Origin of the sequence: Dolichospermum planctonicum, from assembly GCF_005402965.1 — a bacterium.
In the GTDB taxonomy this organism is placed as follows: domain Bacteria; phylum Cyanobacteriota; class Cyanobacteriia; order Cyanobacteriales; family Nostocaceae; genus Dolichospermum; species Dolichospermum planctonicum.
Genome location: NZ_BJCF01000009.1, coordinates 57,672 through 101,440 on the forward strand (window position 1 = coordinate 57,672; position 43,769 = coordinate 101,440).

29 protein-coding genes, 1 tRNA gene and 1 pseudogene (1 of these 31 only partly in view) are annotated in these 43,769 nt (G+C 40.3%); 23 read left to right on the plus strand and 8 right to left on the minus strand.

The features are described from left to right. A protein-coding gene (locus FFO06_RS06300; protein ID WP_137907275.1) for a hypothetical protein crosses the window boundary here: on the minus strand, positions 1 to 485 show its beginning. Its footprint begins 1,984 nt before the window's first position; 485 of the gene's 2,469 nt are visible here — the first part of the coding sequence; it begins with the start codon at positions 483 to 485; the stop codon falls past the left edge of the window. A 78-nt stretch (positions 486 to 563) separates the two neighbouring features. Here FFO06_RS06300 and FFO06_RS06305 point away from each other — a divergent pair, with 78 nt between their 5' ends. The 3 genes from FFO06_RS06305 (at position 564) to FFO06_RS06315 (ending at position 3,133) form a co-directional block, all read left to right on the plus strand. Then, complete coding sequence (locus tag FFO06_RS06305) at positions 564 to 1,520, plus strand: glycosyltransferase family 2 protein (RefSeq protein ID WP_137907296.1); 957 nt, start codon at positions 564 to 566, stop codon at positions 1,518 to 1,520. A 129-nt stretch (positions 1,521 to 1,649) separates the two neighbouring features. Continuing rightward, on the plus strand, positions 1,650 to 2,018 hold the full coding sequence (locus FFO06_RS06310) for an EamA family transporter (protein WP_137907276.1): 369 nt from the start codon (positions 1,650 to 1,652) through the stop codon (positions 2,016 to 2,018). A 167-nt stretch (positions 2,019 to 2,185) separates the two neighbouring features. After that, a complete protein-coding gene (locus FFO06_RS06315) occupies positions 2,186 to 3,133 on the plus strand; it encodes a polysaccharide deacetylase family protein (RefSeq protein WP_137907277.1) in 948 nt (315 codons plus the stop codon). Between the two features lie 318 nt (positions 3,134 to 3,451). Here FFO06_RS06315 and FFO06_RS06320 read toward each other — a convergent pair whose 3' ends face one another. Beyond that, on the minus strand, positions 3,452 to 8,119 hold the full coding sequence (locus tag FFO06_RS06320) for a glutamate synthase-related protein (RefSeq protein ID WP_137907278.1): 4,668 nt from the start codon (positions 8,117 to 8,119) through the stop codon (positions 3,452 to 3,454). Between the two features lie 461 nt (positions 8,120 to 8,580). Here FFO06_RS06320 and FFO06_RS06325 point away from each other — a divergent pair, with 461 nt between their 5' ends. The 9 genes from FFO06_RS06325 (at position 8,581) to FFO06_RS06365 (ending at position 17,874) form a co-directional block, all read left to right on the plus strand. Then, positions 8,581 to 10,449 carry a phosphodiester glycosidase family protein gene (locus FFO06_RS06325; RefSeq protein WP_137907279.1) on the plus strand — a complete coding sequence of 623 codons (1,869 nt, stop codon included), beginning with the start codon at positions 8,581 to 8,583 and terminating at the stop codon, positions 10,447 to 10,449. Positions 10,450 to 10,731: 282 nt separating this feature from the next. After that, positions 10,732 to 11,148 carry a cupin domain-containing protein gene (locus tag FFO06_RS06330; RefSeq protein WP_137907280.1) on the plus strand — a complete coding sequence of 139 codons (417 nt, stop codon included), beginning with the start codon at positions 10,732 to 10,734 and terminating at the stop codon, positions 11,146 to 11,148. A 68-nt stretch (positions 11,149 to 11,216) separates the two neighbouring features. After that, the gene (locus tag FFO06_RS06335; protein WP_137907281.1) at positions 11,217 to 11,543 is read left to right on the plus strand and encodes a HesB/IscA family protein; all 327 of its coding nucleotides are present in this window, start codon (positions 11,217 to 11,219) and stop codon (positions 11,541 to 11,543) included. A 159-nt stretch (positions 11,544 to 11,702) separates the two neighbouring features. Continuing rightward, a complete protein-coding gene (rpsL, locus tag FFO06_RS06340) occupies positions 11,703 to 12,086 on the plus strand; it encodes a 30S ribosomal protein S12 (RefSeq protein ID WP_028085100.1) in 384 nt (127 codons plus the stop codon). 322 nt (positions 12,087 to 12,408) lie between these two features. Further along, on the plus strand, positions 12,409 to 12,879 hold the full coding sequence (gene rpsG, locus FFO06_RS06345; RefSeq protein ID WP_137907282.1) for a 30S ribosomal protein S7: 471 nt from the start codon (positions 12,409 to 12,411) through the stop codon (positions 12,877 to 12,879). A gap of 314 nt (positions 12,880 to 13,193) precedes the next feature. Then, on the plus strand, positions 13,194 to 15,272 hold the full coding sequence (gene fusA, locus FFO06_RS06350) for an elongation factor G (protein ID WP_137907297.1): 2,079 nt from the start codon (positions 13,194 to 13,196) through the stop codon (positions 15,270 to 15,272). Positions 15,273 to 15,294: 22 nt separating this feature from the next. After that, positions 15,295 to 16,524 carry an elongation factor Tu gene (tuf, locus tag FFO06_RS06355; protein WP_137907283.1) on the plus strand — a complete coding sequence of 410 codons (1,230 nt, stop codon included), beginning with the start codon at positions 15,295 to 15,297 and terminating at the stop codon, positions 16,522 to 16,524. A 179-nt stretch (positions 16,525 to 16,703) separates the two neighbouring features. Then, entirely contained in the window at positions 16,704 to 17,021 is a 318-nt protein-coding gene (gene rpsJ / locus FFO06_RS06360) for a 30S ribosomal protein S10 (RefSeq protein ID WP_015113498.1), read from the plus strand. Between the two features lie 202 nt (positions 17,022 to 17,223). Next, the gene (locus FFO06_RS06365) at positions 17,224 to 17,874 is read left to right on the plus strand and encodes an LON peptidase substrate-binding domain-containing protein (protein WP_137907284.1); all 651 of its coding nucleotides are present in this window, start codon (positions 17,224 to 17,226) and stop codon (positions 17,872 to 17,874) included. A 237-nt stretch (positions 17,875 to 18,111) separates the two neighbouring features. Here the strand turns inward: FFO06_RS06365 and FFO06_RS06370 are convergent, their stop codons facing one another. From FFO06_RS06370 to alr, 3 genes are all read right to left on the minus strand, one after another. Then, positions 18,112 to 18,726 carry a 2OG-Fe(II) oxygenase gene (locus FFO06_RS06370; protein ID WP_137907285.1) on the minus strand — a complete coding sequence of 205 codons (615 nt, stop codon included), beginning with the start codon at positions 18,724 to 18,726 and terminating at the stop codon, positions 18,112 to 18,114. Between the two features lie 233 nt (positions 18,727 to 18,959). Further along, positions 18,960 to 19,041: transfer RNA gene (locus tag FFO06_RS06375), tRNA-Leu, on the minus strand. A 267-nt stretch (positions 19,042 to 19,308) separates the two neighbouring features. Further along, the gene (gene alr / locus FFO06_RS06380) at positions 19,309 to 20,496 is read right to left on the minus strand and encodes an alanine racemase (RefSeq protein WP_137907286.1); all 1,188 of its coding nucleotides are present in this window, start codon (positions 20,494 to 20,496) and stop codon (positions 19,309 to 19,311) included. Positions 20,497 to 20,900: 404 nt separating this feature from the next. Here alr and FFO06_RS06385 point away from each other — a divergent pair, with 404 nt between their 5' ends. From FFO06_RS06385 to FFO06_RS06435, 11 genes and pseudogenes are all read left to right on the plus strand, one after another. Continuing rightward, positions 20,901 to 21,398 carry an HNH endonuclease gene (locus FFO06_RS06385; RefSeq protein WP_028085093.1) on the plus strand — a complete coding sequence of 166 codons (498 nt, stop codon included), beginning with the start codon at positions 20,901 to 20,903 and terminating at the stop codon, positions 21,396 to 21,398. Positions 21,399 to 22,027: 629 nt separating this feature from the next. Continuing rightward, the gene (locus FFO06_RS06390) at positions 22,028 to 23,305 is read left to right on the plus strand and encodes a DHH family phosphoesterase (protein WP_137907287.1); all 1,278 of its coding nucleotides are present in this window, start codon (positions 22,028 to 22,030) and stop codon (positions 23,303 to 23,305) included. 191 nt (positions 23,306 to 23,496) lie between these two features. Continuing rightward, positions 23,497 to 24,738 (plus strand): hypothetical protein, encoded by a 1,242-nt coding sequence (locus FFO06_RS21115; RefSeq protein ID WP_162501178.1) that lies wholly within the window; start codon positions 23,497 to 23,499, stop codon positions 24,736 to 24,738. Continuing rightward, positions 24,735 to 25,358: pseudogene (locus tag FFO06_RS06400) on the plus strand (Shedu immune nuclease family protein). The gene FFO06_RS21115 and the pseudogene FFO06_RS06400 overlap by 4 nt, the downstream one beginning before the upstream one ends. Before the next feature lie 74 nt (positions 25,359 to 25,432). After that, entirely contained in the window at positions 25,433 to 25,927 is a 495-nt protein-coding gene (gene sixA / locus FFO06_RS06405; protein ID WP_137907288.1) for a phosphohistidine phosphatase SixA, read from the plus strand. A 113-nt stretch (positions 25,928 to 26,040) separates the two neighbouring features. After that, positions 26,041 to 27,177, plus strand: a complete 1,137-nt coding sequence (locus tag FFO06_RS06410) for a citrate synthase (protein WP_137907289.1) — start codon at positions 26,041 to 26,043, stop codon at positions 27,175 to 27,177. Between the two features lie 491 nt (positions 27,178 to 27,668). Then, positions 27,669 to 28,787: an NADH-quinone oxidoreductase subunit NuoH gene (gene nuoH / locus FFO06_RS06415; RefSeq protein WP_137907290.1), complete on the plus strand. Its 1,119-nt coding sequence runs from the start codon at positions 27,669 to 27,671 to the stop codon at positions 28,785 to 28,787. Between the two features lie 72 nt (positions 28,788 to 28,859). After that, complete coding sequence (gene ndhI, locus FFO06_RS06420; protein ID WP_137907291.1) at positions 28,860 to 29,444, plus strand: NAD(P)H-quinone oxidoreductase subunit I; 585 nt, start codon at positions 28,860 to 28,862, stop codon at positions 29,442 to 29,444. A 114-nt stretch (positions 29,445 to 29,558) separates the two neighbouring features. Further along, on the plus strand, positions 29,559 to 30,170 hold the full coding sequence (locus tag FFO06_RS06425; RefSeq protein WP_137907292.1) for an NADH-quinone oxidoreductase subunit J: 612 nt from the start codon (positions 29,559 to 29,561) through the stop codon (positions 30,168 to 30,170). 26 nt (positions 30,171 to 30,196) lie between these two features. Beyond that, positions 30,197 to 30,502, plus strand: a complete 306-nt coding sequence (gene nuoK / locus FFO06_RS06430) for an NADH-quinone oxidoreductase subunit NuoK (protein ID WP_015080280.1) — start codon at positions 30,197 to 30,199, stop codon at positions 30,500 to 30,502. A 6-nt stretch (positions 30,503 to 30,508) separates the two neighbouring features. Then, positions 30,509 to 31,429: an NAD(+) kinase gene (locus FFO06_RS06435; protein ID WP_028085086.1), complete on the plus strand. Its 921-nt coding sequence runs from the start codon at positions 30,509 to 30,511 to the stop codon at positions 31,427 to 31,429. Positions 31,430 to 31,592: 163 nt separating this feature from the next. On the opposite strand, the gene FFO06_RS21470 is transcribed toward FFO06_RS06435, so the two are convergent. From FFO06_RS21470 to FFO06_RS22280, 3 genes are all read right to left on the minus strand, one after another. After that, on the minus strand, positions 31,593 to 39,509 hold the full coding sequence (locus FFO06_RS21470; RefSeq protein WP_201275433.1) for a phytase: 7,917 nt from the start codon (positions 39,507 to 39,509) through the stop codon (positions 31,593 to 31,595). Positions 39,510 to 40,016: 507 nt separating this feature from the next. After that, positions 40,017 to 42,422, minus strand: a complete 2,406-nt coding sequence (locus FFO06_RS06455) for a nucleoside hydrolase (RefSeq protein ID WP_137907293.1) — start codon at positions 42,420 to 42,422, stop codon at positions 40,017 to 40,019. A gap of 157 nt (positions 42,423 to 42,579) precedes the next feature. Continuing rightward, on the minus strand, positions 42,580 to 43,769 hold a 1,190-nt coding region (locus FFO06_RS22280), incomplete at its 5' end, for a calcium-binding protein (protein ID WP_137907294.1).

Here is a 43,769-nt window from a genome sequence, read left to right on the forward strand (position 1 = left end):
GTAGCTATGACAATAGACGTTAAACCATAATCTAATAAATAATCAGTTCGCATAATTCCCATAATGGGAAATAATAAGCAAAATATGCTGGCTGTGATGCCAATTTTTCGGTTTTTAAATAAATAATTCCCTAAGTGATATACTGATAAAATCAGTATAGCTGTATATAATAAATTGACTAAACTAGCTTGATCATAGCCTTTACCAAATAATACCAAAAATGGTACAGTACAAATATACACAAAAGGAGCGCGATAACTGGGGGTTAATTCCCACAGAGATAACCACCAATTACCTGATAAAATATTCAGGTTTTGAAAAATTCGATAATGATGCAATGCTGCGGTTAAATGGGCGCTTTGATCATAGGATGGAATAGATTCATCTAAGAAAAACCATGTTCTATCTATCAGTAATCCTATCAACCAAATTGTTAATAGTATGATATAGTCTTTATTGATTTTCAGATAACGGTAATCATTCATTATGTTTTGATTTTCAGGTAATTAAATTTTCAAGATGAATTTTAAAGATCTTCAAGTTTCTCAAAAAATTTTATCATGATCAACCAACCTATCTACTCCCTAATTATTCCCATTTATAACGAATCAGAAAACATCACAGAGATGTATCGCAGATTACATCATGTCATGGCACAGTTAGACGGTGATGCTGAATTAATTTTAATAGATGATGGTAGCCGCGATCGCTCTTTAAGTATGATGCGCGAATTACATCATAGTGACAACCGAGTCCATTACCTCAGTTTAGCCCGGAATTTTGGGCATCAAATCGCTGTTACCGCAGGTTTGAACTTTGTCCAAGGTAAATGTATCATTGTTATGGATGCCGATCTCCAAGATCCACCAGAATTAATCTTAACCATGATTGACAAATGGCATCAAGGATATCAAGTAGTTTATGCCCAGCGGACATCTCGTCAACAAGAAACCTGGCTAAAACGCTTGACTGCATATCTTTTTTATCGCATTCTTCGACGCTTGGCTAAAGTAGATATTCCCGAAGATACAGGAGACTTTTGTTTAATGGATAGACAGGTCGTAAATATCCTTAATTCTATGCCAGAACGTAATCGCTACATTCGCGGTTTACGTGCTTGGGTAGGTTTTCGACAAACTTCCGTACTTTTTGAACGAGATCCCCGCTTTGCTGGTACAGTAAAATATACATTTGGTAAATCTTGGGCTTTAGCAATTGATGGTATTATCTCCTTTTCCACAGTTCCCTTGAGGCTGGCTACCTATATAGGTATATTATCAGCTTTTATTGCCTTATTTATGATATTATTGGTTTTGTATTGGCGTTTATCTGAACCATTCTCCCCCATAATTGGTTACACATTAATTACAATTTCCATGTTTTTCCTTGGTTCAGTTCAATTAATTTGTATTGGTATTTTAGGCGAATATATTGGCCGGATATACGAAGAAGTAAAAGGTCGTCCTCTTTATACATTAAAGGAAACTGGAGGTTTGAGAGAAAAGAAAATTGAAATATAACACGACTATAGTATCATTTTATTCATTGCTGAACAGGTAGACATTGTTTTTGTATTAGCGTTTCCCATTGGCGTAGTCAAGCCTTATGGATTCGTATTTGTGTTCTATATACCATCTCAGGTAATATCCGTGTCAATCCAAGAATTTAGTTTACTGCTAATTTCAGTTATCATTAGTGTTGTTGGACAGTTTTTTTTGAAGATAGGAGCGACAAAATTAGGTAAAGTTGATGCAGGTAACGCTATTAGTCATATTCTTAGTATTGTGACTACACCAGAACTTTTATTAGGACTAACCTGTTATGGTATTGGTGCTGTCGCTTATATTCTCCTGCTGACGAGAATCAATCTCAGCGTTGCTGCTCCCGCTGTATCAATTGGTTATATATTTTCTGTATTATTAGGTTACTTTGTTTTAAAAGAAACTATTCCTCTCAACCGTGTTTTTGGACTAGGTTTAATTGTCACCGGAGTGATATTAGTAGTCTGGAAAAAATAAACTATGTCCTCACCCACTCTAGCAAATCTCCAAACCTCTCCCCTGTCAAGGAAGAAGTTAGGTTAAGTCAGGCTAGTGAATCTCAGTACATAGAGAAATGTGTTATAACCTACCATCAGAACCATTATCCTGATCATTTATTGCTCACCCCTTGAAGGAGTTATGCTGTGGAAAATAATAAGTCATTTTTTGAGACACGGGGAATATTAATATCAATACTTGGCTTAACTGGTGCTTTAAGCATTGCTTTAATGATCATGTTCAAAAATAGCACCTCTGACGCTCAAAATCGCAGCGTCAGCACCAAGGATAATGATACTGCTGTTCTTATGGTAACTCAAGAGCGGTTAGAGCAGTTGAAAACAGAAATGCTCACCAGTTGGCAACAACAAGCACAAGCAAAAGGTGTTTCTACTGATGTACCGACTAACTTTCAAGGAATTGTCATCAGTGAAGCCAAACTTCCCCCAGAAAAAAAAGTTATCGCCCTAACCTTTGATGATGGTCCTTGGCCTAATAGTACAGCAAAAGTATTAGATATTCTCCAGAAAAATCGCATCAAAAGCACCTTTTTTGTCGTCGGCCAAAATGTTAAGAATTATCCCGACTTGACAAAACGAATAGTTGCAGATGGTCATACTATCGCTAACCATACTTGGCATCACTGGTATCATCACATGAATGCACAGGTAGCCGCTGCGGAAGTTGCAAATACCGGAGACATAATTTATCAAACTACAGGAGTGAAAACTAGTCTATTTCGTCCACCTGGTGGCAACATGACCAATGGGGTGGTAGCTTATGCTAAAAGTAATAAATATGCTGTTATTATGTGGTCATCTGATTCCAAAGACTATTCACGTCCCGCTGTACCTCGGTTAATAAATAATATCTTTAGAGAAGCTAAACCAGGTGGTATTGTATTAATGCACGATGGAGGCGGAGATCGATCTCACACTGTCAAAGCATTACCAGAAATCATTAGCAAGTTTCGCAAACAGGGTTATGAATTTGTGACTGTCCCCGAACTTTTAGAAATGCAAGATCAGTATCCATCCTTAATTGCCCATAAATCTCAGAAATCTCAGAAACTTGAGAAAGCTAAGAAACCTTAAAGAAATAAAGTCAGAATCAGGATACCCAGGATTAAAGGATGAACAGGATGAATAAGCTGTTGGGCATTTAAATTGTATATTGCTCACAACTAAAACTCTTGTGAAACAGGCATCCTACCTGTTTTAATTATGCAAATTAAATGTCTATCAGCTTATACCAATTCTGGATAAAGATGCACATAATCTTAATTAAATCCTGTACATCCTCAAATCCTGGACATCCTGATTCAGACAAAAAAGGATTAAAGGATAAACAGGATAAAGTATTTAATTAAATCCTGTAAATCCTCAAATCCTGAACATCCTGATTCAGACAAATTACACAGAACTTAATTGTTTTTCTGCCACTTTAGCCTCTGGACTGTCAGCTTCAGATGGTGGTACTAATTGCCAGAATTTGGGTAAATACTCTGGCCAATTAGCGATAATTTCTAAGGCTTTGGGTGAACCAGTTTTATCAGCGTGAGCTTTAATTAAATCATACAACTGTTTTTCACCCGCATCACTGGCAACCCGCTGGACCTTAACAATAGCATGATTTACGAAATCTGGGAAATTACCGACTTCATCCAGGAAATAAGCCAAACCACCAGTCATTCCTGCACCAACATTCCGGCCTGCTTTACCCAAGACGACAATTACACCACCAGTCATGTACTCGCAGCAGTGATCACCAGCACCTTCAATGACGGCTGTACCTTTTGAGTTGCGTACAGCAAACCGTTCTCCAGCCAAACCATTAGCAAATAATCTACCACCAGTAGCACCATAAAGGCAAGTATTACCGACAATGACGTTTTCCGCTGGGTTGTAAGTCGCATTTGCGGGAGGTTTAATGATAATTTCCCCACCATTCATTCCCTTCCCTACATAGTCATTGGCTTCACCTTCTAAGCTCAAAATCACACCATCAAGATTAAACGCGCCGAAACTTTGCCCGACACTGCCTTGAAACTTCAGGTTAATTTGCCCTTTAAAGCCGTTGTCACCATATTTTGAAGCAATCACCCCAGTTAACCGAGTCCCGACGGTTCTATCGGTATTAACAACGGCGTAGGTTTTACTAACTATCCCTTGTTCCTGGATTCCTTGACAAATATCCGCATCAGCTAGTAATTGATCATCTAATACAGGTCCATTACTATGAACTTTTTCATGTACTAACCAATCACGATTAATTTTTGTATCTGGTAGCTTAGTTAAACAATCTAAGTTCACAGCTTGGGTTTTATTGAGTTTTACATCAGAGCGTACTGTTAATAAATCAGCGCGACCAATTACCTCTGATAAAGAACGATATCCCAATTTAGCTAACAGACTCCGCACTTCCTCCGCGACAAAGTAGAAGAAGTTGACAACGTTTTCGGGAACTCCTGTAAACCGCTTCCGCAGTTCCTCTTTCTGAGAAGCGACACCCACAGGACAGTTGTTAGTGTGGCAAATTCGCGCCATAATGCAGCCTTCCGCAATCATAGCTATCGAACCGAAACCAAACTCTTCAGCACCCATTAAAGCCCCAATTAATACATCCCAACCACTTTTTAAACCACCATCCACACGCAAGATAACGCGATCGCGTAACCTGTGTTTCATTAATACCCGATGTACTTCTGTTAAACCCAATTCCCAAGGAGTACCAGCGTGTTTAATAGAAGAAAGGGGTGATGCACCAGTACCGCCATCATGGCCTGAAATTTGGATAATATCAGCATTAGCCTTAGCTACACCCGCAGCAATTGTGCCAATACCGATTTCTGCGACTAATTTTACTGAAACTTGGGCTTTAGGGTTAATTTGGTGCAAATCAAAAATCAACTGTGCTAAGTCTTCAATAGAGTAAATATCATGGTGGGGTGGTGGAGAAATCAAAGTTACACCGGGTTTAGAACGCCGTAACATAGCAATATAGGGACTAACCTTGGGACCTGGTAACTGTCCACCTTCTCCTGGTTTTGCACCTTGAGCGATTTTAATTTCAATTTGTTTAGCTGTGGCTAAATATTGGGGCGTAACGCCAAACCGCCCTGACGCAACTTGTCTAATGGCACTTGCAGCGGTATCACCATTTCTTAACCCATGCAAATGGGGGAAAGTAGGAGATTTACCAGCAGTATCAACATCATTTAAAGCGTTGTAACGAACCGGATCTTCTCCACCTTCACCAGAATTAGATTTACCACCAATGCGATTCATAGCGATCGCTAAAGTTTCATGTGCTTCTCGTGACAAAGCCCCTAAAGACATCCCCCCGGTACAAAAACGCCGCACAATATCATTAACGGACTCTACTTCTGACAAAGAAATTGGTGTCCGTTCACTGTGGAAATCCAATAAATCACGCAGTGCTGTCACAGGTCGGTTTTGCAGATGCTGTTTATACACTTGATAATGGTCATATTGCTTACCATTAACCGCCTTATGTAGAGCCTTAGCCAACTCTGGGTTATTACTGTGATATTCCCCACTAGGACGGTATTGAACAAAACCTAAATTTTCTAACTTATTCGCTGTCAATTCTGGGAAAGCCTTGCGGTGGAAAGATAACACTTCTTGAGCTAATTCACTCACACTTAAACCACCAATACGGGAAGTTGTTCCCCGAAAACCCAAAGCCAACAAATCACCACCAATACCAATCGCTTCAAATATTTGTGCTGCTTGGTAGCTAGAAAGCAGAGAAATCCCCATTTTCGAGAGAATTTTCAACAAACCCGATTCTACAGCTTGGCGATAATTTTCTATAGCTTTTTCCCAGGTCAAAGTAGCAATTTTCCCCCTAGTCATAAACTGCTGGGTCTTAGGATCATCCCACCAAGCACTCACAGTATCCAAAGCCATATAAGGACAAATAGCACCCGCACCATAACCCAATAAACAAGCAAAATGATGGGTACTCCAACACTGGGCGGTATCCACAATTAAGGACGTTTTCATTCGCAACCCAGCGCGAATCAAATAATGGTGAACTGCACCAATAGCTAACAATGGCGGAATATAAGTATATTCCGCAGCAATACCCGTGTCAGTGCGATCGCTTAATATTAATATCTTTGCCCCAGCCCGTACAGATTCCGCCGCTTGTTTTTGTAAAGATTCCACAGCGGACTTCAAACCATCTGGACCTGTAGATATGGGAAATAAAGTCGACAATTCAGCCGTGGCAAATCCTGACAGTTTAATTGCTTCCAATTCTGCTTGAGTGAGTACAGGCGATTCTAATTTGAGCTTACGAGCGTACTCTGGCTTAGGTTCTAATAAATTCCCCCTTTCCCCCAGTTCCACTGTCAAGGACATAACCAGCTTCTCCCGCAAAGGGTCAATAGCTGGATTAGTCACTTGGGCAAAACGTTGTTTAAAATAGTCATACAGTAAATGAGGTTTGTCCGAAAGCACAGCCAATGGAGTATCATCACCCATACAAAAAGTCGCTTCCGCACCAGTGCTGGCCATGGGGTGAATTACCATTTCCACATCTTCTATAGTGTAGCCAAAAGCGATTTGCTGTTGTAATAGGACTTGTGTATCAATTTTCCTGCTAGTCTGCCTATTGCCATTAGTTAAGCTATGATGTCCATTACCATTTGACTCACCCTTAACTAAGCGATTCAATTCTAAGCGATATTTTTGCAACCATTCCCCGTAAGGATACTGTTTTGCAATACGTTGTTTAATCTCCCAATTTTTCAAGATTTCTTGGGTATTTAAATCTACCGCAATCATTTGTCCTGGTCCTAGTCTACCCTTTTCTAGAACATTCTCTTCTGGTAAATCTACAACTCCCGCTTCCGAAGCCACAACGATATAATCATCTTTGGTAATGACATAACGCGCAGGTCGTAAACCATTGCGGTCTAATGTTGCTCCTACCTTCTTCCCATCACTAAATACTAACAGTGCTGGTCCATCCCACGCTTCCTGCAACCCGCTGTAATATTCATAAAAGTCTACAATTTCTGGATATTCCGCTAAAGCAGGTTGATTTTTGTATGCTTCCGGAACCATCATCATCAACCCTTCTAAGGGGCTACGTCCCGAACGTACCAGTAACTCTAATACATTGTCTAAAGTAGCAGAATCACTATTATCAGTATTTACCAGTGGCTTGAGTTCATCAAAACGATCTTCCCAAATTGGATGACTCAGAGTCGCCTCCCGTGCCATCATCCAATTAATATTCCCCAACAGGGTATTAATTTCTCCATTGTGACCTAATAACCGCATGGGTTGAGCTAAAGGCCATTTCGGCATAGTATTGGTACTAAAGCGGCGATGGTATACCGCAAATGATACTTTAAAAGCAGGATGCTTGAGATCTTCATAAAAATCCCCCAATACAGCCGAACGTACCATGCCTTTATAAACAATGGTGCGACTAGAGAAAGAACATACATAGAAATCCTCAGAAATTCTCCTTCCCGCTTGCATAATGCGTTTACTCGCAATATACAGTTCTCTTTCCAATTCATCACCGCTTTTATCAGCGCAAGAAATTATAACCTGTTCTATACGAGGTTGATTTTCTCTAGCTTGTACACCCAACACCTCTGGACGCACCGGAACTACTCGCCAGCCCAGTACAGTCAATTTTTCCTCTGCTGCTATTTGCTCAAATGCGTTCTTAGCAACTTGAGCCGCTTCCGAGTCTTGGGGCAAGAATATCATTCCCACCGCCTTATGACTCACATTAGCAAAATCAATTCCGTGACTGTTATCTTGTGCTAATAATTCCCAAGGAATTGCTGTCAGTATCCCCGCACCGTCACCAGAATCTTGGTCAGCGCTACAACCCCCTCTATGTTCTAAGCAAGTTAAGGCAGTTAAAGCCTTGTTTAAAATTTCATGACTAGCTATATTCTGACGATGGGTAATAAACCCTACTCCACAAGCATCCCTTTCTTCTACTAACCACTTTTGTCCTAAATAAGTATCTTGACAATTGATATCTGACATTGTAGTTTGCTGACCCTGATTTGATTGATGACTCATACTTTATTCCTGAAATATTGAGGTACAGACGTTGTTACTACTGCTATAGGGAAATTTTCTCATTTATTGGCACTCGATAAAAATACATAATTACCAAAATTTAGGGATAACAATTTCAGCCTTAGCTTGACATTTAGCCAAAGCTGTGTTATCAGTGCCTACTCTATTTTTTATTTGTTTATGCACTCTAAAAAAAATTACCCTAATCTAAAATTTTAGAGCTGTGGGAATTTTAGATTTAATCTCCAAGACTATGATCATAGCCTCCAAGCAGTGTGTATTATTTAAAGCAGTTATCGCTAGTATTTTTAGTGTGACAACTGTTTGCTACTCTTGATAAGAGACAAAAACCCAATATACATATTATCATGATTATTTCTAAAAAAGGTAATTATTTTTTTAATTTTCTGATAAATTTTCGTTAGGCTGGTTTTTGCATAATAACTTTATCAAAAAACACAATGATCTGGAAAATACTCAATTCTCTGTCACCACTGCTGTCAGCAGCACTGTGTTTAACTGCTAGTTATGGCGCATTCGCCCAAAATATTCCTAGAATACCAAATTCCGTTCCCACTGCTGTTAGTGCTGGTAATCAAATTACTATAAATGGCCGAACCTTACCAGGAGCATGGTTACAACCAACAGGAATGCAAACTTATATCAGTGATGGCGCAGTTAAGCAATTAATGGGCATAGATTTACTCAGTAGTAACAATCCTGGTAAACAGCCAATACAGTGGTTTTCTAGCTTGACAAATCCCATAATTCTTAATACTAAACTAAGAGGTGGGTATCGCTATTTAGATATAAGTAAATTAGCTAAAACAGCAAAATGGCAAATTAAAGCTAATGGTAACACATTAGTAATTGCCACTCCCCCTTCTCAACTGAGAAATATTCGTCTTGGTAAACAACCAAAAGGGGATCGGATTGTACTAGACTTAGATAACGCAACTTTTTGGCAAATTAGACAAGAGTTACCAGTCAAAAAAGTAGTAGATCCTGATGAAATTATCCCCAAATCTACCACACCGGCCAACCGCCAATGGACTGTCACTTTAGATACTATTGCTGATGCGGCTTTACTCGCAGTTTATAACCCTAAACCTCCTATAGCACAAAGCACAGAATCACCCATTGAAAAAATAGAAATTGTCAATAATCAAACAATTATCAGTTTGAGTATTCCCTTTGGACAGTCTGTACAAATTAGCACCGTCTCCCAGCCAAATCGTCTAGTAATTGATATTCAACCTGATGCAATGGTCGAAAGAAATATTACCTGGGCGCAGGGGTTACAATGGCGACAACGGCTAGTAACTTTAGGAACAGACCGCTTTCCTGTGGTTTGGTTGGATATTAATCCCCAGACTGTGGGTTTAAGCATTAAGCCTATCTTAACTAAAACTAACGTGCAAACATTAACTGGTACTGCCCCTTTAATCCAAACTGCTCAAAATTACTTAGCCGTAGCGGCAATTAATGGTGGTTATTTTAACCGCAATAATAAATTACCATTAGGGGCAATTAGACGAGATAATCAATGGATATCAGGACCAATTCTTAACCGAGGAGCAATAGCTTGGAATAATAACGGACAATTCTATTTTGGTCGCCTCACCCTCACAGAAACCTTAACTAGCAACAATAATCAACGTTTACCTATTATTTTACTCAATACTGGCTATGTTCAAAATGGCATTTCTCGTTACACAACTGCATGGGGAGATACTTATACACCCTTAACTGAGAATGAAAATATAATTGTCGTGGAAAACAATCAAGTAACTAATCAATTACCAGGGTTAAAAACTGGTATAAATGCTATTCCTATTCCCAAAAATGGTTATCTCCTGATTTTCCGTAATGAGACACCACAATTACCCATTGGGACAAAAATTGATCTTACCAACAACACCACCACACCCGAATTTAGTCGTTATCCCTATATTATCGGTGCAGGACCCCTATTATTAGAAAATCGGCAAATAGTCCTCGACGGAGAAGCCGAGAAATTCGGTTCTGCTTTTATGAACAGTCAAGCAGTTCGTAGCAGTATTTGTACCCTTAATACAGGTAACTTAATGATTGCTGCCGTACATAATCGCGCAGGTGGTGGAGGTCCAACCTTAGAAGAACAAGCCAAGTTAATGCAAACAATGGGTTGTATCAACGCTTTAAATCTAGACGGTGGTAGTTCTACCAGTCTTTATTTAGGAGGTCAATTGCTGGATCGTTCTCCCAATACAGCAGCCCGTGTTCATAACGGTATTGGAATTTTCCTAGAATCAAAGTCAGGACTTACACAAAACAGAAAAAAGAAGTAGATGTAAGTATTAGGTTTTAGTTATAGAAACCAGAGACTCGACTTCCGACCTTGATTCATAATATATTGATACCATCAAAGAAGAACTCAGGTATCTTACCCGTATCTTATCCTAATTCGTGTTTTTGATCAAGATTTTATGTAGACAGATGAGTTTGAACATTCTCATTTTACCAGTCAGTGCTGACTTTTGCTATCTTAATCAAAGTGGCTGAATTTAGTCCCTTTGTCATCAACTGTTACAGCTAAAAACGGGTTTATTATGTCTCCAAATGAGGTAATTATGGCTAAATTATCAGAAACAGTCCCCACGAATACTCTTACTTTACAACCAGCAATTAATTCTAGAAGCGTTGTCGCAGGTGAATTACGTCCTTGGGGATCCTTCACAGTCTTGGAAGAGGGTCGCGGATATAAAATTAAGCGCATTGAAGTAAAACCTGGACATCGCCTGAGTTTACAAATGCACCACCACCGTAGTGAACACTGGATAGTTGTTTCAGGTACAGCCAAAGTAGTTTGTGGCGACAAAGAGATATTATTAAGCAATAATCAATCAACTTATGTCCCTCAATGTACAACTCATCGCTTAGAAAATCCCGGCGTGATTCCCTTGATTTTGATTGAAGTCCAAAATGGCGAATATTTAGGAGAAGATGATATTATTCGCTATCAAGATGACTATGCACGTGAAAAATAGGCAATAGTTACAAGGGAATCGACAGGGGGGATTTTTTCTTTCTGACCACTGACCAATAAAAAAATTCCATGATTAATTTAAGTTCAGCAGCCATTAATGAAATTAGGCGCTTAAAATCCAAACAACCATCAACTATTTTATTTCGTTTGCGGGTGAAATCTGGTGGCTGTGGTGATTGGTTTTACGATTTGGGTTTTGATACAACTGTACAAGCCACAGACCAGGTTGTAGAGTTTGATGATATTCGTCTAGTTATAGACCCAGGAAGCCTAAATTACATTAATGGCTTGTCACTAGATTACGCAGAAGATTTGATGGGTGGTGGTTTTCGCTTTGATAACCCCCAAGCAATATCCATCTGTAGTTGTGGCAATTCTTTCTCTGTTAGTCAGTAGTCAGTAGTCAGTTGTCAGTAGTTAGGAATTACCTGGTTTCTGTTCCCTGTTAAGAGTTCCCTGTTCCCTTCCAAAATGATTGACAGAAAATCAGAAAAAATGATATAATCAGGATTTGTTAAAACTTAGATCATAAAGCAGCTTCACGCGCTGTAACTCATGCCAACAATACAGCAGCTAATACGTAGTGAGCGCGAACTAGCGCGTCAGAAAACCAAGTCCCCTGCTCTGAAAGAATGCCCTCAACGTCGAGGCGTTTGCACCAGAGTATACACAACAACACCGAAGAAACCCAACTCAGCACTCCGTAAGGTAGCAAGGGTAAGGCTTACCTCTGGATTTGAAGTGACAGCTTACATCCCAGGTATTGGTCATAACTTACAAGAACACTCTGTAGTTATGATTCGCGGTGGTCGGGTCAAAGACTTGCCCGGAGTTAGATACCATATTATCCGTGGTACATTAGATACAGCCGGAGTTAAAGACAGGAAACAAGGCCGTTCCAAATATGGAACTAAACGCCAGAAAGCAGGGAAAAAATAGGGAAGAGGCGGTTAATCGCGTTAAATACGGTTAATCGTCCTGACCAAAACTCTGTATCTGGGAGAAAAAGCAAGTTGCATGAGCTTCTGAGAATAATCCTGTAAAAGATAACAGCACTTTCATCTAAATTTAAAAGTAGATTAAGTTGTCGTCTTCTGTGTCTGGTGACAGACAATAAAGTGAATTAATTCAGTCTCTTGACAACTGATAGAGCCATAAACAAAAAATCAGGAAAATTAAGCGGCTGATGAAACCGCTTTTAGTCTCCTGTGTTCTGATAACATATAATTTCGTTGCCAAATTCCCTATTCAAGGATGAAGTATGTCTCGTCGTGGTGTTAGTCAAAGGCGGCCAGTGCCGCCTGACTCAGTGTACAATAGTCGCCTGATCAGTATGATGATGCGACGACTAATGCGTCATGGCAAAAAATCAATTGCCGCAAGAATAGTTTATGATGCTTTGAAAACTATTGAAGAACGCACCGGTGGAAGTCCCTTAGAAACTTTTGAGAAAGCAGTGCGTAACGCTACACCATTAGTAGAAGTAAAAGCTCGCCGAGTCGGTGGAGCAACCTACCAAGTACCAATGGAAGTGCGTACAGATAGGGGTACTACCCTAGCATTACGTTGGCTAGTACAGTATTCTCGTCAACGTCCAGGGAGAACTATGGCAGGAAGACTGGCTAATGAGTTAATGGATGCTGCGAATGAAACTGGTAGCGCTATTCGTAAGCGGGAAGAAACGCATCGCATGGCAGAAGCAAACAAAGCATTTGCACACTATCGTTACTAAACTAAGTAGAAAAGCGATATCGTCTTCCCAGCTCGGTAATTCATATACAATGTGAATTAGCTGATAGCGCGGAATGGCAAAACCATAGTCTTTAATTAAACTATTACTTATGCGAAAACCAAGCAATTATAGTGATAGTTTTTTCAGAGCAAAAAAAAGTGATATTGCGTTTGGCTAAAGCGTGAAAGCTTACTGAGGGATAACCGCTCCCATGCTCCCATTGAAGTAAGAAGTAAATGTCTAGCTTCGTCTAGGATTTATATAGCAGCAGTAATATACAAGATATCATAGGGCGACAACAATAGGAGGTAATGGTGGCACGCACAAACCCGCTAGAGAGAGTACGCAATATCGGTATTGCGGCGCATATAGATGCGGGAAAAACAACGACGACAGAGAGAATATTATTTTACTCTGGGATCATTCATAAAATTGGCGAAGTTCACGAAGGAACAGCCGTCACAGACTGGATGGAGCAGGAGCGAGAGCGGGGAATCACCATCACTGCAGCTGCAATTAGTACCAGTTGGAAAGATCATCAAATTAACATTATTGATACTCCAGGTCACGTGGACTTCACAATTGAAGTCGAACGTTCCATGCGAGTATTAGATGGTGTAATTGCTGTGTTTTGTTCCGTAGGTGGTGTACAACCACAGTCAGAAACAGTATGGCGACAAGCAGACCGCTATAAAGTACCTCGCATTGCCTTTATTAACAAGATGGATCGCACGGGTGCGAACTTCTATAGAGTGCATGATCAGATGCGCGATCGCTTGCGGGCCAATGCGATCGCCATTCAACTACCCATCGGTAGTGAAACTGAATTTAAGGGGATTATAGATTTGGTGCGGATGTGTGCATATATGTACACAAATGACCAAGGAACTGATATCCAAGAAACAGAAATTCCCGCCGACTTACAAGAAAAAGCCACAGAGTATCGCAAACAATTGGTAGAAGCAGTAGCAGAAACCGAAGATGCTTTGATGACCAAATATTTTGATGGCGAAGAACTGACAGAAGCAGAAATCCGTACTGCTCTACGTAAAGGGACAATTGCTGGGACAATCGTACCAGTGCTGTGCGGTTCAGCCTTTAAGAATAAAGGTGTGCAGTTGATGTTGGATGCAGTGATAGATTACCTGCCAGCGCCAACAGAAGTACCACCAATTCAAGGCACACTGCTCAACGGTGATCCCGTAGAACGTCATGCTGATGATAACGAACCATTATCAGCTTTGGCATTTAAGATTATGGCTGATCCTTATGGTCGCCTGACCTTCGTTCGTGTTTATTCTGGTGTGTTGAAGAAAGGTAGTTATATTCTCAACGCCAGTAAGAACAAAAAAGAGCGGATTTCTCGATTAGTGCTGATGAAAGCAGATGATCGGCAAGACGTGGATGAACTACGGGCTGGTGATTTAGGTGCTGCACTAGGATTAAAAGATACTTTGACAGGTGATACCCTTTGTGATGAAGGCTCACCAGTAATTCTGGAATCCTTATTTATTCCTGAGCCAGTGATCTCGGTAGCGGTTGAACCCAAAACCAAGAACGACATGGACAAGCTTTCCAAAGCACTACAATCCCTGTCAGAAGAAGATCCCACCTTCCGTGTTCGTGTTGACCCTGAAACTAACCAAACTGTAATTGCGGGAATGGGAGAATTGCACCTAGAAATTCTCGTGGACCGGATGTTACGGGAATTTAAAGTAGAGGCAAACGTTGGTGCGCCCCAAGTGGCTTACCGCGAAACCATCCGCAAATCCGTCGAAAAAGTTGATGGTAAATTCATCCGTCAGAGTGGTGGTAAGGGTCAGTATGGTCACGTGGTGATCAACTTAGAACCAGGCGAACCAGGCACAGGTTTTGTATTTGTCTCTAAAATTGTCGGTGGGATTGTACCCAAAGAGTACATAGGACCTGCTGAACAGGGAATGAAAGAATGTTGTGAATCCGGTATTTTAGCCGGATATCCACTCATTGATGTCAAAGCCACATTAATACATGGTTCTTACCATGACGTAGACTCTTCAGAAATGGCTTTCAAAATTGCCGGTTCTATGGCAATCAAGGAAGCGGCTGCAAAAGCTTCTCCTGTCATCTTAGAGCCGATGATGAAAGTTGAAGTTGAAGTACCTGAAGACTTTATGGGAACTGTCATCGGTGACTTAATCTCCCGCAGAGGACAGATTGAAAGCCAAAGCACTGAAAATGGGGTTGCGAAGGTAGTATCGAAAGTTCCACTAGCAACCATGTTTGGTTACGCTACTGATATCCGGTCAAAAACCCAAGGTCGGGGAATTTTTACGATGGAGTTTAGTCACTACGAGGAAGTACCTCGGAGCGTGGCTGAAACTATCATTGCCAAAAGTAAAGGAAACGCTTAATTAAAAAAGGAAACTAGTATTCATGGCACGCGCAAAGTTTGAAAGAAATAAACCCCACATAAATATCGGTACTGTTGGACACGTTGACCACGGTAAAACTACTTTAACAGCAGCTATTACTATGACATTGGCAGCTATGGGTCAAGCTGTAGCTAAGGGTTATGACCAAATTGATAATGCACCGGAAGAAAAAGCCCGGGGTATTACCATCAATACTGCTCACGTTGAGTATGAAACTGAAAGTCGTCACTATGCTCACGTAGATTGTCCGGGACACGCTGACTATGTGAAAAACATGATCACAGGTGCGGCGCAAATGGATGGAGGTATCTTGGTAGTTGCGGCTACGGATGGTCCTATGCCCCAAACCCGTGAACACATCCTCTTGGCAAAACAAGTCGGTGTTCCCAGTCTCGTAGTCTTCTTGAACAAAGAAGATTTGATGGATGACCCAGAATTGCTGGAATTGGTAGAACTAGAACTACGAGAACTGCTTTCGAGCTACGATTTTCCTGGTGATGATATTCCCATTATCAAAGGATCAGGTCTACAAGCTCTCCAAGCAATGACCGCAAATCCCAAAACTCAACGGGGTGAAAATCCTTGGGTAGACAAAATCTACGAATTAATGGACGCTGTAGATTCTTATATCCCCACCCCAGAGCGGGCTATAGACAAACCATTCTTGATGGCAGTAGAAGACGTATTCTCCATCACAGGTCGTGGTACAGTTGCCACGGGTCGGATTGAACGGGGCGTGGTCAAAGTCGGTGATAACGTAGAGTTGGTAGGTATTAAAGATACTCGCGCTACTACCGTGACTGGGATTGAAATGTTCAAGAAGAGTCTTGAAGAAGGTCAAGCAGGGGATAACGCAGGTGTATTACTGCGCGGTATCCAAAAAGCTGATATTGAACGGGGAATGGTAATCGCTAAACCAAAATCAATTACCCCTCATACTGAATTTGAAGGTGAAGTTTACGTTTTAACAGAAAAAGAAGGTGGACGGAAAACTCCATTTTTCTCTGGCTACCGTCCTCAGTTCTATGTGCGGACAACTGATGTAACTGGTACAATCACAGCGTTTACCGCTGATAATGGTGATGCGGCAGAAATGGTGATGCCCGGAGACCGGATCAAAATGACTGTAACCTTGATTAATGCGATCGCTATTGAACAAGGTATGCGCTTCGCTATTCGTGAAGGTGGCCGGACTATTGGTGCTGGTGTTGTCGCTAAAATCTTGAAATAACACTCACCTTTTTGCTCTCATGACAAAGGAGCGGAGATAAATGATAAAATCTCTGCTCCTTTCTATTCCCAAAAACTATTTTGGATTTTAAATTTTAAATTCGAGATGACATCTAAAAATCTAAAATCTAAAATCTAAAATCTAAAGTCTAAAATTTACCGAACCTGGAAAACTTTGATATGGCCACTCTACAGCAGCAAAAGATTAGAATTCGCTTGAAGGCATTTGACCGTCGTTTATTAGATACATCTTGCGAGAAGATTGTAGACACAGCTAACCGTACCAACGCGACAGCTATAGGACCGATTCCTTTACCAACAAAACGAAAGATCTATTGCGTACTCAGATCACCTCACGTAGATAAAGACTCACGCGAACACTTTGAAACCCGTACCCATAGGCGCATTATTGACATTTATCAGCCTTCTTCTAAAACCATTGATGCGCTGATGAAGCTAGATTTGCCTTCTGGTGTGGATATTGAAGTCAAATTGTAAATTTGTCATTGGCCAATAAGATCCCCGACTTTGATAAAAATTCGGGGATCTGTTTTTGTAAAAAAATTTGTGAAAAAATTTATGTTGTGGGCTTTTTCTTTAGCGATCAAACATAATGATAAAATATAAACCAAGTCGGGAGAAATTAGAAAACAATATAATATTTTAAGAATACAATTAATTTATACTCAACTAACTAACAATGACATCCTCTTCTAAAATTGCAGTTCGTGAACTACCCCTGTTTCCATTACCTGAAGTAGTTCTATTTCCTACCAGACCATTACCCTTGCATATCTTTGAATTTCGCTACCGAATCATGATGAATACGATTTTGGAGAGCGATCGCCGATTTGGGGTATTGATGATTGACCCAGCTAATGGGACAATTGCTAATGTTGGTTGTTGCGCGGAAATTCTTCATTATCAACGGCTACCTCATGACAGAATGAAGCTATTAGCTTTAGGACAGCAAAGGTTTCGTGTTTTAGAGTATGTGCGGGAAAAGCCTTATCGCGTTGGTTTGGTAGAATGGATTGAAGATCAACCACCAGCTAAGGATTTACGTCCTTTAGCATCTGAAGTGGAACAACTTTTGCGGGATGTGGTTCATCTTTCATCCAAATTAACAGAACAAAATATTGAATTACCCAATGATTTACCAGATTTACCCACAGAACTATCTTATTGGATAGGTAGTAATCTGTATGGTGTCGCTCCAGAACAACAAGCATTACTAGAAATACAGGACACAGTGGCTCGTTTAGAACGAGAAGCGGAAATTCTCACTTCTACTCGTAATCATTTAGCAGCACGTTCTGTGCTTAAAGATACATTTAGTAATATGGGATAAACTGTCCAAATTTTACAAATTTTATAAGTTCAGGGTTTGCACATAGCTTCTAGTTTCTATGTTCCAAAATTTGATGGTATTATCCTCACCAAAGATAATCAAGATTTATTGTCGTTATGACAAAGGAACTCTTAACTCTTAACTCTTAACTCTTAACTGGGAAGAGGTTTTGGGCAACTTTACCTTTCGTTACTTATGTCGGTTTTTTTCCGTTCACCTACTTATAAATTCTTGTTTTTACTTCTTTTGTTTTTTGCCATTCCCTTGATTAATCCTCGACTCTAAGGTAAAATGTGGTATTTCTTCAAGTTCATCTTCATTTAAACTATACTGTTCACAAACAAGACTTAAGCGATTTCCCGCAGTTGTAACAGCATTCACAGAATGAGTTAAATCACCCTGAAAATAAATTAAAGCATTGGTTTGGGGTTTAACTTGTCCAACCTGACGTTTTTGAGATTTTAGCACCAATTCTCCTCCCTGCATATCCTCTGGTACACGCACATAAAGAACGCTTACAAATGCTGGTGGTTCAACAGTTTTACAATAGGAACGCAAAGATCGATCAATATGGGGGTCAACACGAGAACCCGCTTTAAGTAGTAAAGGATTGAGATAAAAAGCATTACAAGTAGGTAAAAGTGCTAAATCTAAATAAGGCTTAAAATAGGGAAATTTTTGGATAACTTCCGCTAAACCCTGACGCTGAAACACCACAGAAAAGCCTTTAGTATTCACAAAATCCCGATTAAGGTTATTAATAGCAAAATAGGGACAAGCTTGGATTTCTCCCCACAAGTCCTGGAGATATTGAAGAGGAAAGACGTGAGGATGTTGTTGATAGTATTTCACAGTCAGTTAAACTAATTTACATTGCAGGAGTTTTCATCTATTTATACCACACTCTCAGTTCTGTATTTTTTTCTTCCTACGATACGGGAATATGGCTCATCTCCATGCGTCTATACGGAAATCTGCAAATAACCTCACAACTCAGAATTAGCCATAAGCAACATAACCACAGTCCAGGATAAGCCTAAAAAATCAATACTAGTAAAGGACTGACCACGATAGTGAATCAAAAGTGCGGATAAAAGGACTTGAACCTTCACTCCTTTCGGAACTAGAACCTAAATCTAGCGCGTCTGCCAATTTCGCCATATCCGCATTATCATTTCATGATTATAGCATAACAAATCATTTATGACAATAGGTAAAAAATTTAAATAAAAATTTAAATTTTCAAATAAACAGGACTTGTGAAACTTCCGTAAGTCCTAATAAATTGAGAATTAGGCTATGGGGTATTAAGCTGTACTCCATTTAATTTGTATGATTCTAGCGGGCAAGATGCCCGTACCACAACATCTAGCTAGATTAGGATTATCAAATTTAAATGCGTAACAGCTTAGTAATTTCTCCCCATATTCCCATCTACATAACAGTTACACGAGGTAGACGATGCTTAAAGCCGCACAGAATTTCCCAAGAAATGGTATTTAGGCAATTTGCCCAATTATCAGCCGATATTTGCTCTTTTCCCTGTTCTCCCAACAATGTAACTACTTCCCCCTCTTGTAAATCCGGTATAGAACTTACATCTAACATCATTTGATCCATTGTAATTGCGCCAATTTGCGGCACACGCTGTCCACGGATTAATACTTGCATTTTGTTGGAAAGATTACGGGGTACACCATCAGCATAACCAATACCAACCACCGCCAGCCGCATTTCCTCAGCAGCAATAAAATGATGACCATAACTAACTCCAGTACCAGCAGTTATAGTTTTAACTTGGGTAACTCTAGCTTTAACCTGTAAAACAGGTTTAAGTTTGATTTGATTTTGTAAGTGAATAGCAGGATACAACCCATAAATCGCTAAACCTACGCGCACCATATCATAGTGTAATCCTCTATCTGTAAGAGTAGCCGCTGAGTTAGCTAAATGTAAAATAGGAATTTTGATACCTTTAGCTTTGATGTGTGCTATTACTTTTTCAAATCGTCTATGCTGTTCTGTCATCATCCTAGCATCAGGACTATCTGCTGTTGCCAGATGAGAATAAATACTAGCAATATGCAAATGGGGTAATCTTTGCACCAACTGGACAAATTCTGCTGCTTCTTGCCAATTCGTGCCTAATCTAGACATTCCTGTATCCAATTTAATATGTACAGGTAAGGGTAAATTATAATTAATATTTTCTAATACGTTAGAAAATTCTAAAGCTTGCTTGGGACTATATAGGGTAGGCTGAAGTTGCCAATCAGCGATCGCCTGAATTTGTTCTGGTGTGTTCGTTGCCCCTAAAATTAAAATTGGGGCTTGAATACCATCTTCCCGCAATTGAATACCTTCGGGAACAGTCGCTACACCCAACCAACTAGCACCGGATTCTAAAACAGTTTTAGCAACTGCTACTGCCCCATGTCCATAGGCATCAGCTTTAACTACTGCCATTAATTGAGTACATGGGGATAAAAACTTTACCAACTCCTTGACATTATTAGACAAAGCTCCCAAATCAATTTCTACCCAAGCCCGCTGAGAAAACCAAGCATAAGCATCACGTTCTTGATGATCAGTAAAAATTGGGGTTTGTTTGCGATTTAACATTGGACTTCACTCCTATCACACCACCGAAAAGCTTCTCCCATCCCCTAGAAGCTATATCAATTTAATCAGGAAGTTTAACTTTTATCCGGTAATTTATACAAGATGGTGGCGTGAGTAATATTAGTGTGTCCGCATATTCAACAATTTTTCTTTAACTTAATTATTTTATGATAGTTCTTCCTTATCGTCTCCATCATAACAAATTTAAAATCAAATGTCAACCCCTAAATACTTCTTTATTGCGATTTTTTTGGCAAATTTGGGAAAATAGTAACCACAAGATACCCCACTTCTGGAAGAAGTCGAGAATCTGAGTTGAGAATAAAAGTATAAATTCCTTTCCTATCCCCAAGAAAGTGTATTTGTGTTAATATATGTAAAACTAATACCTTGAGCGCAGATTCATGGGGAAGGTTTTAGTCCTGAACGCCTCTTACGAACCGCTCAACATCACCAGTTGGCGACGGGCCACCGTGTTGTTGATGAAAGGCAAAGCTGAACGCTTAGAATACAATGGTAAATTCCTTTACACTGACTTTCCGCAGCCAACCGTTATCCGATTGCGCCACTATGTCCGTGTTCCGTATATGGAAGTTCCTCTGACCCGTCGGAATATCCTGCATCGTGATGGACACACTTGTCAATACTGTGGTTACACAGGAGATAAGTTGACACTTGATCATGTGATACCGAGATCACGAGGGGGGGGTGACACCTGGGAAAACATTGTTGCTGCTTGTGTATGCTGCAATGTCAAAAAAGGCAGTCGTACACCCCAAGAAGCACGGATGCCTTTGCGTCATTTACCTCGCCAACCTTATAGCAGTCTTTACTTTGAGGTAACAAAACATCTGAAAAGTGGACTGCACCAAGAATGGCAAAAGTACGTAATAGGCCTTTAACATTATACAGAATCAACTACAAAAACTCAGGTCAAATTTCACCTGTGGATAGAACTGTTTAACCTAAAACAGTGGCTACAAGTGGTATTTTTACTTGTTTTGGGTTAGTGCTAACCAGCTTAGGGTAGAATTGCCATAAGCTGATATTTTTATGTCCGCAGCGTCGCAAATTACTTGTTTTTCAAGAATTGGGGTTATATCCTTTAAGAAGGGATATAGAGGGAGGATTTGCTCTTAACTGATAATTTGCTACAATTATGAGTAAATGATTTGCCACCAAGCCACCAAAGAAATTGAGAAACAAATTTGAACACAAGATAGTAAGCATAACACAAGTCAAATAAATATTCAAGATAATTATCTAATTTTCATCAAAATCTGCATATTTGTTTAGACAAGTCTCGAAATCAAGAATTCAAATAGATGCTAAAAGGAGAGGCTTGCTTGATTTTTGGCATTTATAGGCACTTTTTGACTTGTGTTAATGACAAAAAATAAACAACTTTAGATAGTACCAACAATTAACTTTAGATTATGGACAAGTCTCATGTAGCTTTAGCAGCGCATTATTGCTTGGATTATATCTAAATGGATAACACCACCTTCAACGTTTAGAAATACAGTTCCCTATGTACGCGAATTATCCAGCCTCTCAACTTGAGAACTTATCTTTAGCTAAAGATCCAAATCCAGAGGAAGTAGAAACAGAGAGAGACATTATTGAACCTCCACCTTTAGTCCGGACATCTTTATCACCGGCTAATAGTGATGGTGGTATCTATTTAGTTCAGCGTGGCAGTTCTTTAGCGTCTCAGAAATCGGAAGAGTTACAAAAAACCCTGCTAGGACACCGCCATGAACGTCAGTTAGTGATTTTACAGGATTTTCCTGATCCCGACGCTCTTTCTTGTGCCTGGTCATATCAATTAATTGCCCAACAGTATGATATCAAATGTGACATTATTTACGCGGGAACTTTAAGCCATCAGGAAAATATTGCTTTAGTTAAATTAACTAATTTACCCGCTCAACGCTGGACAATGCAAACCCTGAAAAATAAAGATTTGTCATGTTATCACGGTTTCGTGTTAATTGACAACCAGGGAACTACCTCTCAATTATTACCAGCAATCCAACAAGCGGGAATTCCCTTAATAGTGCTAGTAGATCATCATAGCTTGCAGGGGGACATCAAATCCGAATTTATGGATGTTCGTCCTTATGTGCGAGCTACAGCGACAATTTTTACTCAATACTTACAAGCAGGATTATTGACCTTAGATAATAGTATTAACCAGCACATTAAATGTGCTACAGCCTTAATGCACGGGTTAAGATCGGATACAAATAGGTTAATGCAAGCCCAAGAAGAAGATTTTATGGCTGCTGGGTATTTGAGCAGATTTTATGATGCTCAGTTACTAAATGCTATTTTACAAGCAAATCGTTCTAAGCGTGTAATGGATGTGATTGAGCGATCGCTTAAAAACCGCATTGTTCAAAATAATTTTTCCATAGCTGGTGTTGGTTACTTGCGGTATGATGATCGGGACGCAATTCCCCAAGCCGCTGATTTTCTAGTTACAGAAGAGAATGTTCATACTGCGGTAGTGTATGGAATAGTTCATGATGAAGACGACGAACTAGAAGTAATTATAGGTTCTTTGAGGACGACAAAACTGACCCTAGATCCTGATGAATTTATCAAAGAAGCCTTTGGACAAGATAGCGCCGGGAGATTTTTTGGTGGGGGGAGAACTGGTGCGGGAGGCTTTGAAATTCCCATGGGTTTTTTATCAGGTGGTAATGAAAATTCGGCTTATGCCAAAATGAAATGGGAAGTTTTCGACGCACAAATCAAACAGAAATTATTAAGATTGGTAAATCCGAGAGATAATCCAATTTAGTCTTAAACCGGATTAAAAGACTTGATTAATTTAGGGTTTAGCAGTGCTGAACCCATGCAAATGAATTGGCTTTTGCTGTCTGATAAGCGGGTATAAATTTGGTATAACTTATTATTGCGCGAAGGTGTCATTATTGGTCAAAAGTGTGTTTATGTCAAAGTAAGTGAATCTCAACCATTGGCAGAATACTTATGATGGAAAATACTAAAAGTTTACATGATGAGAAAGTTGAATCTTTGATCAAAAAGTATCGTGATCAAGGATTTACTGTTATACAAAACCCGAAAGCAGATCAATTACCGTTTGATTTGGATAATTATCAACCCGATATTCTGGCTACTAAGAATGAAAATGAATGCGGTTTAATAGGTTTAATAATTGAAGTAAAAACCAGCATTACTCCAGTTTCAGTTGAGCGTTTACAATCTGTTGCAGAAGAAGTGAGTAAACATCCAGGCTGGCGTTTTTTATTAGTGACACTTGAAGATATGGAAGCAGAATCATTACCAGGAACTTGTGAAGAACTGCCATCCTGGGAAGAACTAATTAACTATTTTAGTCAAGTTAGCAAGCTGATTGAAAATAATAATATTGAACCTGCTTTTCTTTTTCTTTGGAGTCTTTTTGAGGGAGCATTAAGAAAAAGAGCAGTTGATGTATCAATTCCTGTTGAACGTTTACCAGCCATAAAATTAATAAAATCAATGTACTCTTTGGGAGAGTTATCAATTTCTGAATTTGATATTATTCAAGCTTGTCTTGAACAGCGCAACCGACTGGCTCACGGATACATTCAAAAGCTAGATTCGGAGGTTTTACATAAGCTTGTAACGTTGGTTGTTAAGTTATTGATAGAATGGACTTCTAATATATCTGAAACTGAAAAAATAGCAGTTATACAGGTTTCCAGGCTTATGGCTAGTATGACAAAAAATATTCAGGAAAACACAGCACAAAGAAATCAGAAATTTCAAGAAATAGTAGTTTCTGAGTTACATAATCACCCAAAAGAAAAAGAAATATTGGCAAAGATCAAGCACGCATTGGAAAAAGGAGAAGGAGGAACTAATTTTTTCAATGAACTTCAACACTTATCTGATGAGTATTACGATACTTCTACTGAATCTAAAAATCAACAGGTAAACAAAAATGAAACAGTTTTAGATGATAACGCACAAATAGCACTTGATGTTTTACCAACTCAAGAGAAAGAAAAGATTAGTTATGCTATTAGTTGTCTAGAAAACTTTCCTGATTGTTCAGAAATTGAAGTTTCTAAACTAAATTCAAGTTCAGATAATGATTTTATTGCCAAGGTAGGCATATATCGAATCATTTTTGAATTTCAATCTAAAAAAGTAACTATTATTGATATAGTTAATTACAAACGGATTGAAATGTTATATGGATTATTAGAAAAGGCTAAAGTATGAGTGGTCTAGATTTTTGTGATATAGATATTAAACAGTGTTTGATTGAACTTGAGGAATTTGAAAATCTACTGCGTGATAATAAGGAATTAAATGAACGGAAGGATATACTTCCTTTTTTCAAAGAGAGACAACATTTATCTGCCTGTATTGGATGGTACGCTCCTGATAACTTTTGCAACCAAATCAAACATGAATTTACATTATTTGGAAATTTTAGAGCCGATTTAGTTGTTGGTGATTCTGTAAATAATATTTACTGTTTCATTGAATTTGAAGATGCTAGAAAAGATAGTATTTTTGTAAACAAAAAAGGAAAAACTACATCAGAGTGGTCGTCTAGATTTGAAAATGGATTTAGTCAAATCATTGATTGGTTTTAGAAACTTGATGATTTTAAGAATACTGGTCAATTTCGTTCTATTTTTGGAAGTGAGAATATAGAATATCAAGGTATTCTTGTTATAGGTAGAGATGAATTTCTTAGCGAGGTTGAAAAAACTAGATTGAAATGGTATTTAAATAGAGTTGTAGTAGACTCACGCAAAGTAATTTGTAAAACATTTGATCAATTAGCTAGAGATACAAGAAATAGACTTTCACGGTATCCAAAGATTTTATGAAATTACTAATTTTACCCTCTTGTTTGCGCTTTTTCGCAAAATAAAAAATCATATAAAAACACCCAACTGAAAAAATGGAACTATACTTAATCCGTCATGGTATCGCCGAAGAACATCAACCAGGACTAAAAGACGAAAAACGACAACTCACCCCGGAAGGAAGAGAAAAAACCGAGAAAATAGCCCAGAGATTAGTCAAACTCGGTTTTAATTTTGATTTAATACTCACTAGTCCCCTAGTTCGCGCTTATCAAACAGCAGAAATACTCATTGCTGCTGGACTGAGTTCCCAGTTAGAAGCATCAGATCATCTTAGCTTTGATGGTAATATTCAAAATTGGTGGCAAGAATGGCTTAAACCTAAAAAATATCCCCAAAAAACCAAACTAGCATTAGTAGGCCATGAGCCTAGTTTAAGCCATTGGGCAGAAATTCTCCTCTGGGGAGAAGCAAAAGAGAGCCTTATCCTCAAAAAAGCAGGTATGATGGGAATAAAACTACCAGATGATGGTTCTCCCTTGGGTCGTAGTCAAATGTTCTGGTTGACACAGCCCAAGTACCTGCTGTAAGAGTTGTTCAATATGAACGCATAGAATAGTTGTAATATCGGCAACTCTTGTAGTGAAAATAGTCTCTGGTGAGTTAACGTGAGCAGATATTTTACAAAGTAAATGGTGTTGCCATGACGGTATGCGAATACAAGCCTGGTTTAGAAGGTATTCCCGCAGCTCAATCGAGTATAAGTCATGTAGATGGGCAGAAAGGAATTCTAGAATATCGTGGTATTAGGATTGAGGAATTAGCCGAAAAAAGTACATTCCTAGAAACTGCATATCTTTTAATCTGGGGTGAATTACCAACCAAGGAAGAACTAAAAGCATTTGAGCATGAAGTTCTCTTCCACAGACGCATCAAATACCGCATTAGGGACATGATGAAATGCTTCCCTGAAAGTGGTCATCCTATGGATGCTCTTCAAGCTTCTGCTGCTGCTTTAGGTTTATTCTATTCTCGCCGTGACTTACATAATCCGGTCTATATTCGTAACTCCGCTGTCCGGTTAATAGCGACTATTCCCACAATGGTAGCAGCCTTCCAGTTAATGCGGGAAGGTAACGACCCCGTTAAACCCAGGGATGACTTAGACTATGCGGCTAACTTCCTGTATATGCTGAACGAGAAAGAACCTGATCCTTTAGCAGCCAAGATATTTGATGTTTGCTTAATTCTTCATGTTGAGCATACAATGAATGCTTCTACATTTAGTGCTAGAGTCACAGCTTCTACCTTGACAGATCCCTATGCTGTAGTTGCTAGTGCCGTAGGTACTTTAGGCGGACCCTTGCATGGGGGAGCGAATGAAGAAGTAATTCAGATGCTAGAAAACATTGGTTCTGTAGAGAATGTTCGTCCTTACGTAGATGATCTTCTCCGACGCAAAGCCAAAATCATGGGTTTTGGACATCGTGTGTACAAAGTCAAAGATCCCCGCGCTACAATCTTACAAAGCTTGGCAGAGCAGTTGTTTGAGAAATTCGGGTATGACGAATATTATGAAATTGCCGTAGAAATGGAAAGGGTAGTTTCCGAAAAATTGGGTGACAGAGGGATTTATCCTAATGTTGACTTTTATTCCGGTTTAGTGTATAGGAAAATGGGGATTCCTACAGACTTATTTACACCAGTATTTGCGATCGCTCGTGTAGCAGGTTGGTTAGCACACTGGAAAGAACAACTGGTAGAAAACCGGATTTTCCGTCCTACCCAAGTTTACAATGGTCTTCATGAAGTCTCTTACACTCCCATAGACCAACGTTAAGTGATAAACAACTCAACTCTAGATTTTGGATTTTGAATTTATGCCCTTCAGTGGACAGATTGATAAATGTCACATCTTCTATTGGGGCTTATGATCCAAAATTACAAATCCGGCTGACAACAGTAGGCTGTTGCAGAAAATCAGACAATTTAGATACAATCGACGTTACCAGAGTGGAAACGGCTATTTGTGTCTCACTGCTGAATGGGTAAACTTTTGCCCATTTCTCCACTGATAAATTATCAATTACCAATCTTAACCATAGAGAAAAGTTGTCTCTTGGGTCTGATGGTAAAAACCATCCAAGGATATACTAAACTCATGAGTTGGTGCAGGGGCTTTCCTGCCGTTCGCCCGTACATTGAACTTCAATCGGGCATCCAAATCTCCCAGGGATAATTACTAAAGCTGAAGGACAAAAGATGAAAATGGGAAACTTAGATCCCATTATTCATAGTTCATCAGGAAGTTGACTTACAAGAGCAGCAAACATGAATCCAGGAATTGACCTTCAAGGAACTTTTATTCAATCTGTTAAGGACTTAGGCGTACCCCCAGGGGCGGCCAAAGCCCTATGGATGCCATTACCAATGGTATTGATGCTCATTGGGGCTACAGTAGGCGTACTAGTTGCGACCTGGCTAGAACGGAAAATTTCAGCGGCGGCACAGCAGCGTATAGGACCAGAATATCAAGGTCCTTTTGGATTGCTGGTTCCTGTAGCGGATGGTCTGAAGCTGGTATTTAAAGAAGATATCATCCCCGCTAAGGCAGATCCTTGGCTATTTACCCTTGGACCTGTTCTTGTCGTTTTACCAGTATTTCTGTCGTATTTAATCGTACCATTCGGACAGAATATCATCATTACTAATGTGGGCATGGGGGTATTTTTGTGGATTGCATTATCCAGTATTCAGCCCATTGGTTTATTAATGGCAGGTTATGCCAGTAATAATAAATATGCCCTATTGGGAGGTTTACGGGCAGCAGCGCAGTCCATAAGTTATGAAATTCCCCTAGCACTGAGTGTACTAGCGATCGCTATGATGTCCAATAGTCTCAGTACCGTTGACATCGTGAACCAACAATCTAATTTTGGGGTTTTCGGCTGGAATATTTGGCGACAACCATTAGGCTTCATCATTTTTTGGATAGCCGCCCTAGCAGAATGTGAACGCTTACCCTTTGACTTACCAGAAGCAGAAGAAGAACTAGTAGCAGGGTATCAGACCGAATATTCAGGGATGAAATTCGCGCTTTTTTACCTGAGTTCCTACATTAATCTTGTACTTTCTGCCTTACTAGTAGCAATTTTGTACCTTGGTGGTTGGCATTGTCCCATACCCCTGGATATGATTACCGGGTGGTTAGGAGTCAGTGAAAGTGATCCTATCATCCAAGTGGTTACAGCGGTGATAGGAATTACCATGACCGTAATTAAAGCTTACCTACTAGTATTTCTTGCCATTCTTATTCGTTGGACAGTACCACGGGTAAGGATTGACCAATTGCTAGATTTAGGATGGAAATTCCTTTTACCAGTAGGCTTGGTAAATCTGCTCTTAACAGCAGCCTTTAAACTAGCTTTTCCCTTCGCATTCGGTGGGTAAGGCATTTTAGATTTTAGATTCTGGACTGAATCTGAAATCTAAAATCCAAAATTGTAAAGAGAGAGACACACAATGCTCAATTTCCTCAAACAAGTTGGTGATTACGCCAAAGAAGCCGTACAAGCAGGTCGTTATATTGGTCAAGGATTATCTGTTACTTTTGACCACATGAGACGGCGACCTGTTACCGTCCAATATCCCTACGAAAAATTGATTCCCGGTGAAAGATTTCGCGGTCGCATTCACTATGAATTTGACAAGTGTATTGCTTGTGAAGTCTGTGTGCGTGTATGTCCTATCAACCTCCCTGTAGTTGACTGGGAAATGGACAAAGTAGCCAAAAAGAAAAAGCTCAAACACTACAGTATTGATTTTGGAGTTTGTATCTTCTGCGGTAACTGTGTGGAATACTGTCCCACTAACTGTTTATCCATGACAGAAGAATATGAATTAGCCACTTACGATCGCCATGAACTGAACTACGATAGCGTAGCCTTGGGACGTTTACCGTATAAAGTTACAAACGATCCAATGGTGACACCATTACGGGAACTTGCTTACCTACCTAAAGGTGTAATGGACCCCCACGGAGTACCAGAGGAAGCTCCCCGTGCTGGTTCTCGTCCAGAAGACCTAGTAGAAAGTGGTAATCAGTAATAGGTAATGGGTAATGGGTAATCAAAATTTTTCCAATTACCAATTACCAATTACCAATCACCAATCACCAATTGCTACTCAATATTTATTAAACATCAATAAGGATAGAAAACAGTGAATCTAGCAGAGGGAGTACAGTCTGTATCACTTGGCATTCTTGGTGTAATGATGATTGGAGCAGCACTAGGTGTAGTGCTATTCTCTAACATCGTTTATTCCGCTTTTTTGCTGGGAGGTGTATTCATCAGCATTGCGGGGATGTACCTATTGCTAAATGGTGACTTTGTCGCATCAGCCCAAATATTAATTTATGTTGGTGCAATTAACGTTTTAATTCTGTTTGCCATTATGTTGGTAAACAAAAGACAGGATTTTTCACCATTACCTAGTGCAGGATTACGAAAAATATTTACAGCTATAGTCAGTTTTGGACTATTTGCTCTTTTAAGCACAATGGTAGTAGCCACACCTTGGGCTAACTCAAGCAACGGGAAAGTCAGTCAAAATTCCATCGTAGTCATTGGTGAGCATTTCTTTAGCGACTTTTTGCTACCTTTTGAATTAGCTTCCGTCCTCTTGCTCATAGCCATGGTAGGAGCGATTATTTTGGCACGAAGAGAATATCTACCCGACCAATTACCAACCTCTGACCTACCACAAACAATTTTAACCCTCCCAGAGCGCCCCAAAGAACTCATATCCACTGGTAGCAGTTCTAATAATTGACAATTGACCACCGACAACCGACAATCATGCAACTTCAATACTTCTTATTACTAGCAGCGGCTTTGTTCTGCATTGGGATTTATGGTTTAATTACCAGTCGCAACGCAGTTCGGGTACTCATGTCAATTGAGTTATTGCTAAATGCCGTTAATCTGAATTTAATGGCATTTTCCAACTTCCTTGATTCAACCTTAATTAAAGGCCAGGTGTTCACAGTTTTTGTGATTACCGTGGCTGCTGCTGAAGCAGCGGTAGGTTTGGCGATTGTTTTAACTATTTATCGTAACCGTGATACCGTTGACATGGAGCAGTTTAATCTCCTGAAGTGGTAATAGCGCGTGCAACTCAAGCAGGTAATCATTGCTTATAAAGCACGAGATCCCCAGAGTAAACGCTGGGCCGAACTCTGTGCTAAACAACTAGAAAATCGTCATTGCCAAGTATTGATGGGACCTAGTGGGCCAAAAGATAACCCCTATCCGGTTTTTTTGGCCTCTGCTAATCAATCAATCGATCTGGCCTTGGTACTTGGTGGTGATGGTACTGTTTTAACCAGTGCTAGGCATTTAGCCCCCGCTGGTATTCCCATTCTCGGAGTCAATGTAGGTGGCCATTTGGGGTTTTTAACGGAGTCAGTAGATGAATTTCAAGATCCAGAAGTAGTTTGGGAACGTCTGTTAGAAGATCGTTATGCTATCCAACGACGCATGATGTTACAAGCAGCGGTATATGAAGGGACTGGTTCTAATTTAGAACCAGTTACCGAGAGTTACTTAGCTCTAAATGAGTTTTGTGTCAAACCCGCTTCTGCTGACAGAATGATTACCTCAATTCTGGAAATGGAAATTGATGGTGAGATAGTTGATCAATATGTGGGAGATGGTTTAATTATCTCCACTCCCACAGGTTCTACTGGTTACACTGTTTCTGCCAGTGGACCAATTATCCATGATGGTATGGAAACAATTACCATCACTCCCATTTGTCCTATGAGTCTTTCTAGTCGTCCTCTTGTCTTACCTCCTGGTTCTGTGGTCAGTATTTGGCCTTTGGGAGATTATGATTTAAGTACCAAACTATGGATGGATGGCGTGTTATCTACCTCTATTTGGCCGGGACACCGTGTGGATGTCCGAATGGCTGATTGTCGTGCTAAGTTTATTGTCTTACGGGCAAATAATTCCTATTATCAAACATTGCGGGAAAAGTTACTTTGGGCTGGTACAAGGGTTCGTTACAACAATAATCACCGCAATTGATTTTTGTCTATTTTCCTGATCTATTTTCCCTTAATTTCTTTATGTTTGGGGAAAATAGTGGAATTTTAACGTAAAACAAAAAAAGTGGGAGATGATAGCGCGATCGCTACCTAGGAATCATCCCCCACCTCAAAAATCACTAATTAAGTAAACTAATTAGTCCTTAAACAAGAGAGAAATTACTAGCAGTCAGAGTGGGAGCAGTAGCGAGAATAGCAAACTCACCAGCAGTACCGAAGCCCGCAGCGGCAGCATTTTGGTTGTAGAAAAGACTACCACTGCTAGAGCTATAAACAATTAGCCCGTTACTAGTACCTGCCAAATCATCATCTTCAACCACAGCAAACTCCTCTGCTAGGCTGAATCCTTGACCGATAACACTAGTCAAACGAGAGAATACAGACTTACTCAACAATATTTGGTCATTACCGATACCAAAGTCTTGGATAGTATCTAGACCTTGACTAACTACAGTGAATGCAGCATCCCCTGCAAAGCCGAAGACATCATTACCAGCACCACCAGTCAGAATGTCATTACCAGCGCCACCAACTAGAGCATCATTACCAGCACCGCTAGTCAAAATGTCATTACCAGCGCCACCAACCAAGCGGTTATCTAGGTCATTGCCGATAATTCTATCTGCTCCAGCGCCAGCAATCACGTTTTCCATGGTATTAGCGGCAGTTAATGTCAGTTTTGAACCATTGGCAACCAGGGTTTGAGTAGTAGTAATGCCTAGATTTAGGCGGATTGCTGTGGTTGTACCAGTGAAGTCAATGGTATCTTGACCACCATCTACTGCTTCTGTAATGGTGTCAGTACCGAGGCTAGTTGTGGTAATGGAGAACAGATAGGTATCATTTCCTATACCACCAACCAAACTGTCGTTACCTGCACCACCATTCAGGGTATCATTTCCCGTATCACCCAGCAAACTGTCGTTACCTGCACCACCAATCAGGGTATCCGCACCAGTTCCACCATTAAGGGTATTATTCCCACCATTACCTGTGATGGTATTATTCAGACTATTTCCAGTCCCGTTAATCGCTGTAATTCCAGTCAGGGTAAGGTTTTCTACATTATCGCTCAGAGTGTAGGTGACAGACGATTGTACTAAGTCTGTACCTCCATTCAACCCTTCTGTAACTACATCAAGTATGTTGTCAACAGTGTAAGTGTCATTGCCCACACCACCAATCAGAGTGTCCTTACCAGTACCACCATTCAGAATGTTATCACCGCTGTTACCCGTGATGGTATTGTTATTGCTGTTGCCAGTACCATTAATATTAGCAGTTCCAGTCAGAGTAAGGTTTTCTACACCCGGTGCTAATACCGTTGACTCCGTAGCCACAAAAGTATCCGTAATTGTAACCGTCGCACTGCCATCAGCAATAGCTACCCCCACAGGATTACTCAAAGAAACAGTAAAACTTCTGTCTGTTTCAATAATGCTATTATCAGCGATCGCCACAGAGATAGTTTTTGTTGTTTCTCCCGGATTAAAGGTAATAACGCCCAGAGATAGGCCAGTGTAGTTAGTCCCTTCTTTTGCTGTACCATCACTAGTGCTGTAATTTACCTTTACCGTTTGACTACTACCACCACCACTCAAAACCACGGTAACAAAAGCTTTTCTATCTAATCCTTCTACTACCTTAACATCGTTAATACTCAATTTGGGGTTAGGATCTACCTCAAATTGGCTAACAATGCGAGGTTGACGGGACACTATATTACTGGGATTAGCTTCCAACTCCCCACGAGAGTAAGCATCAATTCCGTAGGTTGTTACCGTCAGCTTTTGAGTTACTTGGTCAATGTTAAATTCCGTCCAACCGTAGGTATGAGTAGCAATGTAGTCTCCCTGCAATAAATTAGCATTAATCAAACCATTGGCCACAGCAAGATTGTCATTCAAACCAATCGGGTCATAACCTAAAGCATTGATTCCACCATTAACAACCTGTTTGATAAAATCGTCTTTATCGTTGAGTACGCTATCAGCATCATTGGCAATAGGTAAAGAATTGTAAAACGCCTTTTGCCCAGAGTTAAAAAAGAAATTAGCTACAGTTTGCCCAAAGGGTTGATCATAAGCCACAGAACCAGTAATAATTTCCCAAGCACCAGTAGGGATTTGTGCCGTTCCTGGTCCGGTTTGATAGGTGAGATTATTAACCAAAGTTCCATGGAAATCCGCAGTGACAAAAACCACATTAGTGATTTTGTTGTCGTTAATGAACTTGAGAATTTCCGTCCGTTCCGCTGCATAACCTTCAAAGCGATCGCCGGCTATAGCCACACCTAAATTCTGAATTGGTTCGGGAACAATAATAAACTTCCAGGTAGTATTATTCCGTTGAGACTCAAGTAAATCCCGTTTTAAGTCAGCCAACTGAACTCTACCCAACATAGTCCGGCTAGAATCAAAAGACTGATTTAAGAAATTAGCAATCTGGCTTTGGTCATTAAAATTAGTTACATCCGTCAATCCAACATCACGGAAAGAACGAGCATCCAGGACAAAAGTAGCCGCATCACCCCCAAAAGTGTTATAGCGGTAAAGTTTCCGTTCACCCTCCGTGCGAACATCCCCCGTTTGTCCATAGAATTGGTCACTGATGGGATTATATTCTTGGAAAGTTTGCAGACCGTTTTCGTAAAGGTTACTGTCATTAATCAGTGCATTGGGATTATCGTTGGGAAAAGCAGCTAAAAACCGATTATCTTGGCTAACCAACGCCCCACCGGCAAAATCATTTATTACCTCATGATCATCAATTGTGGCCAAAATTGAAGTAGAAGCTCGTAAATCACCCCAAGTATTTACACCGTATTTACTGCCATAAACCTCTGACTGCTTGGCGCGATAATCCCCTAACGTTGTCGCTTGAGATTTTTCACCAACCTCTGGATTTTTCACCCCAGGAGAGGGAGCATCCGCGTAGATAGTATCACCTAAAGCAATGAAAAATTTAAGATTAGCCTCATCCGCATTATTAATAGCCGGATAGGGTGCTAATTCTCCCCGCCAGTCACCAGAAACGCCGAATTTTAAGCCGGTTTTATTCCCCGGAGTGGCCGCTGTGCTAAACTTACCAATGCTGCTTGCACCAGTAATATCAGTGACTCGATAGAAGTAATTAGTATTGGGAGTTAGTCCATTAATACTCACTTTTACAGGTAGACTAACATCAATTACATTGGCCGTTCGTGTGCCAATAATATTACTAAAATCAGAACTGGTAGAATACTCAAATTTAACCTCACCTGGAAAAATACCCTGGCTCCAGAGAACAGTAGAAGTTTGAGTGGTATCCCCACTAGCAATGCTATTAATAGCAGTCAGCGCCGCATCACCAGCTAACTCTAAAATCCCCAACTGCTGAATAGGTGTATTACCAGAAACATTAAAATCGTTGTCATTAATTAACGCCAGGGTATTTGGTGCAACCAACGCCAAACCCTCTAACTTCTCAACACCAGTATAACCAAGTTGGGCGGCATTAACTATTAAACTCTTGCTCACTGGGGTAATCCTAGCTGTAGTTAACTCGGAGAGTGTGAGTTGTTCAATAGTTTTACCAGCAGGTAGAGTAAAATTGGCGGGATTATTGATATTTGTTGCCTCAGCCAAATTAATTTCATAAATTAATTTATTAGAAGCACTTGTCCCTAAATCATCCCGCTCTACTACGGCAAATTTACCATTACCCAAGGAAACAGCATCGCCTATTTTATCTGTCTTGGCGTTACCACTGCCTGTAATATTATCCAAAAGGTAGAGATATTCACCCGTGACTTGTTCAGAAACGATATCAAATTCTAAAATCCGCAAATTACGGGAATTTCTGGATGTTGTATCACCGGCATTATCTGGATTATCAATGGCACTTTGAATAAAGGCGTAAAGTTTGCTACCCTCCAAAGCCACGGCCTCAAAACCGCGATTATTGCGACGTTGGGCATAAACTGCTGGTAAAACTTCTGTACCGAAAGTTCCGGGCGCTGCGTCAGTTGCAGGGGCGATAGCAGTTCCTTGGGGAATAAAACGCTCAAGTAGTTTACCATTAACATCAAAATGATAAATAGCCGGACGGTATTCATCTACTAGCCAATAATCACCATTAGGTGCAATGACAATTCCCTCTAAATCAGCCCCTAATGCCTTGTTAGGGATAAGCTGACCATTCAAATCAACGGCAATTTCATCGGTGTAGGCTGTACCATTGCCCCCAGCTTGCAGATTAGGAAGTCCGGTTAATGGCGTTGTCCCATCTTTCTCAAACAGTCCGGTTCTTTTGGTAATGGCGATCGCCCCTGTTTGTTGATTGAGTTCAAAACTGACTATCTCTGGTTGAAAATCCGGTAAATAGAATGGCCGATTAGCCCCGGTGGAGTCGCCATTGGGTCCTCTATCAGTGTGAGTGACAAATTGCAGATTACCATTGGCCGCTATACCCTGGAAATACAAACCAGAGAAGCCACCTAAGAAAATATCTTGTCCTTTAACGGTTGTGCCTAATTTGGGTAAATTAGTAAATTGGTAATTAGTTAGTCTTGATTGCAGGACGGGATTACGGGGGTCGTAACTAGTAGTATCTATTTGCAGCGCATTAGGTAAAGCATTAGCAATATTTTCCCAGGGTACTAATTTAAAATTGCTGCTGATATTCTCACCATTGACAACAGTAGCAGGATCATTAGACCCATCCTGAGTAACAAAAAGACCTAAGGGGAAATTAGGACCTAAGGGCAAGTTAATTACATCAGCCCCATCAGACTCCTGAACGCTGTCAATCCCCCCATTATTACCAACTCCAAATCGTCCTAAAAAGTTATTATTGCCTTCACGGGTGTAAACTGCAAAGGTATTATCACCTTGACTAGATGCTAAAAGGTAGCCCGTACCGTCTTTACCATAGTAAATGGTTAGCCCTTCAACATCATTGGTGAGGTTTGCCCCACCTTCTGCCTTGACTTTCTCAATTAATCTACCAACGGGACTACCATTGGGTTCAGCGTTAAATTTCCAAATACCTACATCTTCTTGACCAATGTACAGAAAACCCGTTTCTTGGTCTACTACCATACCCTCTGTTTGAGGTGTAGCGCCCGCTGTTGTTGATGAGGGAATTGTGAACTCACGCACCAGATCATAACCAATTTTGCCGTTGCCTCGATTAACTAACTTGAGTTGGGCTACATCTCCAGTTTGACGACGACTAGTAAAAACATAGTAATCATTAGTGAGAGGACTGCGGTATAGTGCTAGTCCATAAGCACTACGGGTAGATGGTGAATAGGGAGCAGTGAAGGGTAAAGCCTGGAAAATTGTAGCTGCACTGCTATCGGTAATGTTTTCTAGGAAGTTGCCACTGGTAGACTGGGGGTTAATTTTGAAGATTGCTAGTTTATCATTATGGCGATCGCTGGCCACAGCTACATCAATTTTTTCACCACCCAAGGTAAAACCATATTGCAAATCAATATTGTTGTAGCGAACATCTGGACTACTAGGGTTAATAGTTTGCAACAGGTTTCCAGCTAAATCATAAATCCGCAAGCCGCCATTTTTGACGCTGGTTAAAACTAGGCTTTTGCTAGAATCTGTAGCATTAACATAAATTGCTGGATCATCCGCATCGGCTCTTTGACTAAATGGTAAACTACCATCATCTAAAAGTGCTGGACGGGTTTCCACAATGGGCGTAACTGTGGGGACTATATCAGCGCTCAGGGTGAGGATTTGAGTAAATTGGGTAGAATTAAAGTTGTTATCACTCACTAAAACGATAGACTGTTTACCATCTGCCAATTTGGGACCAAAGGCTAGACCTTCAATATTATCTGTACCTGTGGGATGATTGTTGTCGCTATTAGGTAAACCCAAGGAATCAAGATTTAATAACAGACGTTTTTGCACAGGTTGAATTGCAGCTAATTGGTCGGGAGTTAAACCACCCAAGGAATTAACTGCCAAAGAATTAACTGTACTAATATCCGTTGCACTTTGAAGGGTGATTTCGTAGATTTTGATTGTGTTTCCTTGCCCGACTGCAAAGGATCGCTCTAAAGCTAAGAGAGTGCCACGATTATCAATTGCCAGTAAATCCACTAAACCGTTATCTGCCGCAGTTCCACCAATAGGGGCTTTAGCAATAGGGTCAGTAATATACAGGTATTCCTTTTCTGGTTGTCCTGTTACCAGATTATATTGAATAATCCGGGAACGGCTGCTGGTGGTAGTTGTAGAAATTGCACCATCTTGAAAGAGGGCGCTTTCCGTAGCTGTGAATAGAGTTTTCTGGTCAGGAGTAATAGTTAGACTTTCATAGGCTAAATTATTACGCACCCCTGATGTTTGAGTATCACCCGTATCCACAATACCATTACCATTAGTGTCTTGAACCACAGGGTTAAACTTATTAGGTACTGCTAAAGAGCGAATTTCTTGCCCGGTGGTTAAGTTAAACTCCTTAATAAAGGGATTTGTAACCCGACTTGCACCTAAATCTGGTCTAACTTCTCCTTCTGAAGAGATAAAAACTGTCCCATTGCTAGTTAAAGCAATACCTTCTGGATCTAAACTATTAGCGGCAAAAGCATTACCATTAATATCCCTCAATTGGACAACATTAGTAAAAGTCACTGCATTAGTAACAGGGTCAAGAGTGAAGGTATAAAAACGGGCATTAGATGAGCGATCGTCAGAAATGGCATAATAGCGATTATTTACCGCATCGTAAGTCACACCAGACAAACCACCCAACGCAACTTGTTGACCATTTAGCGTTCCTGCTGCACCAGTGGGAATAAAACCCGTATTAAAGATTTGTTGTCCCTTAAATCCCACACTAACAACAGATTTCCCCGCTTCCGTCGCGCCAACTTGCACATCTGCAAAAATTAACCGATGGTCGGAACTGGGGAAACCACCGGGAAGACTAGCATTAAAAGTTCCTACTAAAGGGAAATTTGCATCAGTATTATTAGGCCAGTACACCCCTGAGTTAGTAGTTTGTAAATCTGTGGAAGGGAGTACATAGTCTGTACGCAGATTTCCTGGTGCAGTATCGGCAAAGTCTGCCGTGTCAAAAGCAGGATTACCTTTTTGATTAGTATTTGCCCCACGTTGTAAAATTGCCTGTTGAGGAGCGCCTAAACTAGTAGGGATAACATTGGTATTAACACTCGGATTTAGTAACAATTGGCTAATAGCATTATTATAACTATCACCGTCACTAGGATCAGCATTTTGATCGCCCATGATCACAAAACTTGAACCAGCGGGAAGATTGCCTTGTTTACCATTATCATCGTAGATATAATCACCTTTCCCGGTTGTAATATAATCAGCCCAGAAGCGAATTTCATCACTATTACGTTTACCATTGCGGTCTTCTGTTCCGTCAAAAGTGGGTGGTGTGGGGTGACTCACAAGAACATGAATTGTTTTTTCATTTATCTGAATAGGTACATCCCAATGGCTTTTAGAAGATAATCTGAGGATGTTAATTTCTTGAGGTGAATAAAAACCATTTAATTTTTCGTTAGCTATTGTTGCAGGATTATCCACGCTAGGGTCATTTGTCAACAAATTTCCCGGCATATCTTTCCACAGAAAATTTTGGAAGGTGCGAACATTGGCAACATCAATGGGATACTTAGACAATAGAAGCATTCCGTACTGACCGGGGAAATTCCCAAAACCTAAAGCATCATCACCGTATCCAGTTGCACCTGGAGTTGTCACGGCTGTACCATTATTATTCAAATCAAAACCAGAAGCAATCCCGGTATTAGAGGGAGCGATAAAAAAGTAGGGATAGGTGACTGGTAAGGCACTATTTTGACTGATTTCGAGGTAATTTTGCCTAAACAAGTTTACAGCCTGAGTTGAGTAATCAAATTCGTTGATTAGTAGTACATCTGGGTTGTTGCGTTGAATGATTTCGGCGACTGTTTTACCCTGAAGGTTGTTGGGAGTAGCTAAATCAGTTACTAACTGACCTGCTGTATTACGATTTAGAGACGCATTAAACTGGGAAAACCGAACTGTGTAACTCATGACTATTATTCCCTTTTTTTTATAGACGTGCAGACAGCGGGTTATTACTAATGAACCAATATAAAATCATGTCTGTTGACAGGGAGGGATGGGACGCTATTGTTTTATGAAGATGTACTTTATTTGTTGTCATCCACAAACCATCCATCCCATAAAATTGGTATTAGAAACCTATGTCTAAAAGAAAGAATAAAAGATAATAGTTAAGACAGGATTATTTAAGGTTTAAGTTCATATATAAAAATGATAAAATAATTGACTAATCACTAATGAGTAAATATTAAGCAAGTGAACGGAAAAAAAACCGACATAAGTAACGAAAAGTAAAGTTGCCCAAAACCTCTTCCTTCCAGTTAAGAGTTCCCTGTTCCCTGGTCATAACGACAATTTTTAACGCCAACCTACTTATACCTTCTTGAAATAAAAAAAGTGGGAGATGATAGCAAAGCGCGACCTAGGAATCATCCCCCACCTCAAAAATTACTAATTAAGTAAACTAATTAGTCCTTAAACAAGAGAGAAATTACTAGCAGTCAGAGTGGGAGCAGTGACGAGAATAGCAAACTCACCACCAGTACCAAAGCCCGCAGCCGCGCCATTTTGGTTGTAGTAAAGACTACCACTGCTAGAGCTATAAACAATCAGCCCGTTACTAGTACCTACCAAATCATCATCTTCAACCACAGCAAACTCGTTTGCTACACTGAATCCTTGACCGATAACACTGGTAACAGAAGCAAATACAGACTTACTCAACAATATTTTATCATTACCGATACCAAAGTCTTGGATAGTATCTAGACCTTGACTAGCTACAGTGAATGCAGAATTCCCTGCCAAGCTGAAGACATCATTACCAGCGCCACCAGTCAGAATGTCATTACCAGCACCACCAACTAGAGTATCATTACCAGCACCACCAGTCAGAATGTCATTACCAGCGCCACCAACCAAGCGGTTATCTAGGTCATTGCCGATAATTTTATCGGACCCAGCACCAGCAATCAGATTTTCAATGGTATTAGCGACAGTTAATGTCAGTTTTGAACCATTAGCAACCAGGGTTTGAGTAGTAGTAATGCCTAGATTTAGGCGAATTGCTGCGGTTGTACCTGTGAAGTCAATGGTATCTTGACCACCACTTACTGCTTCTGTAATGGTGTCAGTACCGAGGCTAGTTGTGGTAATGACAAAATTATAGGTATCATTTCCTATACCACCAACCAAACTGTCATTACCTACACCACCAATCAGGGTATCATTTCCTGTATCACCATTGAGGGTGTTATTTCCACTGTTACCTGTGATGGTATTATTCAGGCTATTGCCAGTGCCGTTAATGGCTGTAGTTCCAGTGAGGGTGAGGTTTTCTACGTTGGCGCTCAGAGTGTAGGTGACAGATGATTGTACTAAGTCTGTACCTCCATTCAATGCTTCTGTAACTACATCAAGTATGTTGTCAACAATGTAAGTATCATTGCCTACACCGCCAATCAGGGTATCCGCACCAGCACCACCGTTTAGGGTGTTATCACCATTGTTACCTGTGATAGTGTTATTAGCGGTGTTACCTGTGCCGTTAATGTTAGCTATTCCAGTGAGGGTGAGGTTTTCTACGTTGGCACTCAGAGTGTAAGTGATAGATGATTGGACTAAATCCGTACCTTGAGTAGCTGCTTCTGTGACTACATCACCCGTGCTATCAACAACATAAGTATCATTTCCTATACCACCAACCAAACTGTCATTACCCACACCACCAATCAGGGTGTCATTACCCGCAAAACCAGTGAGTTTGTTATTTCCACTATTGCCAGTGATGATGTTATTAGCGGCGTTACCTGTACCATCAATGTTGTTAACACCAGTCAAGGTGAGGTTGGTTTTTGCTGCTGCTAATGTGGTAGTAACACCAGAGGTAACGGTATCAATATCAAGTAGTGATGAGAACAATTGACTGGCATTAAAGCTAATGTTGTTAAAACTTGGATTTAATGATACCAAAACATTCGGTGTTAAACCAGAAACAACTTTTGTTTGTCCTTGAATAGATCCGGGGGCTGATGTTGTATCAACTTCAATGTGCAAAGGTGTCTCTGGAGAGAAATCTGGTTCACTGAGATTGATTGCTGCTACCAAATCCCAGACAGGATTTGGATCATTATTGCTAGCAATAACAGTCAATGCGAAATCTAAAAATTCTGCTGCAAGCTTACTTTCCGAATTTGGTGTTGTTAGCCATGCTTCGTAGTCTTTTCTATTAAACTCAATTTTGTTGGTTGCATCCAGAGGAGTGAGTTGAATTTTCAGTCCTCTTTCTCCAGCCTTAAATACCTCTTGTGCTGCAACTGGATCAACCCAGATATTGAACTCAGCCACTGTATTGGTAGAGAATGGTGGATCAGGAAGTACAGCAAGATTACCGGGAACAAAAACAGCCCCTCCCAAAATTTGCAAGACAGAAATATTGTTGATAATTGAAGGGTCAAGACGCAAAGCTTCAGCGATATTAGTTAGTGAACCAGTTGACAAAACTGCTACCGGTTGAGGTGATTGCTTAATTTTTTCAACAATCAGTTCTGCCGCATTCCTAGTTACAAAAGAGGGGATTTCTTGTGGTAGTGTGACAAAAGGACTCCAGAATGTAGTTGCCCCATCCCGAATAAAGTCTGGAAAGGCGTTATTTCCTGCTAATGGTGTGGATCTACCAATACCAATAGGAATGGTAGTCTCATCCAATCGGTATAGCATTTTGGCCAGATTACTAGCAAACGTTGGAGGATTAGCAATACCTTGTGAGATTGTAACTGCTTGAACATCAAACTTAGGATTGGCCAACATGAAAGCTAATGCGGTCATCCCATCCTGACTACCATCATCATCCACAATTAAAGGAATACGATCCTGAGACATATAGCAAAAGTTATTATGAAATAGTTTTTAACGAGATTATACTTTATGAACCAGATTATACCTTCTTGAAATAAAAAAAGTGGGAGATGATAGCAAAGCGCGACCTAGGAATCATCCCCCACCTCAAAAATTACTAATTAAGTAAACTAATTAGTCCTTAAACAAGAGAGAAATTACTAGCAGTCAAAGTGGGAGCAGTGACGAGAAGAGCAAACTCACCACCAGTACCAAAGCCCGCAGCCGCGCCATTTTCGTTGTAGTAAAGACTACCACTGCTAGAGCTATAAACAATCAGCCCGTTACTAGTACCTACCAAATCATCATCTTCAACCACAGCAAACTCGTTTGCTACACTGAATCCTTGACCGATAACACTGGTAACAGAAGCGAATACAGACTTACTCAACGATATTTGGTCATTACCGGGAGTAAAGTCTTGGATAATATCTAGACCTTGACTAGCTACAGTAAATACAGAATTCCCTGCCAAGCTGAAGACATCATTACCAGCGCCACCGATCAGAGTATCATTACCAGCACCACCAACTAGAGCATCATTACCAGCGCCACCAGTCAGAGCATCATTACCAGCGCCACCAACCAAGCGGTTATCTAAGTCATTGCCGATAATTCTATCTGCTCCAGCGCCAGCAATCACGTTCTCAATGGTATTGGCGGCAGTTAATGTCAGTTTTGAACCATTAGCAACCAGGGTTTGAGTAGTAGTAATGCCTAAATTTAGGCGGATTGCTGTGGTTGTACCAGTGAAGTCAATGGTATCTTGACCACCCACTACTGCCTCTGTAATGATGTCAGTACCGACGCTAGTGGTAATGGAGAACAAATAAGTATCATTTCCTGTACCACCAATCAAACTGTCGTTACCTAAACCACCATTAAGGGTATCATTGCCTAAACCACCATCAAGGATGTTATTAGCCGTGTTACCTGTAATGACGTTATGGGTATCGTTACCTATACCGTTGATAGCGGTTGTTCCTGTAAGAGTGAGGTTTTCGATATTGCTGAAAGTAGCAAGAGCAAGAGCGACACTGGATTGAATGCCATCTGTACCCTCTCCCTGATTTTCCATGATGGTGTCAGTTATGCTATCTACAACATAGATATCGTCACCTAAACCACCAATCAAAGTATCAGTACCTAAACCACCATTAAGGGTATCATTACCTAAACCACCATCAAGGATGTTATTAGCCGTATTACCTGTAATGACGTTATGGGTATCGTTACCTATACCGTTGATAGCGGTTGTTCCTGTAAGAGTGAGGTTTTCGATATTGCTGAAAGTAGCAAGAGCAAGAGCGACACTGGATTGAATGCCATCTG

Bases quoted from the DNA above. Each gene is read 5' to 3' on its own strand.
- FFO06_RS06320 (WP_137907278.1), bottom strand. From the start codon at position 8,119: ATGAGTCATCAATCAAATCAGGGTCAGCAAACTACAATGTCAGATATC.
- FFO06_RS06325 (WP_137907279.1), top strand. From the start codon at position 8,581: ATGATCTGGAAAATACTCAATTCTCTGTCACCACTGCTGTCAGCAGCA.
- FFO06_RS06330 (WP_137907280.1), top strand. From the start codon at position 10,732: ATGGCTAAATTATCAGAAACAGTCCCCACGAATACTCTTACTTTACAA.
- FFO06_RS06335 (WP_137907281.1), top strand. From the start codon at position 11,217: ATGATTAATTTAAGTTCAGCAGCCATTAATGAAATTAGGCGCTTAAAA.
- rpsL (WP_028085100.1), top strand. From the start codon at position 11,703: ATGCCAACAATACAGCAGCTAATACGTAGTGAGCGCGAACTAGCGCGT.
- rpsG (WP_137907282.1), top strand. From the start codon at position 12,409: ATGTCTCGTCGTGGTGTTAGTCAAAGGCGGCCAGTGCCGCCTGACTCA.
- tuf (WP_137907283.1), top strand. From the start codon at position 15,295: ATGGCACGCGCAAAGTTTGAAAGAAATAAACCCCACATAAATATCGGT.
- rpsJ (WP_015113498.1), top strand. From the start codon at position 16,704: ATGGCCACTCTACAGCAGCAAAAGATTAGAATTCGCTTGAAGGCATTT.
- FFO06_RS06365 (WP_137907284.1), top strand. From the start codon at position 17,224: ATGACATCCTCTTCTAAAATTGCAGTTCGTGAACTACCCCTGTTTCCA.
- alr (WP_137907286.1), bottom strand. From the start codon at position 20,496: ATGTTAAATCGCAAACAAACCCCAATTTTTACTGATCATCAAGAACGT.
- FFO06_RS06385 (WP_028085093.1), top strand. From the start codon at position 20,901: ATGGGGAAGGTTTTAGTCCTGAACGCCTCTTACGAACCGCTCAACATC.
- FFO06_RS06390 (WP_137907287.1), top strand. From the start codon at position 22,028: ATGTACGCGAATTATCCAGCCTCTCAACTTGAGAACTTATCTTTAGCT.
- FFO06_RS21115 (WP_162501178.1), top strand. From the start codon at position 23,497: ATGATGGAAAATACTAAAAGTTTACATGATGAGAAAGTTGAATCTTTG.
- sixA (WP_137907288.1), top strand. From the start codon at position 25,433: ATGGAACTATACTTAATCCGTCATGGTATCGCCGAAGAACATCAACCA.
- FFO06_RS06410 (WP_137907289.1), top strand. From the start codon at position 26,041: ATGACGGTATGCGAATACAAGCCTGGTTTAGAAGGTATTCCCGCAGCT.
- nuoH (WP_137907290.1), top strand. From the start codon at position 27,669: ATGAATCCAGGAATTGACCTTCAAGGAACTTTTATTCAATCTGTTAAG.
- ndhI (WP_137907291.1), top strand. From the start codon at position 28,860: ATGCTCAATTTCCTCAAACAAGTTGGTGATTACGCCAAAGAAGCCGTA.
- nuoK (WP_015080280.1), top strand. From the start codon at position 30,197: ATGCAACTTCAATACTTCTTATTACTAGCAGCGGCTTTGTTCTGCATT.
- FFO06_RS21470 (WP_201275433.1), bottom strand. From the start codon at position 39,509: ATGAGTTACACAGTTCGGTTTTCCCAGTTTAATGCGTCTCTAAATCGT.
- FFO06_RS06455 (WP_137907293.1), bottom strand. From the start codon at position 42,422: ATGTCTCAGGATCGTATTCCTTTAATTGTGGATGATGATGGTAGTCAG.